The organism is Pseudoalteromonas sp. P1-11, from assembly GCF_001399995.1.
Lineage (GTDB): Bacteria > Pseudomonadota > Gammaproteobacteria > Enterobacterales > Alteromonadaceae > Pseudoalteromonas > Pseudoalteromonas atlantica.
In genome coordinates this window covers 5,755-63,425 of the sequence record NZ_LJSP01000015.1, presented here as the reverse complement: position 1 = coordinate 63,425, position 57,671 = coordinate 5,755, and the positions used below count along the sequence as shown (strand labels likewise).

Below are 57,671 nucleotides of genomic sequence, written 5' to 3'. Positions count from 1 at the left end.
GAAGGCGGGGAGTTTTCCCCCAAATTGCCAACATTACGGGGGCGTACTAGTAAGTTTTTTGATGCCAATAACGACGGCCATTTAGATTTATTACTAATGGGATTTCCGCAGGCTAATAGCGGTAAACAAACTAGTAATTTTATTTATAAAAATGATGGTACTGGCAATATAACCCACGCAACTGATTTACCAAAAACTAATCGAGACGGTCAAAAAGTCCTTATTACCGACTTTAATAACGATAAAATTGACGATTTAGTAATTTACGGTGACGGCGCTTTACGTGTTTTAAAAGGCAATGGCGACTTTACCTTTAGTGACGTGACCGCCAACGTTTTACCTAATAAAATAATGGATGCGACGGGTGTTAGCGAAATCGATTTTGATAACGATGGTGACTTTGATTTATACATAAGTCGTGCTAACCCATTACAAGCAGGGGATACGTTTTTTGATGCTAAAAGCCACACATTTGGTTTTTACACCAAGCGTGGGCCATTTAAATATGATGACTTACTTATTGGCGATACGCTCAATATAGTTAACTACCAATCACCTTATCCAGACCAAGATGTGTTTGTAGGTGAAGGCACTTATAAATATAAATTTGAAGGTGAAATACACAGCGGTCAAAACGTCAATATTGTTAGCAGTAATGGCCTAGGATGGGCCGACACTCAGCCTAACAAAGGCTTGTATGTTGGTTATATGGGTAATAATAAATGGCGCATGGCGGGTAATACCTTTTCACCAACAACTGGTGTTGTAACCGGTGTTAAGCACTATACGGTTAATAAAAAACCAGTGGCACCATCGGATTTACTGCTCAAAAATGAAAGTGGAAAATTTGTTGATGTGAGTGGTAAAGCTGGCGTAAAAACAAATTTAAATACGACCGGCGTAAGCGTGGGAGATTTTAATAATAACGGCTATCAGGATTTGTTTGTTGTTAAACAAGGCAATTTGGTAACGCCTACATCGCAAATACTGTATTTAAATAATGGCGATAACACATTTAGCCAAGCTCCTCACTCGGGATTAATAACAAACACCTTAGGTACTATTGGCTCAGGCGCAAATGTATTTGATTACAACCTAGATGGCCAGATCGATATTATTATGAATAACGACAGAGGTCAGTGGCACTTATTTAGTAACCAAGCCAATCACAATAATCACTATGCATTACTGCGTATAAGTAATTCACTTAAGCATAATGCAAACCCAATTGGTGCTATAGCGACACTTAAAGGCTGTGGTAAAACCCTAACAAGGCGAGTATCGGCTGATGCCGCACCTTATACACAATCATTTGATAACGTGGTTCATTTTGGTTTAGGTCAGTGCAACGAAATAGATAACGTGAGTGTGCGTTACAGCAATGGCGAAGTAATCAGTAAATCTAAGATTGAGATAGATAAAGTAACTAATCTTTAATGCAAAAGAGTTAACTATGAGAGGTAAAAAGCAAGGTTTGGTAACAAGCCTTGCTTTTTTTTCGCAAAAAATTAAGAGCAAAAGAGAGCAATAATGAATAAAAACAACATCACTCATCTTAAAAATAAATTAGCGTGTTTAGTGTGTGTATTTACTGTGTTTGGTTGTAGTACTCAAATAAGTCAAACAACGCAAAACAATAATAAAAATATAAATAAAGAGGCAGCTAGTACATCTTTAGAGTTTGTAAAAACGCCTAATACAATGCTTGATAGTGCGAATTTATTTGCATTACTTCCTGATTATTGCCCAACCCCAGACGCTTTTGCTGTCTCTCCTACAGGTGAGCTTACTTTGTCATGCGTTAACTATGCTAATAAAGGACTACAAGCAGGTGTATTAGTTAATATTAATGATGATAAAACGTTTACTAAAATAGCCCAGTTATCGGGGCCAAACAATAAAGGGAAGGGCCGCCCTATGGGGCTTGCCTATGCCCCCGATGGCTCGTTATTTGTAGCCGATAACCAAGGTGCTGGCAAAGCTCGATTACTTAAACTCACCTTAAAAGATAACAAAGTCATTAATATTCAAATAGTAGCAAAAGGCATGAGTTCGCCAAACGGTGTGCGCTATCAAAATGGCTATATTTACGTGACTCAATTGCGTGTGCCAAGTAAAAATAAGGCTGAGACTCTCAGCGGAATATATCGCTTTAAAGCAACCGATACTAATGTATTAGTAACTAACAGCACAGATGATTCGCATTTATTGTTTTTGGCTAAAACAATTAATAAGCAACGCAAATTTGGACTTGATGGCTTAGTGTTTGACGCACAGGGTAACTTGTTTGTAACGAACTTAGGTGACGATTTAATTTATAAATTAACGTTTGATGCAAATAACAACCTGCTTAGCCAAAGTACCTACGCAACACTTCCAAAAGGAAGCGGACCTGATGGCTTAGCTATAGACCCTCAAGGTAATTTATACGCTGCAGGTTTTTTAACTAATCAAGTTATAAAAATTGATACACACCAGAATGTAACTGTTATTGCATCGTACCCAGATAACAACTCAGATAATGGTGAATTAGACCAACCTGCCGATATTATTTATTATAAAGGTTCCTTGCTTATGTCGAATTTTGACTTGCTTACAGGCCCAGGCATTACCAATACTGGGCATGGCAAACCTTATACAGTAAGTGAAATTAAGTTACATGATAACTAAGCGCTTAAATTAAAACCGTGTGTATTGCCCTATATGTTTGAGCTTTAGGTTTATGGGTAATACATTTGGTTTACCGCTTTCAAAACTGCTGATTGTCAGCTTTTGATAGCTGTAAATACTCTAATGAGCATAAATTAATATTGTAAACCCTCGTAAATTTCTTTATGAACAACTCAATTTTGATCATTTTCAACAACATTTTTATTTATTAATAGGGCTTTTGGGTCTCTTTATTTGTTTTGTATAAAAAATAAAAATATCTGCGTTACTTTCACTTAAGTATTGATGCATTTAAATACTTTAAAAACATAGGGTTAGTTTTTTCCGTTTAAAAAAGGAACAAAAGTGTGAAAATTAAAGTAAACAACTTGTAAATGCAAACATCATATGTTTAACTTGATCGTAAGTTGAGTATCACTCTGAGATAAAACTAGAGTTCTAGAGCGTTCATTTATTTTATCTGCATTGCTTAACTAATAATAAAAAACTGACCACATCATCACACTCAGGCATTAAGACACACGATGCCGATAAACAGGAGAGCACACAATGCAGTATAACTTTAGGTTATCAGCAGTCTCTGCAGCTATTATTGCTTCGCTTATTTCATCATCTGCTTTCGCACAAGAAGATGAAGAAAAAGAGAAAATAAAACTACAAAAAGATATCGAAATAATTGAAGTCCAAGGAATCAAAAGTAGCTTACGAAAAGCGGTAAACGCAAAGCGCTTTTCCGAGAACGTAAGTGACTCAATTCATGCTGAAGACGTAGGTAAATCAACAGATCAAAACATTGCCGATGCACTTTCAAGAGTAACTGGCGTTTCCATTCAAGAAGAAGGTGGAGAAGGGACTCGCATATCAGTACGCGGTGCCGGACCATCTTTAAACCAAATATCAATGAATGGCGTCGCACTTACTGGCGGGCTAAGTACCGATGGCTCTAGTGCGGGCGCTACTAACGATAACAGTGTTGATTTAAGCTCATTTTCGTCAGATATATTGTCATCTATTGATGTAATTAAAACATCCTCTGCTGATAACGATGAAGGTTCGCTTGGTGCAAGTGTTGTTTTACGTACTGTAAAGCCTTTAGATTTAAATAAACCACGACGCTCTTTTACGGTCGAGGGGCGATATAACGAATTTTCTGATGAAAATGACTCACGCATTAACTTTAGCTTTTCTGATAAATATTTCGATGACACCTTTGGCTTTATTATAACCGCCTCTAAAGATACACAAAAAACGCGACAAGATCGTATTAATACTGACTGGGCTAACGGCGCAATTCCTATTGTTGATTTAGATGATGTAACGGGCCGTACAGCACATGACACCGTTACAGGCAAAGCAATCAGGGTACTTGGCAATCAACGTGATGCTGATGGAAATAAGCTTTTTGGTGAAAATGGAGAAGCACTATTAAACCCACTAAGCTCACTAAATAATTACGATCCAGAAACGCAAATATTACATGAAGGCGATTTATTTGTTTTAGCGCGTGAGGTCATTGATTTTACATTAAATAATGATCAACGAGATCGTCTATCGGTATCGACTGGGTTTCAATACCGCCCAACAGACTCACTCGATATTCAGCTAGATGTAACTCATACAGAGCAGGATGTGTTAACCGACAGTCAACGACTGCGTTTAAACATGGGGCCTGTAACACCTCTAATTTATGCCGGTGATGACAATACAGCATTAAACGGGGTTGATTTATCGACCAATACCTTGCAGCAATCAAGTAGCCGCTCTACTGGTGGTAACTTTGTTCGCTCTTACGGACTTAGAGAAATCGATACTAATGTAGCGTCACTTGATATTGATTACCAGGTAACTGACTCACTAAATATGAATGTGCGTGCTGGTTTTTCTAAAACAACAGATGAAACACCAGATGATGATGAGAAAGATCGTTTTATCTCTATTAGTACAGCTACATGGGGCACGGCAGGTCGTCAAATAGTTGAATCAATGCCCGATGGCAGCCACGAAATGGTTGGCTACGACTGTGGCGCTAATGGAGAATGTAGTTACTCAACGGGTGTTACACCGGGCGATTTTGATGCCTTTGATGGTACGTCTAATGCGGTATACAGCCGTTTTAATCCGTATGATATGCAGCACAATCACTTAGGAAGTTTAGTGCTTCGTAAAAATAAATTAGCGGATACAAACAAGTCGCTTTTTGTTGATTTTGACTATGCGCTTGATGGCGACTTTATTAGGTCGCTCGAGTTTGGAGTTAAGTGGTCAAATCGTAAAAAAGATGTCTCTATTCAAAATAGAGCAACCACAAATGGCAGTGACTTAATAGATTTAGAGGACCCCGATCAAGCGTTTGAAGTACGTGGGCTTGGTACAATTCGCTTAGCCGATATAGTGGCTGATAGTGCCTACCCTTACGATAATTTTGGTGAAGATATTCAATCAGATCGCTCTGCTCAGTTTTTTAATGGCTGGCCGTTACTTGATGCCGAAAAAGCGCTTGAAATTGTATCAGGTAAAGATGCGGGCGAAGTAGGTATACGCGAAACCATTACAGGCAGTCGTAATATTGAAACCGAAACAAAAGCCGCTTATTTTAAAGCAAACTTTGAGCTGATGGATGGCAAGCTAACAGGTAACTTAGGCCTTAGGTATGTAAAAGATGACACAACAGCAACTGGTGTAGGCGGTATTAACTATACGCGTTTTCCACAAATGGTTGATGCGTACAATTTGTTAGTTGAACGTGGTTTAGCAAATACAAATTTAGATGCCTGCCCTGCTGCTGTTATGGGGGTATCTGACACGGGGCAGCCTGATCATCGTTACACACCAGCAAACGATGCTGAGCTGCAAAATTGTTGGGCATGGCAAATTACCCATGCGTATAACCGCTCAAACCCTGCTACTTTCCCTGTTGATCCGCAAACGGGTCAGTTTGTAATTCCTGGGGCTGATGGCAACACCGGGCTGGGTGTAAATCAGCAAGTGTTTGTAGATGAAAATGGCAACATTATAGCTAACAATGCATTGCCTTCTTTAATTTACGACAGCAATGGGAACTTGGTTCCTACCTCTGCTAATGCATGGGCACACTTTGCAAGTAACGGTCAAATTTGGCCATTTTTAGACAGAACAACCTCATTTACAGGAACACAAGGTAGCGGACGTGAAGTACAAGACCGCGTTGCATGGGTAACTAAAAAGGGCGGACATGACGCTTATTTACCAAGCTTAAACTTAAATTATGCAGTTAACGACGAAATGATTGCACGTTTCGCTGTTAGTAGAACAATGACGCGTCCTCGTTTTGATTCATTAAACCCACGTACACAAATATTTGAGCAACAATGGGACTCTGCTAATGGCTCTGCAGGTAATGCAAATTTAAAACCGCTTAAATCAACCAATCTCGACTTGTCTTATGAGTGGTACTTTAGCGATTCTGGCTTGCTGTCGGCAGCGTTCTTTTACAAAGATATGAAAGACTTTGAAGAAACTGTTGTTGTTCCGTATCACTACAAAGACGTAAGAACTGAATACGATTTGCAAACAGCCGATTTATTACTTGATTACGATGAGAATAGAGCACCAGGTGGCGAAGAAGATTGTATGCCACTTAGGCAAGTTGCGGGCTTTTTTGACCAATGGCGCATTGAATGTGACGTTGTAAACGTAACCACAGTAACCAATGGTAAAGGCGCAGATATTAAAGGCGTTGAACTAGGTTACAACCAAAACTATGACTTTTTACCAAGTTATTGGGGTGGCTTAGGTTTAAACATGAACTATACCTACCAAGATTCAGAATCTGATCGTCAGCAGGTAGGTAATACCGATATATTTTTAAAACCACTACCACAACCTTACACTCCAAAACACTCCCTAAATACAACACTGTACTGGGAACAAAAAGGGATTCAATTACGTTTAGCGAGTCGCTACACCGGGGAGCAGTTAGTGAACCGAGGTTTAGTTGGCGGTGCTACATGGCAAGAGGCAACCCATCGTTTGGACTTTAGCTCAAGTTATAAAATTAATAAAAACTTTAGCTTAACTTTTCAGGCACTTAACTTAACTGATGAAACTAACCGAATTTATTACACCAGTTCATTTACGCGTAATGCGTTTGAAGCTAACTCGCAAGAAGTTGTGCTTGATGAAGGTAATGCAATTGAAGATGGCAGTGTAACTACTTCGCGTACAGCATCAGTTTGGAAAACAGGTCGTCAATTCCGTGTTGGTCTTCGCGGTACCTTTTGATTGAGAAACTATTAGCAGCGGGCCACGTTAGGCGCGCTGTTTTACAAATTTTGGAGAGTAAGATGAAACATAACTTACTAATAAAAACAGCAATTAGCAGTGTTATATTTTCAGTATTAACTGGGTGCGGCGGAACGGATGAAGGTTACGATCCTCAGTTTAAATCTGATTCAGCACTTGTAATCGATACCGCAGTGATCACGAGCACATTAGAAGAAGAGTCCGCAGTTCAAGAAATTGATTTACTGCAAGGCGTAACAATCGACGGTAAACCAGCCTCTGAGTCAGGTGCAACCATAAACGTAAGTGAGTTAGAGTTTGTGGCTAATAATAATTTCATTACCCCACAAACAAGCGCTAATACTATTGCATCACACCGAATTTCACCTTTCACGCAATCGAGTGATAGCACTAAATTAGTTATAAATACCGATGCGTTTTCGGCGGCATTAAGACAATGCGACCAAACCGATATAAGAGGCGCATTAGATGGCGATGGTAATCCCATTGCGGATGGGAATTTAGATTTTCCAAGCCAAGTTATTTATAACATTACCTATTCTATTGATAATGGCGCGAATCGCATACCAGGGGAGGCACTGCCTAGCCGTACATTGCAATTAACCATCAATGCAATTGATGACCCTGTTTCTGAAGTCACTATTTCACCCATAGAAGTACCTGTAGGTGGGCAGGCAAGTGTGTTTGCATCAGCAATACCTAGTTACGCGTGCAATCCCGCACTTGTTTACTCAATTGCAGATGAAGATATTGCAACCATTGATGAAAATGGCCTTATCAGTGCTAAAAATACTGGTGAAACCACTATTACAGCCACAAGTGTTGATAACCCAGAAGTAACAGCTAACGCCACGCTTACAGTAACGGGAGCTTTTAGTATTGCAATAACAAATGATGATAAAAACGAGTTAGGCGCATCTTCCGGAAACAAGGACGTTCCAATCTGCGTAGCAAGCGGTATAGAAGTGCAACCGGCTTTATTAAACGCAGAGTTAAGCGGCGAATATACTTTTGATTGGACACTTAACGATGAAGTTTCATTTACGAAAAGCTTAACCGCAAAAAGTGGCTTTGGAGAAGTACTTGCCGTTAAAGCACCTACAACAATAGACAGCTCAAATACGGTCACGGTTAAACTCATTGATGGCGATACAGCGAGTACACCTTTATCACTCATTTCACAAAAAAGTATTACGGTAAATACCGTTAACAACCAAATGTGTGAGCCGGGCGTGTCTGAACACCCCGCAGGTTTTAATACTGACTTTAATTTAGATGGAGAAGGCGCACCCTATAAAGGTAATGCCACTTATAGTGTATCTGCAACCTCTGTATCGGGTAATGGTCGTTCGCTTGAAATTACAGCGGGTACTGCTACTCAAGGTGAAGCGAATACACCGTACTCTTTTGCAACTCAGCAAGTTTGGAATAAACAACGTAACTGGTATAGCGCCAACTATGGACGTGGTGCCGAGTCTGTTGGTAAAACGTATCGTTTCTCAGCATGGGTTAAATTAAATCAAATACCTGAACAGCCTATAACGCTTCGCCATGTTGTAGTGCCTTGGGTCTATGAGGGAATTCCTGATGATGCACAAGGCTTTACAGGGCGTTATTCACAAGCTGGGTTATTCAGCGCTGAACTGGATGCCACCACCCAGTGGCAATATATTGAATTTACTGAAGACACAACGAACACACGAGAGTGGGCAATCCCTACTTCTTGGAGCTCAATAACCGATGTGTTCACCTTGTGGGAAGTGCATGGTATGCCTACAGGAGACTCAATACTGATAGACGACTACGCAGTAGTTCGCACCGACCAATAAACACCCAAACTAAATCACCTACTGCCACTTTCAAGCTTAGGCAGTAGGTGATTGCAAACCCCAAACATATCTGACAATTCTATTTATATACTAGGAATACTAATGATGCTCACACACAGAAATAAAGCTTTGTTTTATACAATATTATTAAGCGGGTCGGTCAGCTCAGCTTATGCTGCCTCAATTGGTAACAAATCAGGATACTTCACCAATACAATATCTAATACCGTCGAATCGACAATCACTAATACTGGGCAATGTAGTACTAGCAATAGTGCATCTACTCCAGGCCAATGTACTAATAAAATTATAAATGCACTCAATGCTGCATCTGCGGTTAGTGGTGTTGTTGTTATTAAAAAAGGTACGTATACATTAAATAAAATTTCAATGCCCTCTAATGTACGACTTGAAATAGAGCCCGATACTATTTTAAAAATGAATCAAAATATTCTATTTGATTTTGGTAAAAAAGGCGGTAATGCAGACAAAGCAGAAAATATTGAAATAACAACAACGGGTCCAAAAACTAATGCGACAAAGAATGATCGTTTTATTATTGATGTAAACACAAATACAGTTTTTCAAGATAAACGCATGGTACGAGTAGGATATGCTGAAAACTTTTCTATTTCACGTATGCACCAAAAGGATAATTTTTCACAAACACCCAATATATTTTTAGTTGCAGATGATAATGGCCAACCAGGTGTTCAATCTGACTCTGGTAGTACCAATTTAAATCGCAATGTAGTATTTAACTCAAGCTATTCTCGCATACCTAAAAAAGGTTATTTAGCCGACATCAGTGGAGAAAAAATAGCAACAGGGTATGCCGTTATTCAACCTTTTAGTGGTGAAGATTTGTACTTTAAAAACATTACTGGTGAACGTGGTATTACTGTACGTATAGAGCCTGGTAGTGGGCTTGTAACAGATAGATTAAACCGCGCAGGCCCACGCCACGGCGCCTACAGAAATATAGTACTTGATAGTATTAGTAACACAGGTGGTTTTGCCGCAATATTTTTAAAACCGCATGCAAAAATAAACGAAAACATAAAAATTAAAGGCATCACAAAGGGTAAAAACAGTACTTTTGTAATCTGGGCTGACTCGGGTAGTGCGCCAGTGTGGGCTGATACAAATGATATAGGATATACAAGAGGCTATTTTACTGATACCACCATCAACGGTACGGTTAAGCACATTGTTACCGATGTGAACTTTAAGTCAGATATTACAATCGCAGGCAGTTATTTTTTACCAAGAAAAGGTATTCGTAATACGGCGTCAAATACATCTAATGGGAATTTTCAAATATTTAAGTTACCGCGAGATGGGTCAGGTGCACGTTGGTTAGGCCAACCTATAGCGCCTGTTGCCATTGTATCGTCATATTCTCAAGACAATGCTGGTAACGACTTAGTTAAGCGCCATGATCACCCGTCGCTAACTGTAAACGGTAATATAGAAGCACCTAGCCAAGCTTCTTCACAGGACTTAGATGAGGGAAGTAACAATATTCAAAGAAAACGATATAGAAAATTTGGAGGCCGATACAGCATTAAAATTAATGCTGTAATACAAGCGGATACGGATATTGACTACTCACTACTGGGACTGAATGCTGGGGATGTGACGCGCAACAATTCAATTATTTATCGAGAAAATGCCATTGACGGAACCAATCGTAATGGTGGCAGCATTATAAACGCTAGTGAATTTATCAGTAAATAACGACGTATCTAAATTTAGATCCCATTGTTAATTTAATAATGGGATTTTTTAGTTTTGAAGCAAAGTTCACCCGACATTATTAGATCTGTCTTTGTAGGAAACAAAAAGCATGAATATTTTACATATAAAAAAAACATCACTAAGTGTAATTGTCCTTGGTATGGTGGCGTTCGGCAGTAATGCTACTTTCGCTAATGAACTTCTATTTCCCTTAAGCGATCCGCAAAATACAGGTAAATGGATACTTAACACGCAAGTAAGTGATGAATTTGAAGGCAGTACCATCGATGAAGAGCGTTGGTACATTGTAGGCCAACTAGAAAACGGCAAACCCGTTTATAAACACCCAGATAGGCCAAATAAAAAAGTATGGAAAGGCCGCGCACCTTCGCAGTTTTCGGGTAATAATTATCGCCTAGAAAATGGCAAACTAAAGCTAGAAACACGTTGGGAGCCCGATTTTCCTTTTGAAGAAAAAATTCACAAACCTGTTTTTGGTGATGCACTTAAATACGAAAATATAACAACAGCGTGTTTTATTGGCCGTAAATCGTTTCAATACGGATATATAGAAATTAAAAGTAAAGCCGCTGATGCGCAAGTAAGCAGTGCATTTTGGTCGATGGGTGAAAAGCTAGAAGTTGATTTTTTTGAATTGTTTGGTGACTCTCTTGACCCTAAAAAAGACCATATAGACAGTGAACTATGGTGGTCAATTCGCGATTGGAATAAAGAGGTAATGGGTAAGCCCACTTATACAGAGCGCAAAGACTTAGGATTTAGAGTCGCTGATGACTTTCATGTATATGGAATTGATTGGAGTGCTGATGGGATTAAGTATTATGTTGATGGCAAGTTATTTAGTGAAGTATCTGCAGAACAAGCAGACGCATGGGCTAAAGAACATCGTGGGGTTGATACAGGCTATGTAGCCACTAAGCCGTTATTTTTATGGCTCGATCAGGAGACTTTTCCTTGGCATGGTATACCGACCAGCAAAGAGGAGCTTGAGCGTAATAGCCCTGAAGGGAAAAAAGAGGATGGCGTGGTTGATTTTGAAATTGAGTATGTCCGTGTTTGGCAGCAAAAACCATTACAACCGGTTAAGTAAGGAGTGGGTTAAATGAAAAAAATTATCAAGCCAGCAAACAGGTTATTTTGTTTATCAGTGATTGCTACAAGTATTTTACTTTATGGATGCAACACCACTCAGAGGGTAAGTAGTGAAACGCTAAGCGACAGCAATAAATTAATGTTTAGCGAATCGCACAATATTATACCTTTTGAGCCGTTATCACGTCGTAAATGGGACAGCGCATTGATTGCAGACTTTGATAAAGATGGCTATCAAGATGTATTAATTACTGAGCACACCCACGCAGTAAAAATTTTTTGGAATAACAAAGACAATACCTTTTCAGCACCACAGATAATTATTAAAGGCGACACACACGGCGTTGCTGTTGCTGACTATGACCTTGATGGAAGAATGGATTTAATAATAGCCCAAGGCGGTGGCGGCGGCTTGAAACCGCGTTTACCTGTATCGTTTCAAATAAATCACGACCGGACTGTTGAAGGTGGAGAAACGTTTAATGATTTTGAACGTACACGCGGACGTGCGGTTAAATTAATAGATGGCAATAACAGTGGCACCTTAGATTTAATGCTCTCAGCTTTTCCGCTTAAGAAGCAAAAAAAGGGAGCCAACCACATATATAAAAACGAAGGACATAATCAGTTTAAGTTTGTCGATTACTTACCTACTGCAAAATGGCTTGGATATAAGGCCTTAGTTAGTGATTTTGATAATGACGGGCACGATGATTTATTCTTTTACGGCGGAGATGACATTGTTGTAGCGCAGAGTAAATCTGATTTAGGTTATAAAAATAAAAGTAAGGCTGTATTAGGGAATAATCGTAATACTAGCCATGTAAGCAGCATGACCGAAATCGACTTTGATAATGACGGTGACTTCGATTTATTTTTAACCCGCGCTAAACATCAATTTGAACAACACACCTTTTATGATGCTCAATCTCAAAATTTTGCTTTCTTTACTCGTAACGAAGCATTTAAATTTGAAGATTTTAAAATCGAAGGTAATTTTGAAATAGAAAACCTGCAAATGGCATATCCTCATTTTAATGTGTTTATTGGTAAAAATGGTGAGCCGTTAAAACTTAAAGGTCATGGCGGTAGTGAACGTATGGTACAGGTAACAAAAGAACAAGCTGCTGGCTGGCCTAAAAAGCTAAGTAACAAAGGTTTATATATAGGTTACTTAGGTAACGATACTTGGCGAGTAGCTGGCGATACTAAATCGCCGACCGCTGGTGTTATTAAAAGAGTGACTAATTCACCCAAAGTAAAAGGGCTTGAAGCATTACCAGCGGTGTTATTAGAAAACCGTCAAGGTAAGTTTGTTGATGCAACAGTCAAGCTCAATGTTAATTTAAGCGAACCTACAACCAGTGCTGTGGCCGGGGATTTTAATAATGATGGATGGAGCGACTTATTTGTATCTCGTTATGGTAACCCGGCAAAAGCTAACAAGCAGGTACTGTATTTAAATCAGCAAGGTAAAGGCTTTGAGGCTATACAAAATCATGGTGTTATTTCAACTGAACTTGGAGCAACAGGGGGCAGTGCACAGGCCTTTGATTACGATAATGACGGCGACCTTGACTTAATTTACTCAAACGAGCGCGGCCGTTGGCATTTATTCACCAACAACACAGCTTTAGACGCGAAGCATAACTTTTTAGTCACTAATATTGGTTACTCGCCTAAAGCAGGTGTGTCGTCATTGGGAGCTACTGCGACTATAAAAGCATGTGGGAAAATTTATAAACGAGTTGTAGGTGCAACAGGTGCCGGCTTTTCACAAAGCGAAAACAGCAAGCTACACGTTGGTTTAGGTACGTGTACACAGATAAATAATGTATCGATTCGTTGGAGTAATAATGAACATGTAGATATTAGCAATGCGGTTATAAATGATGCTAACGGGGAGTTAGTTGGAAGAAAAGAGCCGCTGTAAGTAATAAAGTTAAGAAAAAAATAGCGCTTATTAAGCGCTATTTTTTTGTATTTAGTTTTTCGTTATTTACTAAAAGCTATATTGCACACTTGCACCCACATAACGACTCCAGTCACGAGGATAGAATGCTTCCCCAAAACCTTCAGAGTTTATGCGTTGGCGAGTAGTGTACGACTTATCAAATAAGTTCTTAATGAATACACTAAACTGCAGGTTATCTTTGCTTACGCTTAAGTAACCATCCCAAATGCTTGACGATGGGTTAGCTGATTCGCCAAAGGCAAGTTCGTTAATTGATTGCGTGTGGCTACCATTATAACGCCAAACCGCACGTGTATTAGCATTCCAGCCTGTATCAGCAATTTGTGTATTATATGAAATAGTACTTAAAAATTGTTGCTCAGCATTATTAGGGAAAGATAAACCCGTTTGATCAAAGCTCTGACGGCCTGTTGAATCAGTTGTACAGCGAGAAGCAAGTAACCCACCATCATCTGCAGGACAATTAATAGGTGTATTAGCAAAGTCCTCGTAGCGTGCATCAAAATAAGCGTAGTTAAAAGACCACTTTAATTTATCTGATATTTTAACCACCACATCGGCTTCAATACCGGTTGAGCGTGCTTGTGCTGCGTTTACGTAGCCAGCAAAAATAATGTTATTTTCTTCATCTATTACACGGCTGGCACGCACTTGATAATCGTCAACTTTCATATCAAAGTACGTAAAGTTAAACAGCAAATCATTATCAAAATACGCTGAACGCAGACCTACTTCAAAGTTTGAAGAGTTTTCAGGATCGGTAGGGAAGTTGTCTGCATCGGCAGGGTTTGTATTTGTTGTTACAAAGTAAGATGCGCCTTTATAACCGGTAGAATAATTTACATAACCGCGAATATCATCAGTAAAGTCATACCCTACTACTGCTTTGTATATAAAGGCAGTGTCTGAGTTATCAAATTTAGTTGGCGCGTCTTGGCGTTTAATGAGTGATGGATCTGTTTGAGCAAGTTCTAATACTTCATTGAATGTTTCCATTCCAACACCCGTAGAAGGTGTTGCTAAATCTGTACGAGCAAAGGTTGCATCACTTTTTTCGTGTAATAATCTAAAACCAAAAGTAGCATCTAATTGCTCAGTTATTTGGTATTCAAGTTGTCCAAAAATAGCGACGTTTTCAAAACCGGTTGTAAAATCACCACTATTTAGTAAGCGAGAAGGCGTTAGTAATGAGCGGTCGTCATCGCCAGTAGTTGCATAGTTAGCTAAAAAAGCATCGGTAGATTGCTTTGAATAACATCCTGTTAATTCGCCGCCTTCAATAAAGCCACGGTTACCTGCAATACAGCCGTCACGTATTTCAGAGCGCTGACCGTCGGTATCATGGTAAAAAAGACCTAATACCCAATCAAATTTTTCATTATTAAATGACGAAATACGAAACTCTTGTTGAAGAACATCAACCGATTCGTTACCACCAAAAGCGGTTCGCTCTACAGGAAAGTTAATAGTGAAAAATGCTGAACTGTTATATAAATCAAAATCTCTGTAGCTACCATTATAGCTAAGCGTAATCTCATCATTTAGGTAGTAATCAGCCGATATTGAAAAGCCAAAATTTTCTGTTCTACCAAAGTTACCTTCTGCATTACGTGATGTAACTGGGCCGCCGGCTTCTTCAAAAGTAGACTCAGGATTAACACGATTATAAGTGGTGCCTTCAATAGTGCCATCATCTTTTACATTAACAATTGGACGAGGGCCAAAATCTGGGTTTATTCCTCCTAAACGAGTAAGAGAACAACAATTTGTGTCGGTTTCCGAGTATTCTAAACGAAATAGTACGTTTAGCTCTTCACCGTTGTCGTACAAAAGTTGGCCGCGACCAGCTTTCGTTGTTTTTGCGCCAATAGTGTAATCTTCTTCACCAGGCATGGTGTTTTTTATCCAACCATCAATATCACTGTATTGTGCGTTAAATCGAGCTGCCCAGTTTTCGTTAAGTGGTACATTTACGGTGCCGCTAAAATCAGTGCCATCAAACTCAGTAACTTGTGCTCTAACCGTGCCTGAAACTCGGTCATCTAGTTGCGGCTTTTTAGTTACATAATGCAATAGGCCTGTTGATGTGTTTTGGCCAAATAAAGTGCCTTGTGGGCCGCGCATTGCTTCTACACGCTGTACATCTGAAATAGGTAAGTTAAGCATTGATTGGCGAGGTAATACTTCACCATCTATAACGACTAGGTTTGAAGACTGTAAGCCAATTGAATTTGTAAAAGTGCCTATACCACGTGTTTTTAATGTTGTAGTTCGTATTTCACTGCTGTCATCAATGCCAAAACCAGGTAAGTAGGTGACTAAATCAAACCCATTATCTATACCAATTTCTTCAATTAAATCACCGCTTAGCACTTCGATTGAAGAGGGAACTTCTTTTAATGCTTGATCGCGTTTTTGTGCGCTCACTAAAATAACTTCAAAATCGTCTGAATTGCTTTTAGCTTGTTTTGCGGTTGTTTCTTCTTGTGCATATGCAGTGTGTGTGAAAGCTGATAAAGAACAACATGCAAGTAATATTGCTGTATGCAATTTACTGTGTTTAAGCATTTTAATCACTCCGTTTCTTCATAATTACTGTGTGTGCAGATAATGCAACGGCAGTATCTGTTATTTAGAATCAGGCTAATTAAACAGCGACTCTTAATTGCGATAAAGCTATAAGCAATCAAAAAGTGTAAATAACCATGAATGATTCATTCTAACAATTTAAACATATGATGTTTGTAAGTGCAATGTGTTGATTACTTGTTTATTAAATGTTGCTTGTAATATTGAGGTTGTAACCTTGTATTGCCGTTTAAGTAACACAAGATTATTAAGTTAAGTGGTTGAATTTTAATCTCTAATCTAAATTAAAATTTAGGTTGAAAAAATAATTCAATTTTTAAAAATTATTTTAAACGAGCAAAAAAGTGGTAATCCTCAGAATTTTTAAGCTTTTGAGCAAAGCTCATTCCTAAGCTTTTGAGCTGCTGCGCATTATTATAAGCACCAATCTTGAGCTTTAATTCACTCACGGCCTGAGCTGTTGAGCCAATGCTATCAAGTGCTAAAAAGTACAAATAAGCGTATTGCACGTTATTATTCTCAAGTGCCATTGCGTGTTTAAACGAATCAACCGCAGCGGGTTTGTTACCGCCTCTAATAAGCGCCATACCGTTTGCATAATGCAGCGACGCAGAGGTAGGTACTGCGTTTAAACCACTATTTAACGTGCTTTGCATTTTTGCTGTTTGACCAAGGCGATAATAAATATCGGCTAAATTGACATAACTTGCATCAAAGTAAGGGTCAACGCTAATGCCTTTTTGTAACGACTTTATAGCACCGTTTATGTCTTGTTTATTAAGCGCGAGCATACTTTGATTAATGTTGCCTTCACCGCGCCATGTATTTACAGTATTGGCGTGTGCTAGCTCTATAATTGATTGATTAAGCCCGTTTAACTGCGCCGTTGTTTGGCTTAGGTTTTGCGCTGCGGCAACACGCACCGACTTTAATTTGTCGGTTAATAGTTGCTTGTAGCTTTTTAAGCGCTCTGCTTCAGGAAGTAAATAGCCAACTTTAGCAATCGCCAAGCGAATAAGCGGAAGCGGCGAATTAACCCAATTTTTTACTGTGGCATCGTTTAGCTCAGTCCCTGAATTGCCTAAATAAGCAATCGCACTGGCTCGGTCTATTTCGTTTAACGAAAAGTCATTAATTAAGCTCATATGTGCATTTTGCGATATCGCTTTTAATGAGCGCAGTTCAAGCATACTGTGCTCACTTGCACTTAATGCCGGTGCTTTACCATGCCATTTTTCAAGCGTGCTTGCTGCCCATTCGTTTGTTTGGCCGTCGTGGCATTGCACACACGCATTGGGTGTATCGTATTTTATTGAAATGTCAGGGCGCGGAATTTTAAAGCTGTGGTCGCGCCTGTCATCAACGCCCATGTATCTGTTAGTTGGCATATGGCAGCTAACACATTGCGCCCCGGTTGATTGTTCTTTATGACGGTGATGCTCGGGTTTGTTGTATTCGATGGCACTGTGGCACTGTAAGCACAGCCCATTCGTTTTTGTTTTAACTTTCATGGTGTGTTTATCGTGACAGTCAACACAGTTAACCCCGGCTTTGTACATTTTACTTTGTGCAAAAGAGCCAAACACATACACTTCTTCTTTAATTTGGCCATCGGCGTGATACAAATTTGGTTCTAAAAATGAAGGGCTAAATTGGTCTAAAAACGCTTGGCTGTTATCAAAGCCATCAGTCAGCGGACTTCTAAGCGAATGACACGCATAACAGCCTTGCATAAAGCTGTTATCGCGCGGCTCACCTTGCCAAGTAGCAATTTTATTATCGCCAATTATTTTCCACTGCGACATATTGGTAGGGCTTGTTTTAGCCGGTTTAGTCACTTTTTTAGTTTTATGTTCATCCGTTATATCGCTGTGGCACGATTTACAGCCCACATTTATATTCGAAAAGTGCGTATCAAAGCTTTCTTTTTCACTATTGAAATTACGCTTTAAATTATCTGAATGGCAATCGGCGCACATGCCGTTCCAGTTTTGCAGAGGTTGCAGCCAATGGAGGCGGTCGTTAGGTTTTACATCCTCGTTAGCGTAGTTGGCATACCAACGCTGGCCGCCTAGTGATTTAGCGCGACTATCCCATGAAAAGGGAAATACTTGGTACTTACCTTTTTCAACTTCAATTAAATACTGTTGCAGCGGGTCAAAGCCAAATACATAACTTACGGTGTACGTTTTTTTGGTACCTTGCTCGATCAAATCAATTAAAAAGGCATCTTTTTCTTTATAAAACACGGCTTTTTGGGAAAAGTGAGTAGTAGTTACATTATTAAAATCCCCAAGCACGGTATCTTCATTGGCTAAAGCCATTGAACTTGCATGGTCTGACTGTTTCCAATCATGGGTTTGTTGTTGATGACAAGACTGGCATTCCTCATTTGCAATCGCTGAAAAACAACTGCATAAAAAAAGAACAGCAAAAAGGCTGTTTTTTATATTTATCATTTTAGAATCCACCTTTAATAGCACACCAATGCATACTTAAAACTAAATAACAGGTCGTAGCTAAGTACTCAATAAATGAGCTTTGCCTTTAAGCTGACGCTGGTATTAGGCTTAAGTAATAGTGAGAAATTGAAAAATTAATTTCAAAATATCATACATCATATGTTTGCAATATTGTTATGTTTTGTTTAGTGTAGCGATATTGTGATTTATAAACTCATTATTTACAACTCAACCATTAAATTAACTATCCGTAATAGTCTAATATAACCAATATGTTAGCTATGGTGTAATTAATATTTTTTAGCTATGTGCTTAACTATTATATTAAATAGGAAACTGTGATGAATAAGCTACTTGTTCTTCTTTCTGTATGTTTAGGCTTTTGCGTTAGTGCTAATGCAATGGCAAAAGCACAAACAGAAAAACCTAATATTGTTTTAATTTTTGCTGATGACGCAGGTTTTGGTGATTTTGGCTTTCAAGGTAGTACGCAGCTTAAAACACCTAATTTAGATAAACTTGCCCAAAGCGGTGTACGTTTTACTCAAGGTTACGTAAGTGATTCTACCTGCGGTCCTTCACGCGCAGGTTTAATGACAGGTAAGTACCAACAACGCTTTGGCTATGAAGAAATTAATGTACCGGGTTTTATGAGTGATAACTCTGCATTAAAAGGTGCCGATATGGGCTTGCCGCTAGATCAAAAAACGATGGCAGATTACCTTAAAGAGCAAGGTTATAAAACAGCGGTATTTGGTAAGTGGCATTTAGGTGACGCCGACAGGTTTCATCCTTTAAAGCGTGGTTTTGATACCTTTTTAGGGTTTAGAGGTGGTGACAGAAGCTACTTTAGCTATTCAGAACAAGAAATGAAAAATGGAAACAAACATTTTTTTGATAAAAAATTAGAACGCAACTTTGGTAATTACGAAGAGCCAAAAGAGTATTTAACCGACGAGTTAGGTAAAGAAGCTGTAAAATATATTGAAGAAAATAAAGATGAACCCTTTTTTATCTACTTAGCATTCAATGCAGTACACACCCCGCTTGAATCAGACCCTAAAGACTTAGCAAAATTTCCTCATTTAACCGGTAAACGCAAAGAGCTTGCTGCAATGACCCTAGGGCTAGACAGAGCCAGTGGTTATGTACTTGATAAACTTAAAGAGCTAGGTTTAGATGACAATACTATTGTGGTTTTTTCAAACGACAACGGTGGTCCTTCTGATAAAAACGCATCAAATAATGCACCTCTCGCGGGTACCAAGTCTAACCAGCTAGAGGGCGGTATTCGAGTACCGTTTGTAATGAGTTGGCCTAAGCATATTAAACCTGGTTCTGTTTATGACTACCCAGTAAGCACACTAGATTTACTGCCTACTTTTTACAGTGCCGCACAAGGTAAAGCGTTAGGTAATGATATTGATGGCGTTGACTTACTCCCTTATATACAAGGTAAAAACACAGCACGCCCACATAAAGTGATGTATTGGAAAAAAGAGAACAGAGCTGTAATACGCGATAACGATTGGAAACTTATTCGTTACCCAGACCGCCCTGCAGAGCTATACGACCTAAGCACAGACATTAGTGAACAAACAGATTTAGCAGCAAAAAATCCTGAACGTGTTAAAACTATGTTTAAATCATTGTTTGAATGGGAATTAACGTTAGAGCGTCCGCGCTGGTTATTAAAAAGAAAATACGAAAAATACGATATAGACCGCATGGATAAATATCGTTTACCAGCAACTCAACCTTAATAACGCATAGGTAATAATAATGAAAATAGAATCTGTTGAAGCGCTTTTAGGCTGCGTAGGAAAACGTAATCAGCTATTAGTAAAAGTAGTAACCGAATGTGGCATAGTTGGCTGGGGCGAATCGGGCTTATCAAATCGAGAGCAAGCAGTTATTGGCGCGATACATCACTTTGCTGGATTTTTAAAAGGGCAAGATCCACGTAAAATTGGCCGTATTTGGCAAGAATTATACCGCAGCCATTACTTTGAAGGTGGCCGTGTAATTACGGCCGCTATTTCAGCGATTGATATTGCCCTTTATGATATTTTAGGTAAATCATTACAAGTGCCGGTGTACCAACTTTTAGGCGGTAAACAACGTGAGCACATAGCGTGTTTTGCGTGTTGTTATACAGAAGCCGATCCGGATAAGTTTGACGATTTAGTTAAAGAAGCAAAAGCACTTATAGCGCTAGGTTGGACAACAATTAGAGTAATACCGAGTCGTTTTGACGACCCTGTTTTTTTTGAACCACAAGAATCTATAACGCGCACAGCTCGCTGCTTAAATGAGCTGCGTAAAGTACTTGGGCCTGATATTACACTCGGTATTGATTACCATCACAGATTAAGCGTGGCTGAAGCCGCTTCGTTTTGCCAACGTTTAAAGCCCGATACACTCGATTTTATTGAAGAGCCGATTCGCCATGAGTCTCCTGATGCATATAAAACGCTGCGTACTTTAACGCATATTCCTTTTGCTATTGGTGAAGAATTTAGTTCTAAATGGGCAGCTAAGCCTTATATAGAGCAGGGGCTTACTCAATATTTACGTGTAGATGTGTGTAACATTGGTGGCTTAACGGAGGCGATGAAAGTAGCAGGCTGGGCTGAGGCACATTATATAGATGTTATGCCACATAACCCGCTTGGTCCTGTGTGTACAGCAGCAACAAATCATTTTGCAGCAGCACTACCAAATTTAGGTTTAATGGAAACACACCAAGGTCCGTTTAGTGAGTTTGGCGCCCATGATCCACTTCTTTTTCCTAAGCAGCATGTATTAACAGGTAATAAGTTTACTATTCCTGAAGTACCTGGTTTAGGTGTTGAAGTGAACGAAGCCGCGTTCAGATTGGCAACCCCTGTAGAAACCGAAGCGCCGCATTTATCAAAGCGTGATGGTTCTCATACTAACTGGTAACTTGTTTAGAGAATTAAATGAACACACTTACAGCAACTGTTTTTGACAGCACACTAAATTTTGTAGGCGAGGGCCCTTTGTGGCACCCGATCACACAAACGCTTTATTGGGTTGATTTTCCAAACCATATTTTGCACAGTAAAAAAGGCGACCATAAAGTTGAGCAACACTTAGATGATATGGTTACCGCTCTTGCATGGGTAAACAAGGAAACCTTATTACTAGCAAGTGACAAAGGCCTAAATACTTATAATACCAGCACGCATAACCAAACTTTTTTGTGCAGCGTTGAAGCAGATAAAACTGACAACCGCAGTAACGATGGGCGTGCCGATCCGTGGGGTGGGTTTTGGATAAGCACAATGCACGGCGATGCAAAAGAAAACGAAGGGGCTATATATCGTTTTTATAACGGCGTACTTACTCAAGTTGTTAGTGATTTAACTATACCTAATGGTATTTGCTTTGATAAAAAACGCGCTAAAGCGTACTACGCAGATTCCGCTGCTCAAAAAATTTACTATTTTAATGTAAATATTGATACAGGACATCCTACAGGTGATGCTATTGTATTTTTTGACTATTCAAATACGCAAGTTTCGCCTGATGGCGCTGTAATTGATAGCGAAGGCAATATGTGGATTGCACTTTGGGATGGCGCACGTGTAGATTGCATATCGCCCGAAGCTAAGGTAATTCAAAGCCTGGCGACTCAAACACCTCGCCCTACCTGCCCAGCGTTTGGCGATGACGGTACAACACTTTACGTAACGTCAGCACAATGTGGCCTAGAAGATACCCCAGTTGATACTATACCTCACGGCGCTACGCTTGCATTTAAAAATGCGGTAAAAGGCGTATCAGAGCCTTGCGTTAAAATAGCCGGCTTTTAATTTTACGTATTCACTTTAAATATTAATTTTGTGTTTTTCCTCTTACATTGATTAGATGTGAGAGGAAAAACACATTGCACACATAAACATCATATGTTTATATTGTTTTTACTAATTCTATCAATGTTATTCTTTTATATGTTGTAGAGCACTTATTACCAACACAGTAAAAGTATATAAATAAAACTAAGGGTAATACATTGAAAGACACACACACACAATCAACAAAAGCAATTAAGTACTCCCTCATTGCAGCATTTGGCGGATTTGTATTTGGCCTAGACGCGGCCAATATATCGGGGGCGTTACGTTATGTTAGTTCGCAGTTTGAGCTAACCAGTTTACAAACAGGTAATGTAGTGGGTTGCGCCATTGTTGGCGTAATCATCGCATTGTTTTTTACAGGTACTTTATGCCAAAAATTTGGTCGTAAAAAGGTGCTTATTGGCATTGCTTTAACGTATTCACTCTCAACGGTTATTTCTGCTTTTGCGGTAAGTTACCCCATGCTGGTTGTTGGCCGCTTTATAGGGGGGGTCGCATTTGCCTCCATAACCGTCTCAGCCATGTATATTGGTGAAATTGCACCCGCTAATAAACGAGGCAAATTTGTATCAGTTAATCAGTTGCTTATAACCTTGGGCAGCTTATTTGCGTTTGTTGTTAATTACTTTTTTGTTAAAAATATGGGCTCAATTGAATGGTTAAATGAAGCCAATATTTGGCGCTATATGCTTGGCTTTGAAATTGTGCCTAATATTATTTGGTTTTCGTTATTAATGACGATTCCTGAATCGCCGCGCTGGTTAATGAGCAAAAAACGTGATGAAGAAGCACGCACTGTATTCAAAGGTATGGGAATCAATAACGCCGATACCGAAGTAGTACTCAACGATATTAAAGCAACCATCCAAGAAGATTCAAAAAGCAGTGCACTAGAGCAACTTAAAGTATTGTTTAGTAAGCCTATGCGTTTTGTTGTATTACTTGCTGTATGTTACGCGGTAGTGCAGGGCGCAACCGGCATGAACGCCGTACTGTTTTATGCGCCTACCGTGTTTGAACAAATAGGTATGAGCGTTGAAAACTCATTTCTACAAACAATAGTACTTGGTGGGGTATCTGTATTATTTACATTAGTCGCCATATTCTTTGTTGAAAAACTCGGCAGAAGAGCATTAACAATTACCGGTTTATTGCTTATTGCTGTTGCGCATATATCAATTTGGCATGGCTTTGAAAATGCCACGTATTCACTCAACAGTGAGGCAATATCCAAAGTTGCAGAGCAAAAAGTAGATATTACAAAGCTGCACGTTTTCGAAAATAAAATATATAGTACTGATGTTGCACTAAAAGCAGACTTAGCCACTATTTACAGTAAAAAAGAGCTACCAGTTGTCACCGGTGCAATTATCAATGCTTCTATAAATATTAGTCCTGCGTATGTTTTATTTGGATTATTTGCATTTTTAGCCGCCTTTAATATGTCGATAGGGCCAATCATGTGGGTGATATTCTCGGAGATATTTTCAAGCCGAGTACGCAGTGTAGCGCTACCCTTTGCCGCCTTAGTACAGAGTATTTCTAGCTGGAGTATTCAGCAGTTTTTCCCTTGGCAATTAGAGAACATGGGCGCAGCAAATACGTTTTTATATTATGGAGGGGTCGCTGTTGTAGGATGTATTGTTATGGCATTCATACTACCCGAAACTAAGGGTAAGTCTATTGAGGCTATTGAACGCGATTTGGTCCCTGGGCTCAATAAATAAGGAACATATCTATGTCATCACGATTATTAAACGAAGTTGCTATTGTTACTGGTGCAGCCGATGGAATTGGAAAAACTGTAGCACGCATATTTTGTGAGCAAGGCGCTAAAGTGTGTGTTGCTGATATAAATAAAGAAATGGGCGAAAGTGTTGTAGCAGAGCTAAAAAGCAAAGGGTTTGATGCTATTTTTGCTCATACCGATATTAGCGATGAAACGGCTATAAAAAACATGGTTGAAAAAGTAGTTAATGAGCTCGGCAAGCCTAGTGTTTTAGTCAATAACGCGGCTTTAATTAGCCCCGGGCGAAACGTAGGTGACGTTACTCCACAAATGTGGCGTGATAGCTTTGCGGTTAACGTTGAAGGTATGTGGCAGTGTGCTGTAGCCGTACTTGATCATATGAAAGAGTTAGGCCGTGGCAGTATTATAAATGTAGGTTCTGTGCATTCTTATAAAATTGTACCGGGGTATTTTCCATATGCGGTAACTAAGCACGCGGTTATAGGATTAACCAAAAATTTAGCCGTTGAATACGCAAAGCACAATATACGAGTAAACGCACTATGCCCAGGCATGATAGAAACACCTATGGCATTTAAAGCATGGGAGCAAACAGACGATCCGAAAGCTTCACGAAAAGCAATGGGTGATGTACATCCTCTAAAACGAAATGGAACAACTGAAGAAATCGCTTATCCAGCCGTGTTTTTAGCTAGTTCAGATTCGAGTTTTATGACAGGGCAAAGCCTCATTATTGATGGCGGCCGTTCTGTAATCTATCACGATTAAGGTGCTTAACTTAACACACTGTAAAGCTCATGGTTTTGAGGCTATTTTGCTAAAAAATAGTGAGCTTGCTATCACTGTCATTCCTCAGTTGGGTGCAAAAGTCATCTCTATTGTAAGCTTAAAACACAATAGAGAGTGGCTTGCTCACGATAAACAAATCACTTTAAAACCTGCAAAAAATAATGATTTTTCTGAGCATGATAGCGGTGGTTGGGATGAATGTTTTCCGGGTATTACTCCTCAGTTGTACGAACATATCCCCAATAAAGCGCACTTTTCACATGATCACGGTGAGTTGTGGTGCCAAGCATGGCAAATAACTAATACCCATATTAGCGATGAAGAAATAATACTTAGCTTACAAGCTGAGGTTTTTGACTCTACTTTTACATTTATTAGAACGTTTATCTTAAAAAAACACAGTAAACGGCTACTGGTTGATTACTATGTAAAAAATAACACAACTCATAATCTCCCATTTGTTTGGTCAGCGCATCCTATTTTTGCCGTAGAACCAGAAATGCGTATTTTAATAAATAGCAAACATATGGAGTTTAAAGTTGACGAAGGGCTTAGTCGTTTTTATAACGTTAATAGTGCCTTTATTAATTGGAGTGAGTGCTCAACTAAAGTCCCTCCGCTAAATAAAGTTATGTCCTATAACAGTGGTTTTGCAAGTAAGGTTTTTAGCAAACACTTAAATACGGGTACTTATAAAGATCAAAATATAATTGTAAAACTGGTTGATGATAAAGCTCAGCAAAGCTGCGGGTTTGAATTTTCATCAGCAAGCATAAGTCACTTAGGGCTTTGGTTTAATTACAATGGTTGGTCTGCAACTGGAGCTTCAGCTCCTTTTGTACTGGGGATAGAACCGTGTATAGGTAATAGCGATTCCTTACAACATTCAATACAAAGTAGTGAACAAGGCATAGTAGAAAAAGGCCAAACTAAGTTTTGGCGACTAGTATTTTTTGTTAACTAAATGTATTTTCTGTTTGCTCATTCAAACATCATATGTTTAAATAGTTGCTATGTATTAAGGCCGCCGTGCCTTTCTTTGATCATTTAGCCCTTGTGGGTGTTGTAGATAATAATGGAGCGACAGAATGCTTTCTAAACAACTGTATATTGGCGGTAAATTGATAACCAGTGATGTTTCAACTGATGTTATTAACCCTGCAACACTTGAAGCTGTTGGGCAAATATCAGCAGCGGGTATAAATGAAGCGTCGTTAGCACTTGATGCTGCGCAAAGCGCGTTTGCAACTTGGTCAGCGACTCCAGCAAAAGAGCGTGCACAGTGGATGCTTAAACTGCGTGATGCTGTAATTGAAAATGAAGAGCACCTACGTGAATGCGTTCATTTAGAGATGGCAAAACCGTGGGACTCAACCGCTGATGACTATCAAATGTTGGTTGATAGTCTGACCTTCTATGCCGACGCTATTGTTAATATCGCCGATGAAGAATTAAAAGATAATGAAGGTACACACAGCCATGTTCTTTCGCGTGAGCCTGTTGGTGTAGCAGCAGCATTTTTAGCATGGAATTTTCCATTATTAAATTTGGCTTATAAATTAGGCCCAGCAATGGCTTCTGGTTGTCCGCTTGTAGTAAAACCATCAAGTAAAACGCCTTTGTCTGCTTATGCTGTAGGCGAATTATGTGAACAAATCGGTTTGCCAGCAGGTGTAGTTAACATACTTTCGGGCACTGATAGCACCGTCGGCGATGCCATTTCAGCATCAACCATCCCCTCTATACTTACCTTAATTGGATCTACTAATGTAGGTAAACATGTCATTGCAACAGGTGCTACTTCAATTAAGCGTTATTCGATGGAGCTTGGTGGTAATGCGCCGGCTATTGTATGTAGCGATGCAAATTTAGATAACGCAGCAGATGTAATTTGTGGTGTTAAATTTGCTAATGCAGGGCAAATTTGTGTTACCCCAAATCGTGTCTTTGTACACGAAAGCGTTGCTGATGAATTTATTGAAAAAGTACTTACTCGTGCAAAAGCAGTAAAAGTTGGTTTTGATAAAAATGAGGCTATTGATATGGGCCCCGTTATGGATGCCAACTCATGGCAACGTATCGATGAGCTTGTGAAGGACGCACAGCAAAATGGGGCAAAATTGCAGCTAGGGGGTAAAAAGCCTGCCGGCGTTAATGGATATTTTTACGAACCAACCGTGCTCACAAATGTTGATTCGAGCATGAAAATATACAAAGACGAAATATTTGGCCCTGTTATTAGCATTATTACATTTACCGATAACGAGCAAGTGCTTAGCGATGCTAATGACACAGACGCTGGTTTAAGCTCATTTATTTTTAGCAAAAACGAGGACACCATTTCTTATTTTGCTAAGCACTTACGCTTTGGCGAAGTACAAGTAAACGGGATTAAGTACAGTATTAATTTACCGCACTTTGGCATTAAACAATCGGGTGTTGGGGCTGATTGCTCGTTATTAGCTTTAGATGATTACCTCGTCTACAAGCGTGTTTCACGTGCGTTAAAGGTTTAAGGAACAGACAATGAAAATAACTCAAATTATTAGCCACGTTTTACAATACGACCTAGATGAAGAGCTAGGTTATTCTCAGCAGTACTATGCTAAACGTACCGCGCATTTGGTTGAAGTACGTACCGATGTAGGTATTACTGGCTGGGGCGAGTGCTTTGGTGGTGGCGGCGTTGCGTTTGCCAATAAAACAATTGTTGAGCATGTGATTCAGCCCATGATTTTGGGAATGGACCCACTCGACAGAGACGTTATTTGGCACAAAGTTTACAACTTATTACGCGATCATGGTCAAAAAGGCATGCCAATTCAGTCGTTATCTGGCGTTGATATTGCTCTATGGGACATTGCAGGTAAGTTTTTAAATCAGCCCGTTTATAAGTTGTTAGGGGGGGCTTTTAGAGACCGTATTCCGGCTTATGGTTACGGCATGATGCTACAAAAGTTTCCAAACCTTGAAGAGCGTTTTACCGAAGAAAGCCAACGCATTAAAGAAATGGGCTTTACGGCCATGAAAATGAAAATAGGCCTTTCGCCAGAGCGTGATGTAAAGCTGGTTGAGGCCGTGCGTAAAGGAATTGGCAGTGATATGCGTTTAATGGTTGATGCTAACCATGCTTATACTGCGCGAGAAGCTATTCCGCTAGGTCGAGAGCTGCAAAATTTAGGCGTGTACTGGTTTGAAGAACCGGTTGCACCAGAGGATCACCAAGGCTATCGCGATTTATGTGAAGCACTTGATATGAGCATTGCCGGTGGCGAAGCTGAATTTACACGCTGGGGCTTTAGAGATTTAATTAAAAACCGCTGCGTTGATTTACTCCAGCCAGAAGTGTGTGCACTCGGTGGTATTACCGAATATCAAAAAGTATTAGCTATGGCTCATGCGCATTTTGTGCCAGTAATAAACCATGTATGGGGCTCGGCTATTGCGGTTGGCACTAACCTACACTTATTGGCTGCACTGCCTGATTTACCAGGTGCTGCGCATCCTGTACAGCCTATGCTTGAGTACGATACAACACCAAACTTATTTAGAGAGCAGTTATTGCAAGAGTCTCTAAATATTAACGAGCAAGTTAAAAATAACAACGGAACTGTTGCGCTACCACAAGGTCCAGGCCTTGGTATTGAGCCCGACCTTGATTTTATTAAACATTACGAAGTATCAATTTAATAGTTAAGGACAGCTTGATGAACAACAGCAATAGTAACTTACCGGCGCTGATTGTTGTTGATTGGGGAAGCTCTAATTTTAGAGCTTTTTTAATCAATAACGAAGGCGCTATTTTAGATACCGTAAACGGTGATCTTGGTGTATTAAATATAAAAAACGGCTGTATAGAAACCGTGTTGCTCGGTTATATCTCACCGTGGATAGCAGACAAAAAACTACCCATAATGATGGCTGGCATGGTGGGTGGCGCAATTGGCTGGCAAGATACAGGTTATGTAAATGCGCCTTGTACCTCAGCTGACATGGCAAATAATTTACAACTTGCAAAAAATAAATCTAACTTAGATATTCGTATTGTTCCTGGCGTAAAGTATGTGAGGGAAAATAATGTATGCGATGTAATGCGTGGTGAAGAGGTGCAGGTTTTTGGGGCTGTTTTAGCTGTGGAAAAGCAATCTGGTGAGCTTAGCAATAAAACATTAAGTGAAACTATGTTTTGCTTACCTGGGACGCATTCAAAATGGGTTGAAGTTGCAAAGGATACTCAGCAAAAAACGGTTATAACGAGTTTAAGTACATTTATGACTGGCGAAATGTTTAATTTGCTGTCTAAGCATAGCATTTTAAGCGATGGCCTAGATTCATTAGATATTACACAGACAGACATACCTAGTTTTATAAAAGGAGTAGGTGTTAGTCAAACTCAAACTAGCTTATTGAGCGCTTTATTTAGTGCACGTACATTAAAATTAGATAAGCAGTTATTAGCAGAGCATGTTCCAAGTTACCTTTCGGGTTTATTGATTGGCGCCGAGCTTGCGGGTATCAAAACCCAGCTCAACGATATTAAACATGTCTATCTGATTGGTAATTCCAGTTTAAACACACTTTATTGCGAAGCCCTAAAAGAGCTCGGATTTACGTCTTCTATTTTAAGCAGTTCAACCGCTTCTACAATAGGCATGTTTACGCTTGCTGTAAAAGCAGGGTTTATCACTGATAAGGAAAGCCAAAAATGTCATTAATTTCACTTACACAAGCAATGAAGCAATTACCATTAGTTGCTATTTTGCGCGGTATTACACCTAACGAAGTACTCGATTATGCAAAGGTGCTTATTGATATCGGTTACCGCGTTATTGAAGTGCCATTAAACTCTCCAGATGCTTTTAAAAGCATTGAACTGTTAAGCGAAAAATACGCTGATATAGCGATTATTGGTGCAGGCACCGTTGTTACCAAAAACGAAGTTGAAAAAGTGATTGAAGCGGGCGGGCGTATTATTATTTCGCCGCATAGCGATGTAGAGCTGATCCGTTTTAGTAAATCAAAGGGACTGTACTGCGTACCAGGGTTTTACACTCCGACTGAAGGGTTTGCTGCATTACATGCCGGTGCAGACGCGCTTAAGTTTTTTCCAGCAGATACAGCCGGACCAAAAGGTTTAAAAGCAATTACTACCGTGCTTTCGGGTATTAATATTTACCCTGTTGGCGGTGTGTCACCGCAAAACCAGGATGAATTTGTTAATGCAGGGGCATCTGGTTTTGGTTTAGGAAGCGGCTTGTATAAAGCCGGAATGGGTTTAGAGGAATTTACAGTTAATGCCAAGAAGTATGCTGAATACTACCTATAAATAATTAAGTTTTAAAAGCGTTGTGTGTTTGCGGCATTAGCTAATCATTCCTCTCACTTTAAATGATTTGTTAGTGCCGCTATTTAATTTAGATATTCATTAATTTGGCTAAATTTGCTTTAGCGTCCGCTAATAGCTTTTCGGTTAAAGCGAGCGCTTTATCACTGTCACCTTTTGCAATTGCATCAAATACTTCTTTATGAAATGGAATAGAAGCATGATTACTTTCTGCACTTTGGTTCGTAACTTTAATACTCACAAGTAAAGCTGAAAAAATAACACACTCCATAGATATAAATAACTCATTGTGTGAAGCGCGAAGTATAGCACCATGAAAATGCGCATCAGCAATCACAAATTTATCTAAATCGCTTACTGAGCTTTGCATTTCATTTAACGCATCTTCAATGGCTTTAATATCTTCAGGCGTTGCACGCTGAGCAGCAACACTTGCGGCTTTTGGTTCAAAGGCTAAACGAAATTCCATTAATTGAGTTAAAAACTCAGGATTAAGTGGGGCGCTTAAATGCCACGCAAGAACATCATCGTCAAGCAATGCCCAGTTATCACGGGTTTTTACACGAGTGCCAATGCCTCGGCGTACATCTAAAAGCCCTTTACCGACAAGAATTTTTACTGCATCACGAACAACAACTCGACTTACTTGAAAACGTTCAGCTAAACGGTTTTCATCATCAATCAGTGTGCCAGGAGTATATGTGCCAGCAACAATTCTACGGCCTAATTCTTTAGCTACCTGTACCGGTAAGCTAGGTGACATGGCACTGCTGCGTCTTAGATCGTAGTATGTTAATTCGCTCATAGTATCTTAGTGTCCGTATTATTTATTTATACGTACTATTTATATGAATTTGCGACAATAAACAATGGCTATTTGTTATTTACTGTCGCAGAAAGACGAAAGCTGGCATCTTTTAGGAGTTTTTCGGTGAGGAATTCGGCTTTATCGCCATCTTTTGCAGCAATGGCTTCGTACACTTCCCGATGAAACGGAATAGATGCACCATTATCGCGAGGATCTTTATTTGTTACTTTAATACTAACCAAAAGTGCAGAATAAATAACGCCTTCCATAGAAGCTAAAAAGCTATTTTGTGCTGCTCTTATAATTGCCTTATGAAATAAAGAATCAGCAATAATAAAATCTTCTGCGCTGTTATCTGTTTTTGCCATACGCTCGCATGCTGCGGCTATTTCGATTAAATCTTCAGGTCGTGCGCGCTCTGCAGCCCAGCGAGCAGCTTTTGGCTCAAAAGCCAAACGCACATCCATTAATTGCTCTAAAAACTTGCGATTAGGTGGTGCTGATAAATGCCATGCTAAAACGTCATCGTCGAGCATATTCCATCTATCACGAGGTAGTACACGCGTACCAATACCTCTGCGTACATCTAGGAGCCCTTTGCTAACTAAAATTTTAACAGCATCGCGCACAACTACGCGACTCACTTGGTAGCGTTTAGCTAATGCATCTTCATCATCAATTAAACTGCCGGCTTCAAATGATCCAGACACAATGCGTCTGCCAATTTCTTTAGCCACTTGAACAGAAAGGCTTGCTGCCATTCCTGATGTTTGTTTTAGGTCGTAATATATAAGTTCGCTCATACTTTTAATATAAACATATTATGTTTGGCTGGTCAATGTAATGTGTACAAAATAGAGGGGGTTGCAACTAATTTTAATCGCTGTTTATATGTTTAAAACTGATATAGTGGGGATATAATAAAGATCGCTGATAAGCGATCTTTATAGCAATTTGGGTTATTTCAATAAAGCGTTAAAACTTAGCGCGTATACCTATTCGGTAACGCGGACCAGTATATTGGGTGTTAATAACGCGCTCTTTTACATCGGCATATTGATAGGTACGTTCATCAGTTATATTTATTGCTTCGCCTGTTAGCGTAAAGTTATCGTTAACCGCATAAGACATACTAAAGTCGAGCTGACCATAAGCCGCAGTATGCTCTGGTAATCCACCACTGCGTATACCAGCTCGGCTACTTAAAAAGTCATCTCGCCAGTTGTAGGCTAAACGCGCTTGAAATGCATTTTTGTCGTAGTAGGCAACAATGTTATAAGAGTTTTCGGCAAATCCCTCTAATTTATCACCTGGATCGGTGACACCTGGAAGCTCTATTTTTTGAGTATTATTGTTTTTAGTATCGGCCCACGTATAATTTGCTTGTACCCCTAAGCCATTTAAAAAGCGCGGTAAATAGTCCATATTATGTTGTAAAGCTAACTCAACCCCGCTAATTGTTCCGCCAGATTGGTTTTGTTTAGTATTAATGGTTTCGTTAACATTTCCGTACCCATCTATACTAACCGAAGAATCAACATATTGCTCTCCATCCCAAATATCAGGGGTACTATCTAGGTAGGTAACTTGCCCAATTGAACTCGATATATCTTTTCTAAAAAAGTTAATTGCGTATGCATCACCACTGTCACTGTAATATTCAAAGGATAAGTCATATTGGTTGGCCTTATAGGGTGCTAAATAAGGATTTCCACCTGTTTGCGAAAAACTGCCTGCTTGCATATCAGTATAGGTTGTTTGCACACCAATATCGTCGATGGCAGGGCGAGACATCACTTTTGCTGCTGCTGCTCTGACTAATAAATTGTCTGATAAGTTAATGCTTAAATTAGCGCTGGGTAGCCAATTGGTATAACTATTTTCTGCTTCAAGAATTCCTGAATCCGAATACTCTACAACTAATAATGGTTGGCCATTATCAAGCTCACCTGTATACCCTAAGCGGCGTTTTCCATATCCCGAAGATTTTGTTTCAGTTTTTACATAACGCACACCGAAATTACCGCGCCAATCGTAATCACCAATTAAGCCGCTTAGATTAAACTGCGAATAAGCACTTATTTTCTCTTCGGTGACGCTTGATGATGCGATTTCGTTATATTGCTCGTTTGGCCAATTTGGATTTTTGGTCATATCACGAATAGCGCTATGGTATTTATTTATATCAGCAAACAAAAAGTCACGCGGAAAATTACCCGACTCACTACTTAAAAAATCTGAATAGGGACTGGCTGAAAATATATCATCAGGCATATCTCTAAGTTCGCCACAAATATCGGCATTCGGTGCTACTAAACCACAGTTATCTTCATGGAATGTTTCAAAGCGATCTCTTACTTTTTCACGATCTGAATACGCAATACCAAAATCGATTGAATCTAAGGTTAGGCTTTCAACAAACTCTAAATCGAGTAGGTATTTCCCTTTTGTTTGCAGCTCCGTAATCGTGTCTTCTAATTCGTAATGTGAAACTTGATTCCAATGTGCTCTTACACTTGTCGGTGAAGCATAATCAATGGTTGTGTCTAAATTAACGGTATCAGTGTTTCTAAAATCAAAATTTAAACTGTCGTTTCGCTCTGGTGAAATATAATTAGGAACTAATAAGTCGCTACGCGGCGTTGATTTTGATATTGAATGGCTTATATCAAACTCAAGCGTTAATACATCAAATTCTTTTACAGAATTAAATCCAAATGCCTGTGTTTTTGATTTTGATTCAAGCTCTTGGAACAAACCATCAATTCTAAAATCAACATTTTCACCGGTTCCGCCCAGTGTTTTACCCGAAAACTTAGTGCCTGATAAAATAGTACCGTTGTCTGATACAACCACATTTCGCCAATTAGGATACTGTAAACCGGCTTGCAAACCTTGAGTTTGCGTTTCTACCGAGAGGTCGGTATACATGTAATCAAATGTATTGGTAAAACTTGAATCTGGTGCCCATTGTAAGCTGGTATTAATGCCTATGCGTTCACGGCTTTCTTGCCCTAATGCGTATTCAATTCGCCCGGCATGGCGCAGCATAGTTGGCGTAACCACATTGTCATATAAATTATGAATGTCGCCTTCAATAACACCCGGCTCATTATTGAGTAATAACCAACGGGTAGTGCCCATTGAATCGTATCGGTTATCACTTTTTTGTTGTGAAAGGGCAATATTAAAACCAAATGTTTCATCAGCAAACGTATTGCTAAATAACGCAGAGTATTCAGGACTTGTTTCGCCAGAAAGTTCACTGTATTTGGCATTTATAGAGCCCAATACATGCAATCCGGGGTTATCTAATGGGCGTGCTGTTTTAACGTTGACATACGCGCCAATACTTCCTTCTGGCGTTTTAGCTGTAGGAGACTTTACGACGTCTGCCCCCGATATGAGCTCTGCTGCTAATACCTGAAAATCAAAAGAGCGGCCAATTTCAGACGTTGCCAGTGTGCGTCCGTTTAAAGTAACAACGTTAAATTCGGGACCAAAACCGCGTACTGTTATTTTTGAGCCTTCACCATTAACGCGATTAATTGATACGCCAGGTATACGCTGTAGGGATTCGGCAACATTTTGGTCAGGAAATTTACCAATATCTTCAGCAACAATACTGTCTTGAACACTATCACTGTAGCGCTTTAGTGACGATGCAGCCTCTAGGCTGGAGCGCACGCCAGTCACTACAATTATTTCTGTATCATCATTGTCCTGAGCGTTAGCAGAAACATCGGAAGCGTGCGCGTACGGATAGCTTGATAGTGAAGTTAATATAGCAAGTACTAGTTTCTTTTTAGTGTGCATTGTAACTCTCCTTATTGTTATAGATAGAAGTCAGTGTGTGAATAGTAAAATCCCAGTCATACATTGCACAAATCTAAACATCATATGTTTTTGAGTCAAGGAAAGAATTTACTTTGCTTTTTACTTATCTGTAGCCTCAAGACGGTGAAATACATATTTCAAAATTAACTTTAACACTTTGGTTACAATTTATTGCTAGCCTATTTGTTGTATTTATATAAACATACTACGTATCTATTTTGGGTATAAGGCGGAAGGGTGTGATAGATAATTTGTTAACGTGGAGTATATTTTTGCGTTGCATTGTGCCGATGTTAGTCGCGACTATTTTTTTTACTGCGTTGGTGTACTTCTCTTTAGAGCGACACCGTTTTGGTTCATCGTATTACTATTTTGCAGTGTTTTTTGTGACTTTTATTTTTTATTTATGCGGCCCTGCTTTTAATATTCTTCCTATTGAGTATGCCAAACCATACATTCAATTAGGACGGACAATTTTATTTTTTTGGCTAGGTTTACCTTCTTTGTTAATAGCACTTTTTAGATTTTCAAATGTTACATTACCTAAGCCAGTCATGTACTTTAGTTATAGTTTTGGATTAGCATTTTCAGTGTGCTTTTTAGTTTTAACAGAGTTGACGCATCCTAAAATTAACGTACTTAAAGGGTTTGGGCTAATAATCGCCCCTATTGATTGGCTCAAACTCACTCACATATACTCCTTTCAGATTGTCACCTTTGTAGTTTTACTAATTATCCCCTGTTTCTATTTATTGCAGAATGTACCTAAAGCAAAGAATAAAGGTTATATATACAGCGCTATTAGTTTAGGTTTTATTGCTGTTTTGGGGAGTATGGCAGAGCATTGGATTACGTATTATTCAGGTACTAGTCTATGTGGGTTAATTTGGTTAGGGGCCATGTTTAAGGATATACAGACAGTATACGATGAAGCTAAAACTAAAAACGATCATATCACTCCTTTGCAAATTAAAAATTCTCAAGATAGTCAAATAATAAATTTTTTTAAAGCTGACAAAGTGAGTGTGAGTAGGCAAGTAAACCCACCTTGGCCTGTGCCTTGTAAAAGTAAACTGCAAAAGCAAGATAATAGTGAGTCTAAAGAGAGTAAGGCAGAGCAAGTTAAAATTAACAATTGCGTTGTACAGAACGCAATGCTGTACATAGAAAACAATTATTTCAACGATATAAATATTGACACGGTTGCTCTTTCCGTTGGTGTAAGTCGCTCTTACCTTGTTAAGCAGTTTAAGTTGGCAACGGATGAGACAATCAACAACAGAATTATAGAAGTAAGAATAGAACAAGCTAAAAAAGTATTACTAAAAAAATCTGTTACAGAAACAGCTTACGAAGTTGGTTTTAATAACTCAAACTACTTCGCGACAGTTTTTAAAAAACGAACAAACTACACACCCAAGCAATTTAAACGTACTTTTTCCAGCTAAAACTACAACTAAATAACGATTTAAAGCCATTTTTAGAGAACAATAAAACCATTTTTTGAGGTTTGGTGCTGTATATAAATATTAAATAAACCTACTCGCTCAGCTTAATTTGTTGCGAGTAGTTAGAGTTGCTTAACAGGTTGTTTATATGCCTGCTAATCTAAACTCATTGAATATAACACTGTATTTGTTGCTGAGCTATGGCTCAGTTCACACAAACAAAGGATGGATAAATAAATGAAACCTATAAGTATTGTGGTATTCCCTATATCGGCTATAAGTATGCTTTTTTTGAGTGCAGCATCACAAGCTGCATCTACGCAACCTCCCATCGCAAAACCTGGTGAAACATGGATTTTGCAAGTCAAACGCTCTGATGAATTTGACGTTAAAGATGCCACAAAGTGGAACTTTCAAACAGAAAACTATGGGGTATGGTCTTGGAAAAATGAAAATGCGACGGTATCTAATGGCAAACTAAAATTAACCACTAAACGAGAGTCTCATAAACGGACATTTTGGGACGGTTGTAACCAGCAGCAAGTTGCAAATTACCCACTTTATTATACTTCGGGCGTTGCTAAATCAAAAGCTACAGGTAACTACGGTTATTACGAAGCAAGAATTAAAGGTGCGAGCACATTTCCTGGTGTATCGCCTGCGTTTTGGATGTATAGCACAATCGACCGCTCATTAACGAAAGAAGGGGATGTCCAATATAGCGAAATAGACGTAGTAGAACTTACTCAAAAAAGTGCCGTGAGAGAGTCTGATCATGACTTACACAATATTGTAGTAAAAAATGGAAAACCAACATGGATGCGCCCAGGGTCTTTTCCGCAGACAAATCATAACGGATACCATCTACCTTTCGATCCTCGAAATGACTTTCACACCTATGGTGTCAATGTGACTAAAGACAAGATCACTTGGTATGTTGACGGTAAAGTGGTGGGTGAAAAAGATAATTTATACTGGCATCGTCAAATGAACCTCACATTATCACAAGGCTTACGCGCGCCGCATACACAATGGAAATGTAATCAATTTTACCCATCAGCGAATAAATCAGCAGAAGGCTTCCCAACATCAATGGAAGTTGATTATGTAAGAACGTGGGTAAAGGTGGGCAATAACAACTCTGCTCCAGGGGAGGGGCAGTCATGCCCTAACACCTTTGTAGCTGTTAATAGTGTTCAACTAAGTGCAGCAAAACAAACACTTCGAAAGGGCCAATCTACAACGCTAGAAAGCACAGTTCTTCCAAACTGTGCAACCAACAAGAAAGTCATTTATTCATCAAGCAATAAAAATGTGGCAACTGTTAACAGTGCTGGTGTTGTAAAAGCTAAAAATAAAGGCACTGCGACGATTACGGTTAAAACTAAAAACAAAGGGAAAATAGATAAATTAACCATAGCGGTGAATTAAGCTAACTTAAACTAGCCTCAAGGATTGAGGCACTTTATTTATAGGTCTCAGGCCTTATTTTTTGGAGGGGTATGAAAAAGGCAAATTTATACGGCAAGTGGATAATTAGCATTAGTTTACTAATCATCTGTGGTTGTGTTTATTTAATACAAACAAACGTTAATGAGCAAGTTATCGAAGAAACTTCTGCGCAAATGCATTTTGAAATAAATAATACAAAACACATAAAAGAAACACTTAAGCCTAAAGCTTCACATGCAGAAGGTTTTGAGGCAGAAAAGCCAACTTATACGGCCATTCTTGATAAGGCATTGTTAATTAAAGATAAAGAGTTACGTATAAAAACTATAAGCAACCACCTGATTAACTGGGCCAAAGAAGCGCCATTTGAATGTGTCCATTGGCTGGATGAGCAGTCTAAAACGCCAGAACAAGCTTTATATATAAGCAAAGTAATACACTTTTTAATTACAGATAACTTACCCGTAGCTGGGAGAATCATTTTAAATTTTGAAAGACTTCATTCAGATCAAAGTATTGTAGATGACTATTTAAGTAGCCAAGTAGCAGTATCCCCCTATGATGCAATCGAATGGCTGAATAATTTAGATAATGAAAAAATGAAGCAAGAGGTAAAATTAAGACTTTTACAAAACTGGGCTAAATTAGAACCCGCACAACTATTAAATTACCTCGAGGTACATACTGATATAACAGCTAACAACCGATATCTAATTCAGCAACAATTAGCACAAGTATTGATTAAAAAAAGTTCGCAACAAATACAGGATGAGTTTTATAGTTATCCTTCATCATTTCAACCTAACCTGGCTTATTCTGTTATTAGCCAATGGCCAGAACATGAACTAAGTGATGCACGGGAGTGGATATTTACCTTGGAAGGCGAACAATCGAAGTATTTCGCCATCAAAAGCTATATTGACTATACAGGCAAATCTTCCGCAAATATGAATGAATTAATTCAGCAAATCCATAGCCCTAAATTGCGCGCACATTTGCTTGAAAGATTACAATAAACATTAATGTATGATAAATACAAAGGTAGTATGTTTTTTTGTTGTGTTCAATGTATTATTAATTTTTTATCACGACACAAGTAGTGTATTACCCGAAGGCAATAAAATGAACAACTCAGAAAAACTTCAACATATAGCAGAGCATTTATTGAGCAAAAGAAAGTGCGGTAGTGGCGCTTCAGATCTTCCTAAAGGTTTTACGCTTGACTCGATTGAAGACGTTTTAGTAATTCACAAATTGATGATAAAGCTCAATGATGAGACCGTTTACGGTTGGAAATGTATGCTTCCTTCAAGTAATGGCGTAATTACTCTAGCCCCATTGCTTCATAAACCCATTAAAGGCACTGACACGTGCTTGGTAAATAGTGAAAACCGCAAAGCGCTGATAGAACCAGAGATTGCTTTTGTTTTAAATAAAGACTTAAGTGGATTAAAACCATACTCAAATGAACAAATAGATAATGCTATAGGTAGTGCACATCTAGCATTAGAGCTTATTGGAAACAGGTTTAGCAAGAAATACGAAGCTACGCAGTTTGAAAAACTTGCAGACGGTTTATCTAATCAAGGGGTATATATCGGCCCAGAAATAAGCCAGGAAAAAGCATATGAGAGTAATAATATAACGCTCGTAGTGGAGCAGGAGGGCAAAAAAAGCGCTAATGTGACAGGGCAGCATCCAGGCAAGTTACCTCAACGTCCTCTTTATTGGGCCATCAATTTTTTATCTGCGAACGACTTTAAGTTAGAAAAGAACCAAGTGTTTATCACCGGCTCTTATAATGGCCTCATGGAGGTGGATATAAATCTACCAATAAAAATAGTATATGAAGGGCTGGGTGAAATAAACATTAAATTTGAAACATAAATTCTATCCCATAATAGTTATTCGTTAAGTTTAATATGTTTGCTAGTCTAAAGAGAACTAGTTTAATTAAGCTGGCTCTCTTTACTCTGTCTTAGCTTAAGCGCCTTCAATAGCATGGGCTGTCTGTTTACCCGCCAAATCTCCAGCATTATAAGCGTCCAAATTCTCCTCTGGATAGAAAACAGCCTAAATGTAACTAATATAACTTTATTTACTGGTAACAATTGTAAAAATTAATAGATTACAAATTATGTAAAGTAAAAGTTACGAATGGTATCGTTATCCCTGTTTTTTTGTGTTTAATTTAAAGTAATTACACTAATTTTAATTATCTTTCTACATGCCAATAAACAAGGCAATGAGTTTAGGGCAAATTCAATGGGCGGGTACAAACTTGCCAGAGTATGATTATTCTAGAGCGGCCTTAGGTGTGCAATATAGATGGTTGAATTTCATTCCGCCAATGCCAAATGGTATGATCCCAATCGCCTCTATAGAATCTGCAGCGCAATTAAAAAAACAAAATACCCCTTATTTTGTATCAAATGGAAGAGTCGGTTTTAGTAATGATAAAGAGATAGGTGTAGAAGAATTTTATCCAGTGATGCAACACTCAATTGAGCTCGGAGAACAAAATTTACCTATACGTGTTGAAGGTTCTGCTTGGTCTGTAATTAAATTAGACGAGAAACATAGCCGTATTATTTTAGTCGATCAAGGCTATATTGACCCTCAAGATAGAGATGTAACTATACATTTTCATAAAAAAACGAAATGGGTAAAAGATATTTTATCTAAAGAAGAGTTTCATATAACTGATAATAAAATGAAAGTTACTGTTCTTGCTGGATCAGTTCGATTTTTTGATGTTGGTTACTAGTAACTAAATGAGCGTACTGAGTGCCGCTATTTTTGTATCTTGATAAGTGATGGAATATTATGACAATAAAAAAATTAGGAATGAGACATATACTAACGATATGCCTTGCTTCTGCTCTGCTATCCGGTTGTGAGTCTTCTGCTATATCGAATGATGGTTCGCCTATTTCCAAAAAGACTATTGAAAAAAGGCCAAACTTTGTTTGGTTGGTATCTGAAGATAACTCGAAAAGATATTTAAAATTATATAACGCTAAAAGCGCTGAAATGCCAAATATAGAGTCTTTGGCAAAGCAAGGCTTAGTGTTTAATAATGCATTTTCTAATTCGCCTGTATGCTCAACAGCAAGAACAACGCTCGCCTTGGGTGCCTACCCTGCTAAATTAGCAATGGAATATCACCGCCCATTTGAGCGTATAAACTTACCTAGAGAGTTAAGTACAATAAGTGATTACCTGACTAAAGCAGGTTATTACACGTCAAATGATGCCAAAGAAGATTATAACTTTGTCTCACCAGAAAGTAATTGGAGCTCTTCAAAAAAGGGAGCTAGCTGGCATAATCGTAAAGCAGGCCAACCTTTCTTTCATATGCGAACGTGGAAAACTACGCATGAGGAAAGCTACACTTTCCTGAAAGTGATATAGAAAATTTACCAACGATACATAATCCCAATTCAGTAGAATTAGATCCTATCCACCCCAATACTGAACTATTCAGATATACATACGCTCGTTATCTTGACTTACATAAAAAAGTGGATAAAGAGATGGGAGTGGTAATAAATCAGCTTAAAGAGGAAGGATTATTAGAAGATACGTTCATATTTTATTTTGGTGATCATGGTGGTGTTTTACCAGGTAGCAAAGGGTTTGTTTCAGAAAGAGGGCTTAATGTTCCTTTAGTCGTCCGTGTACCAAAGAATTTTCGACATTTATTACATAAAGATTTACAAGCCAAGCTATCAACTCGAGTAGATGGCGTTATTAGTTTTATAGATTTTGCCCCTACCTTGCTTGAACTGGCAGGTTTGCCTAAATCTAAGTTGCAGGATGGCGAAAGTTTTTTGTCAAAAAATTTAAGTTTAGATGATTTAAATAAGCGTGATGCAAACTTTTCATTTGCCGATAGATTTGATGAAAAATACGATATGGTAAGGGGCTTTCGAAAAGGTAAATATAAATATATTCGTAACTATTTACCCTTTAACCCTGATGGATTGTTTTCAAGTTATCGTTATAAACAAGCGGCTTACCGAGATTGGAAACATTTATTTAAGGCTAATAAGTTAAACTCTGTACAAAGTGCTTTTTTTAAACATAAGCCATTAGAGGCATTATACGACCTTGAACAAGACCCTTTTGAAACTAAAAATTTAGCACTATTGCCGCAATATACTTAAAAAGTTATTAAAATGCGTGCCGGATTACAAAAAAAGCTGCAATCAATGCCCGATTTAGCCTTTTATCCTGAATCTTATTTAGTCGATATTGCAAAAGATGAGCCCAATACTTTTGGTTTAAAGCACAAAAGTAATATTGCCCGCTTTATCAATATAATAGATATGAGCCTACAACCGTTTGAACAAGTAAAAAATAAATTAAAGGCAGTATTGTTATCAAATGAACAATGGGAACGGTATTGGGCGATGAATGCTGTATTAGCATTTGGCGATAAAGCAAATGAATTCCTGCCTATTATTGAGAAAATTAGACAGTCTGACATTAACCTAATTAACCGAAGTCGTGCTATTCAGTATTTAGCTTTGAATAATGTGGTTTCACCGCAGTTAGAACTAGAAGATTTAGTAAAACAGGCTAAAGATCCTTTAACTGCTCTGGCTATATTAAATATTGCTACTCAATTACATGACACATTAGGTATTGCTTTTAATATTGAATTAAATAAATTATGGAAAAATAGTACAGAAACACGTGGTACTTCAATGGAAAGTTTCCATAAACGAACTGTCGATGGTTGGTTTAACGCTCGGATGGACTATCTGAAAAATATATAATATCGCTAGATGTAACGACTGATGATTTCGGTCGTTACATTCAGATTTTAAATATTCATTAGGCATATAAAAGATAGCTGCCTAACAACCTTCTCTTTAGTTCAATTAGCTTAATCACTTTAATAAATCACTTCTATAGGTGAATCGCTAAAGATGTAGCAAATGGATTTGTTTTCACTAACTAGCAGCATAAAAATTAACGGCAGCCAATTTAACATAACAATAACTAACGTAAATAAACATTTACGTTAGTTATTTATTTAAAAATGAATTACACTTAACTTATCCCAGTATATGTAGGCGTAAATAAGGAGGCTATTTATCAAAACACGTTTTGATCATTTATTAAAATCTCAAGTATTAGCACCCTTTAAGCAAAAAATGCCCTTAGTAATTAAAAATAACGAATGCCCTGTATATGCATATATAAACTCTCTTAGGGCTGTTTCATCAAAAAGTACTGCACTACGTGTACTTCATTCAATTGCACAAAAGTTAGGCCAGAGTAATTACTACAGTATTAACTGGGCTCGCTTTGATAGGAATACACTAAATAGTCTAGTCGCCCTGTTAAAAGATAAAGGTTTATCTTATGAAACAATAGGCCTTTACCTATCTATTACAAAAAGTGTTTTGAGGGAAGCTTTTCTGCTGGGTCAAATAAATTCACTACATTGGGAGCGAGTTAAATCAGTTAAGCCACCTATGCTCGGGAAAAAAAAGCTACACGCCACCTTATCGCAAAGTGATTTTGCACATTTACTAAATACAATAGAGGCGCTCGCACTTACTAATACAAAAAAAATAAGAGATCAGGCTATATTCCATTTACTCATCGGTTGCGGTTTACGCCGGTTTGAATTAGCTAAATTAAAGTTAAGCGCAATTGATTTAACCGGTAATAAAATAACCTTTGATGGAAAAGGCGGAAAAGAACGTACTGTTGCTATTCATCCCATAACTATGAAAGCGCTAAAAGAATGGATGGTTATACGTGGTTATAAAGAAGGTGCTGTATTTACACGAGTCTATAAATCTGGCGAACTTCATAAAAGTGTAAGCACAAACAATATAGACGAGATCCCGCACTTTTCTTCAGAATCTATATACCTACTATGCAAAACATATGGTTTGGTATCAGCTGGAATAACTCCTCACTCTCTTAGGCGTTCGTATGCAACTTGGTTAAGTCGTAATGGCGCTAATATTCAGCATATTTCAAAGCTAATGGGGCATTCCAGTATAAAAACAACTGAGATCTACATTAAAACGGAGCAGCGAGAAATAGATAAAACGGTATTGGATAAATTATTTGTATAAAGCACTTTTTTATACCATCATACTTATTTGAAAACCGTAACAATCTTTAGCATGATAAGCTTTAGTTCTATATAAGCCATCATAAGTAAAGATATAGTTGCGTTATATTGATAAAAGTATGATGGTATAAAAATGGATTTATTTACTCAAGTTGATTTAAACTTTACAGCTCTTACAAATTTAACTGATAACCTTTATCAGGAGTTGCATAGCATTGAACCCCTCAGTGCTAATTGTACTATTATCCCACAAGTATATTCATCGCCTTCAACCGTCGCAGATAATCAACCAATAGAGCTATCACACATTAGCGGCTTTACCGCACAAACCAAAATAATCAGCTCTTATAAACAATTTAATCCAGTAGCAAAAAGTAATGCTAAGTACCCTTTTAGATTACCGGGAGTATTAATGGTAGAAGAAAAGTACTCAGCTAAACTCTCTTCACTTATAAAAAGCTGTAATATCCATAAAGATAATATAAAAAAGGCCATCTCTTCTTCAAAAATCACAGCGGAAAAAAAACGAGAAATTATTCAATCTGTAGCCCCTAATGCTATTACTTTACAGGTTTACAGACATATATTGCCTCCACTAGTAAACACAAGAAGAATTAGCTTTAGTTGGTGTAATAAATTTAGCGTTAAATGTTTTACCTATGAAAAAATGTGTGATTATCTAAATAATAGTATGAAACACCCGCCCAAAGGGGTAACAAAGAGTGAGTGGTGTTACTTTGTTGGACAAGAACTTCACCTGGTACAACAACGTAAGAGAGATGAACCAATTAAAATAAAAAGGCCCCTAACACCAGCGCCTATGGCGAACATTTCCTTCATAGATAACAGTCCCAGTATTTTACGCCACGCGCATTTACCTTTTATAGTCGCTAGTGATCATCTAGTAAAAATTAAGAAGTTAAAAAACTTTACCGTAAAAAATACTCAACTTAACAAACTAGAATATATGATCAATCGTCTATACGCGTTGTGACTTTAGTTTTTCCACAATGTGGAAATTATGATTTTACTTATCGGGCTGCTCTAATAAATTAGCCTGGACTCTAAAAACATTAATTATCAGAATTATTATATTTAGTTTTATTCTTGCTGCTTACGTAGCTGTGCCTGAACGCGCTCTCGCTCTTTTTGAAGCTCTATGCGAAGCTCTTCTTCGGTGGGAAGGTGAGCTAAATATTTTGCTGCAAAAAGTTGTTTACGATCACTCAGTACCGAGTATTTTACTACTGCTTCACTTTTTTCACTGCATAACACAAGGCCGATAGTAGGGTTATCACCTTCGCTGGTGTAACGCTCATCGTACAAACGAATGTATGTATCCATTTGCCCTACATCTTGATGTTTAAGCTTGCCAATTTTTAGATCGAGTAATAAAAAACACTTAAGCTTAAAATTGTAAAAAACGAGGTCTATATAAAAGTCTTCATCGTCAAAGCGCAGGCGCTTTTGCCGCTCAACAAACGCAAAGCCTTTACCTAGTTCCAATAGAAATTGTTGCAAGTTATTTATTATGCCCTGCTCTAGTTCATTTTCTTGATAGCTTTTATCTTGTAGATTTAAAAAGTCCAAAATGTAAGGATCGCGCAGGTAGTCTTTTGCTGACTCAGCCAATACTTGTGTTTTTTCTTGTGCCTCTTGCTCTACAGGTTGTTTATTTTTACTCGAAAGTAATCGCTCGTAATAAAGCGTACCAATCTGACGTTCTAGTGCCCTGACACTCCAATGCTGCTGTGCTGACTCTTCCATATACCATAAGCGTGCAGCTGGATTTTCTATACGTGCAAGCACATTATAATGCGACCAACTTAATTCGAGAGACAGTGTCTCTTGTTTTTCAAACGCGAGATAAAAACGTCTCATATTACGCAAGTTAGTTACATCAAACCCTTTACCAAGCTCTGCTGTTAATTGAGTGGAAAGGCTTTTAAGTATTTTTTTACCGTATTGAGCACGAGTATTACCTAGCTGCTCATCTTCTACAATTAAACGTCCAATTTCCCAATACGCATGTACCATTGTGTTATTGACTGTTTGCCTAACAAGGGCGCGCGCTTCTACGATTACCGACTTGATATCGCTTAGTAATGCACTATTGGAAGTGCTAGGGCTGTTTTTTTGAGTAGTGTGCTTTTTAGGTGCTGAGTCCAAGGAACCTCTCCCAGGCAAAAATATCAATATAAATTATTGGCTTATCATACCGCAAAGGTCGTGGATTTTTGAGTGTTAATTAGTAATATATGGTATGAATCAGGCTCTCCATTCTATCACTCCATACATGTTAAACACATAGATCGCGGTATCTCATGTTAAGCCTAGAATTAGAAATGTAGCTATCGTAAATTTGCTGGCTTTACTTGCTCTATTGTTTAATAAAGTGAAGTTACATGAATCGTATTACTGATATCTGGGAGCGAAATGCTCCCTTTATATAAAAACGTTCGTCTCAATATTTAAAGCAACCTTTAACAAACAACTTTTAATACTTAACAAGCATCCCTCGCTTATCTTTATCTAAAAACAACTAAAAAACACAGTGTGATTTTGCTTTTAGGTTAATAAAACGTTTTAACTCAAATCATCATCTTGCAACAAAAAACACCTATCTTCTTCGAAAAACCATTAAAAAACTACAAATATTGCCGTTCGAGTTATTTTTAAATTAAAAACAATAAAAGGCTTGCATTATAAAACAGGAGCATTTAAAGTTCGAAACATAAGAGGTTAGCTATGTTATTCCTCTGCAGTCTCCGTGGTAAATGGAGAATAATAAAAATATACAATTAGTTCATAAAAATTAGTCAGCCTGTTGTGCTACTAAGTTGGGTTCCCCGCTTTAGCGGGGGTGAGCGACAAGACACTGTAGTAAAAAGTTTAGTTAGACAGTCGTGCTACTAAATTGGTTTCCCCGCTTTAGCGGGGGTGAGCGACAAAACACTGTAGTAAAGAAAATTTAGTTAGCAATTGTAACTACTAATTTTTACCCTTTGCGTAAGCAGAGGTATATGAAAACTAATTTGTATATTCCTTGTGGTTGGTAGATATGTATTTTTGCATGTCTATCAACTCATTGAACCAACTCCCCTCTAAGTTACCCTCTCCTATTCAGTCGTATTTAATAGTTTTAAAAACTCATTTTTATATAAACCTTTATCTTTTTTATATGGTGACAGTCTAATTAATGCTTTCAACAAAAAAGCGCCCTGATTAACTCGGAGCGCTTTACTTTAAGGACAAATAAACAGGTTTATACAAATTTAAATAACAAATATTTTAGCATGACTCTCATGCTTGGATTATTTCTCTGACAATATTGCTCATAGTTAATTATGCCAATACCCATTTTAGTGCAAAACAAACTCAGGACGATAAACCAAGCGAAATTTTTAGTTGATTGGTACTGTAAAAACAGTAACCCTGAGCCACTAAATGCTATAACCGAATAGGCAACTTCTATTCGGTATTGGCTAAAAGCTTTTAAAATTTTGGGCATTAAAAGCCGTCATTAAATGCATCAAAACAATCATCTCCTATAAAATCCGCTATCGAATCTTCAATTTCATAAACAGTCATTACTCTATCAGGCTGACCCACCACATTGCCGCCAACATCAACAATGCTAGCGCTTGCATTTGTGATAGGTAATCCTGTTGAGGGATTAATAGCAATATCATTAGCGTCATTATTTTTCATTTTTTAACCTTATTAATCATTAATTAATGCTTTCAAATTTAAGGATTTCGTGATAAAAAACAAACTTGTTTGACTGCGCAGCTCAGCAACAAACAGTTTGAATTAAGCAATTAGCCCTTCCCTTACTCCACCTAATTTTATTAAGTAAAAACCTTTTATTATTTTCTAAAAAACTTTATTAATTAGTTTAATTTGAAGGCGGTTTTTGTCTGAAAGATAGGTTTTAAGATCGCATTTTTCGGCACGAAAAACTGCAAAAAAAGCGCCTCAGAATGAGGCCAACAAGCGCGTAATGTGTTGTAGGCGAAGCCGTAGACACATGGAGACAGCGCGAATGTACAGGCTGGTCTGTACTAACCGCGATAGTGTTTCGCATCAGCGAAATTCGATTAAAATTTGGCACAAATTTAGATCGAACCATCTATTTTCGTAGAAAATAAAAGCGAAGAAAAATGCGGATAATGGGGCACCCATCGCATTGTCTGTAGCGGCAGTATGGCGGTTAGTACAGGGCGGAGCACGGTACATTCGCGCTGGGTCTACAACGCTAGCGCGATAGCGCGTCGAGTCAGCTCGTTGCGGAGCAACATCAGAGCTGGCGTGCGTTTTAGGCCCAATGGTTGAGTAGCGCAGCGACGAGGCCATCCGCTGAAGGCGGTTTTTGTTGCGATAATTATCGCGACAATCATTCCGTACATGCTGTAAGAGCATCTCGCAATGAAAAACGGAAATACATTTATAAAATGATGATAATTTTTGTGTTGCGGTACTAGTTAATTTTACTAATTAACTCACTAAAAGGATTTTGTGAATTGACTCAGAAACCATCAAAAGATTTAGAAACGAACAACCTACTTCTCACTCACTACCCTCGCTATTTTGATATTGATATGCGGTATTATCCAGGCGCAAACAATCATCAAAAAGGGGTTAACCGAACTAGGTTGACCGTATTAATCGCGATTCGATTTTCCATTATTACCCCAGGCATTGTTCGTTGGTTATATGGCATCAATCATCGGTTGGCATTAGAGCATTTAAACCGGCTAGAAAAGGATAGTTTGCTGCGTGTGGTAAAAACACATCGAAGCCCAGATGGTCGTGTCTATGTTCCTACCTATACTGCTGCCAAATTTGCCGAGGAGTTAATGGGCATCGACGTGTATTTTAGGAGTAATAAAAACCCAGCTCTGCAGTTCAACCAAAATAATGTAGTACACAACCTTATAAACGCATTTGTAATGTTGCGCGGCATACATAATTATCACAGTGATGAAACGTACGCCCCAATGTGGAGTGGATTCATTACCGAGCCTGAATTTAAACGTATTAATAACCTATCTGATACACGAACTGTGGATGGTGCTGTGCGACTCATAGATGGCTCTGTTGCAGCAATTGAAATTGAGCATTCGTTTAAAAACAAAACAGCGAGGCAAGGCATTTTGCTAAAATATTTGGCCTCGTTAAAAGAAGCAGATTACAGTAAGATTTTTTTATTCTCGCAATCGACCGACATCTTTAATGATATTAAGCGCCTCCACACACAATTATTTGAGGAAATGCCGCAACGTTTTGACAAAAAGACACGAGCACCACTTCTCAGTGAGAGCGATGCTGAGCTGCTGCGTGCCTCAATAATATACCGAACTAAATTGTGTGAAGAAATTAATGAAATGTTTTACTCGTAATGCAGTAGTATAAATATTGAGACATCATGATTATTTTAGTTGCGTAATTGATGAGAGTAATACGACTTAGCTTTATCGTCACCAAGAATTTTTGCATATTCTACACAACGCCTTATATCTGCTTTTGCCAATCTAAAAGCAGGGTTTTCGTTTTGGTTTAATAGCTCATAATTTCCTAATCGATTGAGGTTTTCCCGAGCCCACGCGCCCTCTTTGTCTGTGCCTTTTTTGACCTTAGGCCGACGAGCTAACCTCGGCCTAGCTATATGCTGACCGTCGGATTGAGGGATGTATGAGAACTCGATAGCAGTAATACAGTTACCCATTTTTTTTGGCTGAAAAGTTACACATAAATCTGTGTGGGCATTGATTTTTTCAATAGCAGGTAGCAATACGCGATTTTTGAAATCCCGCCATGCTCCATAAGATTCAGATAAAAATAATTTTTGTTTCATCTCTGGTAGTTGTAAATTCAGGACTACAGAGCCCCGTCGTTTGTAATTTTTATAATTTCGCACCTCGTTTAGGAGTGCATACAACCGAAATGATGCTAGGCTGTTTAATTTTACTGTGTTATGAAAAAATAACCTTGTGAAATTTTTCTCAATATTAAAAATATACGGCTCGATTTCTTCTGAAAACTCAAGTGTAATGAAAGACCCTTGGTTTTTCAGCTTTTCGTATGTGGCATTGCTCACCCAAGGAATTGATACCGCTTCACCTTTATCGTCTAAAATGCTTACAGATTTATCTCTGAGTGACTCTGCGGCAGAACTCAGCTGCTCATAAACGCTGTGCTTACTCAGACCGAAACACTTGGCATATTCCGTTGGATAAATCACAATTTTTCCTGGGTTAGACTTTTTGGAATTAATTTTAGACAACGCTAGATTTATTAATCGCTGCTCATTAACCTCTAGCGAATAACCCGCATGTAATAATTTATTAGCGAAAACAATTTTTGGAGAATTTTTACTGCTCATTTCTCTACCTCATTTCTAGTTTATGCTGTTATGCTAACCGCGGCTCAACGAATAAAAGAAATTTCGGTAAGTTTTTTGGTAAAAAAAGTCTTATTTATTTACGGTAAAAGTGCCCCCCTAAACCTTATAAATTGCCTACTCATTTCGTATAAAGCGCCACAAAAAACATATGAATTGCCCACCAAAACAGTAAACATTTCATTTAATTTCAATAAGATAAACCACTCTAAAAGTATTAAAATAGAAAAAATAAAAATACAGGCACATTTGCCACTTTTATAAATTTATTAATTCATTTCTGACGGTTAAAAAATAAATTAATTATTTTTTTAATTTTTTTGACCACGCCACTATGATTTGTAATGAGGCTACTGAGTGAACTAACTGACTTACTGAAATACGCAAAAGGGAGGTAGACGTATCTACCTCCCCTTTGCATTTGACCTATGCCTTGCCAAACATTATTACAATGACTGCGCTTTTGAGCCACCGTAACGAACCCCTGTATTTGCGCAGGACCTCCTCCCAGATTTGATACTCAGTAACTGAGTAAAATGCTCTATTAAACGCTATTGCAGTTAGGGCAACGAATCAGCAAATAATGATTCACGGCATATTTTGGGAGACATGATTAGGCTGTATTTTGATTTTGAAAATAACTATTATGACCTCTGTTTCAATCGCTAATTATTTCCAATTTAACCCTAAGAAAAAACATCATCCTCGAAGTCACATGGCAGCTCCACACGCTCTATTGGGTCGCTAATCAGAGCATGCATAAGCTCGTAAGTAAACTTTCGCATGGCAAACTCATTTAGTGTTTTATTCGCTGTAATTTCAGGGCCAATAACCTCCCATAGCTCATCTAAATTCGCATTATCACTGCGTAATTCTAATAAGTTTATCTTATGGTCATTAGCGGTGATTACTCGGCTTAATGCGTGTAATAAATTTAAAAAATCTAATGTTGATACGTATGTGCTTTCCATACTTAACTTTCCTTGTATGATTTGTTATCAAAATCGATAACTCATTATTAGGTAATAATCATGCATGGGAATTTAAATCTATTTACGAAAAAAATTATAAAAAAAAGCGAACAAATGTTCGCTTAGGGGGTTATGCATTGTCGATAATATCGACCCAATCACTCTCTGCTGCTGCAAAAAATGTAGTTGGCGTTTGCATAAATATTTGCTGGAACTCCTCAGAGAACAGCTCACAAAACTGTGTTATTTGCTCTATGTAGATAAGTAAAAAAAGTACCATATCGTGCCCTTCTAAATATCTATTCTCAAAGCTCGGATTTTTTTTCAGCATACTATTTGAAATACTAATACCAAGTATTTTTCCAACGCTATCTCTATGTAAATAGATGTAATTATTGAAATTTAACTCCAAACTTTGTTCGTCAACTACATCTGCTAGCAATAAAATTGTAGAGCAGTCATCCCAAGGCGATTGACTGGCTCGAACGTATTGGCGAATGAATTGTGATTTTGTATTTTTCATGATTTGTCCTAGTTAATTGTCCTGAAATTAACTAGGCCAAGCGGTTGGTAAAAATGAAGAGTTGCGTTTATGTTGGCTAAATTTGCAAAAATAATAAAAATCATTAATGTTGGAATATGGCTGTACAACCTTGAGGATGAATAATATGGCGGAATATATTTGGATAATACCAGCGATAGTACTGACACTAATTTTGATAAGACTTGTTTTAGCACACGATAAAGTTGGTTAATTTTACGGATTTACAGCTTCTAATAGATAATTTATAACTTTACGTAGGCGTATAGAGCGCAAAGACAAACCTTACCAAAGTGCCAATTGCGAACATTAAGATGTAACTCATTCTTGCCCCAAAACGTGTTTAGACGAATGCCGCAAAAGAGCAAACTACGGACGTTGGCTGTTAAGGTTTTAGCGACAGCGGCTAGCCAATTGCGGACATTAGGCATTTGCAAATTCAAGAGAATATTTAGTGCTGTATAACTATATTTTTTGATGGCTAATCTTAATTTTTTTTTGAGGTTTGATTGTTTGTATCAATAGGCATAGTGATACTAAAGCTACGCCTATCCAACCAATTACTTTAAATTTTTCACCAATAATGACTATAGCTAAAACAGTTGCAACTAACGGTTCAATTAAGGTGATTAATGTCGCTTTACTTGCATCTATATAATTCAAGCCAAAACCAAATAATAAATATCCTAAAAACATTGGAATTATTGCCATATACAAAGATACGAAAGCATTAGTTGAGCTTGAAAATAAGTTATCACCCGTAAACCATAATGATGGAAGTAACAATAGTGCAGCACAACCGAATAGCCCAGACATGGACGATTTTGATTGAATGCCACTTTCAATTAAACGCCTTGCTGACCATGAATAACCTGCATAAGTTAAACCAGCAATACAACCTAAAAGAATCCCCAAACCTTGTTGATTAATACTGTAAGCATTATTGCTCTGGTCTTTACCTAAAGTTAACAGAGCAATACCTATAGCACCAATGACAAAGCTCAACATCCATTGCAATGAAATGTCCTTTTTACTAATAAGACGCTCAAGGATTGCGGCAAAAAAAGGTGCAGTGGCTATAGATACTACAGTACCAATGGCAACACCTGATAAACGCATTGAGGTATAGAATACTAATGGGTAAATAGCGACAGAAACGGCACCTAAAAGAAATACTACAGGCTGTTCGAGCATCAGCTTATAATCTATAAGTAGCTTTTTTCGAGCTGTGATTACAAGCAACACCCCTCCTATCCCCATAGAGAATGCACCAATAGCCAAAGAGCTTACATCTGGTGAGTAGCTTGCAGCAGTACCAGTTGTCCCCCACAAGAAACTAGCAACAATAATCGCCATAACACCTTTAAAACTTCCGTGATGATTTTCCATAATGAGACCTATTTATAATAACTTCAATACAGAAATAGTATGCTAATTATGTAGAGTGTTTTTAACAATTAAGACGCAATCGTTATCAATTCCGACTAAGTTTACTTTTTGAATTTAATTGGTGATAGACCAAAGTATTGTGAGAATTTTCTGCTAAAGGCTGAAGGTTCTTTATAACCTACTTTTTCACCAATAAATGGTAGCGGGTAATCTGTATGTGTAAGTAAGGCTTGGGCTTTTTCCATTCGAAGTTTTGTTACGTACTTCATCACGGTCATACCTGTTTGTTGTTTAAATAGTTTCTTAAACTGTGTCTCACTCAGGAAAGCAGATTCAGCTAAACATTTAATTTGAAGCTGCGCTGCAATATTTTTCTCTATGAAGGATATTGCTGCTCCAATGCGGTTATCTACTTTTGGTAATAAAGGTTGCTCTGCAAGCAATAGGCTGAACATTTCGAACATTGCCTGTTCTAATTGGGCATTAACTTTGTTTTCTAGTTGGTTTTCGATAAAAGTTAAGTAACTTCTAAGAGGTGAGTTAATTGCAAAAACAATACATTGTGAAGATGAAATATTTAGCGGAAGATTTTTCATATCTGCGACTACAAACCTAGCTTCAGTGTTTGCGGTGAACAAGTGCTCTTCGCTGGCTTTAACTACAACACATTCACTAGGAGCAACTTTACCATTAAAATCACCAACAGATATATTTATGACACCACGTAAAGGTAGAACCAACTGATTAAATTGATGTGAATGACGAACTGGCTTTGTGCTATAGGAACGGATGGATAATAGATTTTTCATAATAATAGAAAACGTATTGCCTTATTTCATCCTGAGATTAGGATTATACATCTTAGAGCAATGAATTCTAAAGTGAAGTATTAGTTTCTATTGGGGCTTTAAATTAAAGTCTCTATGGTGGCTTAGTTTACATACAGCCTTAAAAGGAAATCGACAAACGTTATGATAAAAACACCAGTGCTTTTATCTACTTAGGAAAGTCTGCTATCGTATCATTGCTGTTTTTTTGAATTAAGTGGCCAGTTTTCGCTATTGGCACAAAGCACGCCTTAGTTCTAAATCGTTTTTGTCCATCGACAAGTTATAAATATAACTCGCCTTTGCGCCTTTATGAGTTAACGCAAATACCCTATAGGTCGGCTTTGAGCGAGAAGCAGACGGTTGTATAAACTCGTTTTTGGACAAAAATGAGCTAGAGCCGAAGGACGGCTCTGTGCCAAACTCGGCCGTTCAACAACACCTTAATATCTTGAATCCAATTGCAATAACAGACGTCCACCTAAATCGTATTTGGACAATTCCTTCCGTTGCGCAACAAGAACTCCAAACTAGCTGTGTGCGTATAAATGCCGATTTCATACGAGATTAAGCTGGTAAGGTGATTCTGCCCGCTATTCGAAACCATTCTGACTACCAAGATTATTTTCAAGTTTCTGCCAAAATAAATATTGACCTGTCTAAAACTTCACAGTTTATATTATTGCTAATAAATGAGAGGAAAACCCATGTATCGTATTTCTAAATTGGCACAAAAAGTTGGATTGAGCCGCTCCACTTTACTCTATTACGAGAAGCTTGGTTTGATTTCAGCCAAACGACAAAACAATGGGTATCGCTGCTATTCTGACAAAGATGTCCAACGTGTAATGCTATTGCAACGACTTCAAGCAGGTGGGCTAACCCTAAAAGAGTGCCTTGCATGTTTGCAAGCTCAAATAGACAAAGAGCTATTACTTCATAGACTGAGTGTATTGGATGCACAAATAGCCCAAAAACAAAAAGCAAGAGAGCTTCTTTCCTCAATGCTTGGCATGAACTCTATGAAAGAATGGCACCAGTCAATGGAGAAAGAAGCACCACTTGCACACCATGATTTTCTGATAAAGCAGGGGTTTAGTGAAAAGCAAGCTCAAAGACTTAAATGGCTGTCAAAGGACATGAATGAGCATGAGCAATACATGGCAGATTTTGAAACTATTTTTCAAGGGTTGGAGAGATTAGGCCCAGGAGATGAAGGCGATACTCATAAGGCACTAAGCTCTTTACCTATTAGGTCTGGCAATGTGTTAGAAGTGGGTTGTGGCAAAGGGATAACAATATCCTTTCTGGCAAGACATTCGACTTTTAATTTAACTGCTCTAGATAATGATGAATACAACTTGAGTTGCGTTCAAGAGAAAGTGAAAGACCAATCTCTTGAACATCGAGTGACTACGATTTGTGCCAGTATGGAGACGATGCCTTTTACCCTGGGACAATTTGATGTGATCTGGTCAGAAGGTAGTGCTTATATCATGGGAGTTAATCAGGCGCTCAAAATTTGGAAACCACATATCAAGAGTAATGGCTTCTTAGTAATTAGTGACTTGGTTTGGTTGACCAATAAACCAGATGCCGAAGTCATAGAGTTTTGGAAAGTAAACTATCCAAAAATGGCATCCACTGAACAACGAATTAAAGAGATGATGAAAGCAGGTTATGAAGTTATCGAGCACTTTACACAGAGCGAACAGTCTTGGCGTAACTACCTAGAACCATTGCAGCAAAGAATTACTCAATTCAAAGGTGAAGATTTTACTTCAAATTCATTCGATGACTTACGGAAAGAACTCCAAATACACGAGAAATACTTAGGCCAGTATGGTTACCAAATATTTGTACTTAAGAATAAAGGATCAAAACATGAAAATTAGACATGAAAATCACTCAGACATTAAAGAAATAGAATCATTAATTTACCGAGCGTTTATGAACCATCCCCACCATGAACCTGGGGCTACGCCAACAGAACACTTAATCGTCAACAAATTACGTGATGTAAACGCATTATCACTCTCTCTAGTGTGTGAAGATGAAACTGGAATCATTGGTCATATCGCCTTTTCACCGATTTTGATTAATGGCGAGGAATCTCATTGGTGCGGATTAGGCCCTGTATCTGTAATGCCAGAACGTCAAGGTGAAGGTATCGGAGGTGCACTTATTCGTGAAGGGATGTCACAACTAAAATCACAAGATATTGAAGGACTGGTGTTACTCGGTGAACCAGAATATTACGGCCGATTTGGTTTTGTGTCACAGCCAAAACTTACCTTGGCTGATGCCCCACCAGAGTATTTTTTAGCGCTGTCGCTATCCAATAACACTCCTACTGGTGAAGTAGCTTATCACTCTGCTTTTTTTGACAACTAAGTGGTTAATATAAATTATGAAACATTTGACACTGACAATTATATTTCTAATTTGCATGTCATTAAATGGCGCAAATGCTTTAGAGAATAACCCGGCATCTAAATTTGGCATTGCTATATCAAGTGATGCTGAAAAAGTTGCATATAGCGTTAATGGTAATGGCAAAACAACATTAATGTTTATACATGGTTGGAGTCTAGATAGTAGGCTATGGCACAATCAAATTCGTTATTTTTCTGATGAATATCAGGTTATTACAATTGATTTAGCAGGGCATGGTAACTCGTCTTTCAATCGAAATGAATATACTATGCTAGCTTTCGCAAATGATATTAAAGCTGTCATAGAAAAAGAAGGTATAGATTCTGCTGTATTGATTGGTCACTCAATGGCGGGGGGAATTATAGCTGAAGCAGCTAAGTTAATGCCTAATAAAGTTAAGGGGATTATTGGTGTTGATACTTCACAAAATGTTGCCTTAAAGTTATCGCAAGTTGATCTAGACCTAATGACGAAGCCTTTTGAAGACGATTTTCAGAATGGAATTAACGCATTTGTAAAAGACTCATTGCCTCCGAATACTGAACCTGAGTTACTCTATTGGGTTAGAGAAGACATGGCTTCAGCACCAAAAGGTATTGCGATTAATCAATTTCGTAATTATCTAAGTCAATATGTAAGTGGTGAGTCATATCGCATCTATAAGAATATAAAAGTACCTGTTGTACTAGTGAATGCTCGATTATGGCCGACAAACTCGGCAGAGAATAAAAAGCATATCAAAAATTACAGCATATTCTTCATTGAAGACTCAGGGCACTTTCCGATGTTAGAAAAACCTGATGAGTTTAATAAAGTTCTTTTGCAGGCGGTTAAGTCTATTAAATAAATTGTTCGATTAAGTTCACTTTAACTAAATTATCTCAAGTTAAAGTGAACGTCTTCTTTAGACATGACCTAGAGTATTATGACTGTCCCTTGTTCGCTCAAAGCCACCCTTAGAGTAATTACGTTAACTCATAATGGGGCAGAAATGAGTTTGGCAACATCGCCTCTGTTAGATTCCAATCAG

The 57,671-nt window shown here is 38.2% G+C and carries 43 protein-coding genes (1 of these 43 running past the window's edge); 31 read left to right on the top strand and 12 right to left on the bottom strand.

Annotation, left to right across the window (positions count from 1 at the left end; translation table 11 throughout):
- The 7 genes from AN390_RS17715 to AN390_RS17685 all read left to right on the top strand — a co-directional run.
- Nucleotides 1-1,437: the 3' portion of a CRTAC1 family protein gene (locus AN390_RS17715; RefSeq protein WP_055255572.1), read on the top strand. Its footprint begins 435 nt before the window's first position; only the last 1,437 of its 1,872 coding nucleotides appear in the window; its start codon lies off the left edge, out of view; its stop codon occupies nucleotides 1,435-1,437.
- Between the two features lie 93 nt (nucleotides 1,438-1,530).
- Nucleotides 1,531-2,670: an SMP-30/gluconolactonase/LRE family protein gene (locus AN390_RS17710; protein WP_055255571.1), complete on the top strand. Its 1,140-nt coding sequence runs from the start codon at nucleotides 1,531-1,533 to the stop codon at nucleotides 2,668-2,670.
- A 549-nt stretch (nucleotides 2,671-3,219) separates the two neighbouring features.
- Nucleotides 3,220-6,930, top strand: a complete 3,711-nt coding sequence (locus AN390_RS17705; protein WP_055255570.1) for a TonB-dependent receptor — start codon at nucleotides 3,220-3,222, stop codon at nucleotides 6,928-6,930.
- 62 nt (nucleotides 6,931-6,992) lie between these two features.
- Nucleotides 6,993-8,780 carry an Ig-like domain-containing protein gene (locus AN390_RS17700; RefSeq protein ID WP_055255569.1) on the top strand — a complete coding sequence of 596 codons (1,788 nt, stop codon included), beginning with the start codon at nucleotides 6,993-6,995 and terminating at the stop codon, nucleotides 8,778-8,780.
- 102 nt (nucleotides 8,781-8,882) lie between these two features.
- A complete protein-coding gene (locus AN390_RS17695) occupies nucleotides 8,883-10,520 on the top strand; it encodes a hypothetical protein (RefSeq protein ID WP_055255568.1) in 1,638 nt (545 codons plus the stop codon).
- A 109-nt stretch (nucleotides 10,521-10,629) separates the two neighbouring features.
- Nucleotides 10,630-11,631 carry a family 16 glycosylhydrolase gene (locus AN390_RS17690; RefSeq protein WP_055255567.1) on the top strand — a complete coding sequence of 334 codons (1,002 nt, stop codon included), beginning with the start codon at nucleotides 10,630-10,632 and terminating at the stop codon, nucleotides 11,629-11,631.
- A 12-nt stretch (nucleotides 11,632-11,643) separates the two neighbouring features.
- On the top strand, nucleotides 11,644-13,566 hold the full coding sequence (locus AN390_RS17685) for a CRTAC1 family protein (protein WP_055255566.1): 1,923 nt from the start codon (nucleotides 11,644-11,646) through the stop codon (nucleotides 13,564-13,566).
- A 69-nt stretch (nucleotides 13,567-13,635) separates the two neighbouring features.
- On the opposite strand, the gene AN390_RS17680 is transcribed toward AN390_RS17685, so the two are convergent.
- Both AN390_RS17680 and AN390_RS17675 read right to left on the bottom strand, forming a co-directional pair.
- A complete protein-coding gene (locus tag AN390_RS17680) occupies nucleotides 13,636-16,176 on the bottom strand; it encodes a TonB-dependent receptor (RefSeq protein ID WP_055255565.1) in 2,541 nt (846 codons plus the stop codon).
- 344 nt (nucleotides 16,177-16,520) lie between these two features.
- On the bottom strand, nucleotides 16,521-18,656 hold the full coding sequence (locus AN390_RS17675) for a multiheme c-type cytochrome (RefSeq protein ID WP_055255564.1): 2,136 nt from the start codon (nucleotides 18,654-18,656) through the stop codon (nucleotides 16,521-16,523).
- Nucleotides 18,657-19,000: 344 nt separating this feature from the next.
- On the opposite strand from AN390_RS17675, the gene AN390_RS17670 reads away from it, so the two are divergent.
- The 10 genes from AN390_RS17670 to AN390_RS17625 all read left to right on the top strand — a co-directional run bounded on the left by AN390_RS17670 (nucleotide 19,001) and on the right by AN390_RS17625 (nucleotide 30,408).
- Complete coding sequence (locus AN390_RS17670; RefSeq protein WP_055255563.1) at nucleotides 19,001-20,422, top strand: sulfatase; 1,422 nt, start codon at nucleotides 19,001-19,003, stop codon at nucleotides 20,420-20,422.
- Between the two features lie 19 nt (nucleotides 20,423-20,441).
- Nucleotides 20,442-21,605 carry a mandelate racemase/muconate lactonizing enzyme family protein gene (locus AN390_RS17665; protein WP_055255562.1) on the top strand — a complete coding sequence of 388 codons (1,164 nt, stop codon included), beginning with the start codon at nucleotides 20,442-20,444 and terminating at the stop codon, nucleotides 21,603-21,605.
- A 17-nt stretch (nucleotides 21,606-21,622) separates the two neighbouring features.
- Nucleotides 21,623-22,498, top strand: coding sequence for an SMP-30/gluconolactonase/LRE family protein (locus tag AN390_RS17660; protein WP_055255561.1), 876 nt, complete (start codon nucleotides 21,623-21,625; stop codon nucleotides 22,496-22,498).
- A gap of 200 nt (nucleotides 22,499-22,698) precedes the next feature.
- Nucleotides 22,699-24,270: a sugar porter family MFS transporter gene (locus AN390_RS17655; protein ID WP_055255560.1), complete on the top strand. Its 1,572-nt coding sequence runs from the start codon at nucleotides 22,699-22,701 to the stop codon at nucleotides 24,268-24,270.
- An 11-nt stretch (nucleotides 24,271-24,281) separates the two neighbouring features.
- Entirely contained in the window at nucleotides 24,282-25,061 is a 780-nt protein-coding gene (locus tag AN390_RS17650; RefSeq protein ID WP_055255559.1) for a glucose 1-dehydrogenase, read from the top strand.
- 46 nt (nucleotides 25,062-25,107) lie between these two features.
- Nucleotides 25,108-26,046 (top strand): hypothetical protein, encoded by a 939-nt coding sequence (locus AN390_RS17645; RefSeq protein ID WP_157686054.1) that lies wholly within the window; start codon nucleotides 25,108-25,110, stop codon nucleotides 26,044-26,046.
- Nucleotides 26,047-26,170: 124 nt separating this feature from the next.
- Nucleotides 26,171-27,598: an NAD-dependent succinate-semialdehyde dehydrogenase gene (locus AN390_RS17640; RefSeq protein WP_055255557.1), complete on the top strand. Its 1,428-nt coding sequence runs from the start codon at nucleotides 26,171-26,173 to the stop codon at nucleotides 27,596-27,598.
- A gap of 10 nt (nucleotides 27,599-27,608) precedes the next feature.
- The gene (locus AN390_RS17635; RefSeq protein ID WP_055255556.1) at nucleotides 27,609-28,772 is read left to right on the top strand and encodes a mandelate racemase/muconate lactonizing enzyme family protein; all 1,164 of its coding nucleotides are present in this window, start codon (nucleotides 27,609-27,611) and stop codon (nucleotides 28,770-28,772) included.
- Between the two features lie 17 nt (nucleotides 28,773-28,789).
- A complete protein-coding gene (locus tag AN390_RS17630; protein ID WP_055255555.1) occupies nucleotides 28,790-29,797 on the top strand; it encodes a 2-dehydro-3-deoxygalactonokinase in 1,008 nt (335 codons plus the stop codon).
- Nucleotides 29,788-30,408, top strand: coding sequence for a 2-dehydro-3-deoxy-6-phosphogalactonate aldolase (locus AN390_RS17625; RefSeq protein ID WP_055255554.1), 621 nt, complete (start codon nucleotides 29,788-29,790; stop codon nucleotides 30,406-30,408). The genes AN390_RS17630 and AN390_RS17625 overlap by 10 nt, the downstream gene beginning before the upstream one ends.
- Nucleotides 30,409-30,496: 88 nt before the next feature.
- On the opposite strand, the gene AN390_RS17620 is transcribed toward AN390_RS17625, so the two are convergent.
- From AN390_RS17620 to AN390_RS17610, 3 genes are all read right to left on the bottom strand, one after another.
- Nucleotides 30,497-31,231, bottom strand: coding sequence for a FadR/GntR family transcriptional regulator (locus tag AN390_RS17620; RefSeq protein ID WP_055255553.1), 735 nt, complete (start codon nucleotides 31,229-31,231; stop codon nucleotides 30,497-30,499).
- 68 nt (nucleotides 31,232-31,299) lie between these two features.
- Nucleotides 31,300-32,037, bottom strand: coding sequence for a FadR/GntR family transcriptional regulator (locus AN390_RS17615; RefSeq protein ID WP_055255552.1), 738 nt, complete (start codon nucleotides 32,035-32,037; stop codon nucleotides 31,300-31,302).
- Nucleotides 32,038-32,209: 172 nt separating this feature from the next.
- Nucleotides 32,210-35,050 (bottom strand): TonB-dependent receptor, encoded by a 2,841-nt coding sequence (locus AN390_RS17610; protein WP_055255551.1) that lies wholly within the window; start codon nucleotides 35,048-35,050, stop codon nucleotides 32,210-32,212.
- A 260-nt stretch (nucleotides 35,051-35,310) separates the two neighbouring features.
- On the opposite strand from AN390_RS17610, the gene AN390_RS17605 reads away from it, so the two are divergent.
- The 10 genes from AN390_RS17605 (at nucleotide 35,311) to AN390_RS17560 (ending at nucleotide 45,068) form a co-directional block, all read left to right on the top strand.
- Complete coding sequence (locus AN390_RS17605) at nucleotides 35,311-36,519, top strand: helix-turn-helix transcriptional regulator (protein WP_095206792.1); 1,209 nt, start codon at nucleotides 35,311-35,313, stop codon at nucleotides 36,517-36,519.
- A gap of 237 nt (nucleotides 36,520-36,756) precedes the next feature.
- On the top strand, nucleotides 36,757-37,950 hold the full coding sequence (locus AN390_RS17600; RefSeq protein ID WP_055255549.1) for a family 16 glycosylhydrolase: 1,194 nt from the start codon (nucleotides 36,757-36,759) through the stop codon (nucleotides 37,948-37,950).
- Nucleotides 37,951-38,021: 71 nt separating this feature from the next.
- Entirely contained in the window at nucleotides 38,022-38,987 is a 966-nt protein-coding gene (locus tag AN390_RS17595; RefSeq protein ID WP_055255548.1) for a hypothetical protein, read from the top strand.
- 106 nt (nucleotides 38,988-39,093) lie between these two features.
- A complete protein-coding gene (locus AN390_RS17590) occupies nucleotides 39,094-39,858 on the top strand; it encodes a 2-keto-4-pentenoate hydratase (RefSeq protein WP_055255547.1) in 765 nt (254 codons plus the stop codon).
- A 358-nt stretch (nucleotides 39,859-40,216) separates the two neighbouring features.
- Entirely contained in the window at nucleotides 40,217-40,738 is a 522-nt protein-coding gene (locus tag AN390_RS17585; RefSeq protein WP_055255546.1) for a hypothetical protein, read from the top strand.
- A gap of 59 nt (nucleotides 40,739-40,797) precedes the next feature.
- The gene (locus AN390_RS17580; RefSeq protein WP_095206791.1) at nucleotides 40,798-41,385 is read left to right on the top strand and encodes a sulfatase-like hydrolase/transferase; all 588 of its coding nucleotides are present in this window, start codon (nucleotides 40,798-40,800) and stop codon (nucleotides 41,383-41,385) included.
- On the top strand, nucleotides 41,382-42,140 hold the full coding sequence (locus AN390_RS17575; protein ID WP_095206790.1) for a sulfatase-like hydrolase/transferase: 759 nt from the start codon (nucleotides 41,382-41,384) through the stop codon (nucleotides 42,138-42,140). The genes AN390_RS17580 and AN390_RS17575 overlap by 4 nt, the downstream gene beginning before the upstream one ends.
- 12 nt (nucleotides 42,141-42,152) lie before the next feature.
- The gene (locus AN390_RS17570; protein WP_055255543.1) at nucleotides 42,153-42,755 is read left to right on the top strand and encodes a hypothetical protein; all 603 of its coding nucleotides are present in this window, start codon (nucleotides 42,153-42,155) and stop codon (nucleotides 42,753-42,755) included.
- Nucleotides 42,756-43,460: 705 nt separating this feature from the next.
- Nucleotides 43,461-44,075, top strand: coding sequence for a site-specific integrase (locus tag AN390_RS17565; protein ID WP_157686052.1), 615 nt, complete (start codon nucleotides 43,461-43,463; stop codon nucleotides 44,073-44,075).
- Between the two features lie 132 nt (nucleotides 44,076-44,207).
- On the top strand, nucleotides 44,208-45,068 hold the full coding sequence (locus AN390_RS17560; RefSeq protein ID WP_055255541.1) for a DNA replication terminus site-binding protein: 861 nt from the start codon (nucleotides 44,208-44,210) through the stop codon (nucleotides 45,066-45,068).
- Between the two features lie 107 nt (nucleotides 45,069-45,175).
- Here the strand turns inward: AN390_RS17560 and AN390_RS17555 are convergent, their stop codons facing one another.
- On the bottom strand, nucleotides 45,176-46,243 hold the full coding sequence (locus AN390_RS17555) for a YhcG family protein (RefSeq protein WP_095206789.1): 1,068 nt from the start codon (nucleotides 46,241-46,243) through the stop codon (nucleotides 45,176-45,178).
- A gap of 1,341 nt (nucleotides 46,244-47,584) precedes the next feature.
- Nucleotides 47,585-47,785 carry a hypothetical protein gene (locus AN390_RS17545; protein WP_055255539.1) on the bottom strand — a complete coding sequence of 67 codons (201 nt, stop codon included), beginning with the start codon at nucleotides 47,783-47,785 and terminating at the stop codon, nucleotides 47,585-47,587.
- A gap of 812 nt (nucleotides 47,786-48,597) precedes the next feature.
- On the opposite strand from AN390_RS17545, the gene AN390_RS17535 reads away from it, so the two are divergent.
- Nucleotides 48,598-49,476 carry a hypothetical protein gene (locus tag AN390_RS17535; protein WP_055255537.1) on the top strand — a complete coding sequence of 293 codons (879 nt, stop codon included), beginning with the start codon at nucleotides 48,598-48,600 and terminating at the stop codon, nucleotides 49,474-49,476.
- 35 nt (nucleotides 49,477-49,511) lie between these two features.
- Here the strand turns inward: AN390_RS17535 and AN390_RS17530 are convergent, their stop codons facing one another.
- The 5 genes from AN390_RS17530 to AN390_RS17505 all read right to left on the bottom strand — a co-directional run bounded on the left by AN390_RS17530 (nucleotide 49,512) and on the right by AN390_RS17505 (nucleotide 54,187).
- Nucleotides 49,512-50,459, bottom strand: coding sequence for a replication initiation protein (locus AN390_RS17530; RefSeq protein ID WP_055255536.1), 948 nt, complete (start codon nucleotides 50,457-50,459; stop codon nucleotides 49,512-49,514).
- 704 nt (nucleotides 50,460-51,163) lie between these two features.
- Complete coding sequence (locus AN390_RS17520) at nucleotides 51,164-51,448, bottom strand: hypothetical protein (protein ID WP_055255534.1); 285 nt, start codon at nucleotides 51,446-51,448, stop codon at nucleotides 51,164-51,166.
- Nucleotides 51,449-51,578: 130 nt separating this feature from the next.
- Nucleotides 51,579-51,971, bottom strand: coding sequence for a hypothetical protein (locus tag AN390_RS17515; protein WP_055255533.1), 393 nt, complete (start codon nucleotides 51,969-51,971; stop codon nucleotides 51,579-51,581).
- Between the two features lie 483 nt (nucleotides 51,972-52,454).
- Nucleotides 52,455-53,378, bottom strand: a complete 924-nt coding sequence (locus AN390_RS17510) for a DMT family transporter (RefSeq protein WP_039485102.1) — start codon at nucleotides 53,376-53,378, stop codon at nucleotides 52,455-52,457.
- 101 nt (nucleotides 53,379-53,479) lie between these two features.
- On the bottom strand, nucleotides 53,480-54,187 hold the full coding sequence (locus AN390_RS17505; RefSeq protein WP_039485098.1) for an AraC family transcriptional regulator: 708 nt from the start codon (nucleotides 54,185-54,187) through the stop codon (nucleotides 53,480-53,482).
- Between the two features lie 725 nt (nucleotides 54,188-54,912).
- Between AN390_RS17505 and AN390_RS17500 the strand changes: the two genes are divergently transcribed.
- From AN390_RS17500 to AN390_RS17490, 3 genes are read left to right on the top strand one after another with little or no spacing between them, the layout of a single operon-like run.
- On the top strand, nucleotides 54,913-56,100 hold the full coding sequence (locus tag AN390_RS17500; RefSeq protein ID WP_055016680.1) for a MerR family transcriptional regulator: 1,188 nt from the start codon (nucleotides 54,913-54,915) through the stop codon (nucleotides 56,098-56,100).
- Nucleotides 56,090-56,599 carry a GNAT family N-acetyltransferase gene (locus AN390_RS17495; protein ID WP_055016681.1) on the top strand — a complete coding sequence of 170 codons (510 nt, stop codon included), beginning with the start codon at nucleotides 56,090-56,092 and terminating at the stop codon, nucleotides 56,597-56,599. The genes AN390_RS17500 and AN390_RS17495 overlap by 11 nt, the downstream gene beginning before the upstream one ends.
- A 16-nt stretch (nucleotides 56,600-56,615) precedes the next feature.
- The gene (locus tag AN390_RS17490) at nucleotides 56,616-57,488 is read left to right on the top strand and encodes an alpha/beta fold hydrolase (RefSeq protein ID WP_055016682.1); all 873 of its coding nucleotides are present in this window, start codon (nucleotides 56,616-56,618) and stop codon (nucleotides 57,486-57,488) included.
- Nucleotides 57,489-57,671: the final 183 nt, after the last annotated feature.

Bases quoted from the DNA above. Each gene is read 5' to 3' on its own strand.
- AN390_RS17710 (WP_055255571.1), top strand. From the start codon at position 1,531: ATGAATAAAAACAACATCACTCATCTTAAAAATAAATTAGCGTGTTTA.
- AN390_RS17705 (WP_055255570.1), top strand. From the start codon at position 3,220: ATGCAGTATAACTTTAGGTTATCAGCAGTCTCTGCAGCTATTATTGCT.
- AN390_RS17700 (WP_055255569.1), top strand. From the start codon at position 6,993: ATGAAACATAACTTACTAATAAAAACAGCAATTAGCAGTGTTATATTT.
- AN390_RS17695 (WP_055255568.1), top strand. From the start codon at position 8,883: ATGATGCTCACACACAGAAATAAAGCTTTGTTTTATACAATATTATTA.
- AN390_RS17690 (WP_055255567.1), top strand. From the start codon at position 10,630: ATGAATATTTTACATATAAAAAAAACATCACTAAGTGTAATTGTCCTT.
- AN390_RS17685 (WP_055255566.1), top strand. From the start codon at position 11,644: ATGAAAAAAATTATCAAGCCAGCAAACAGGTTATTTTGTTTATCAGTG.
- AN390_RS17680 (WP_055255565.1), bottom strand. From the start codon at position 16,176: ATGCTTAAACACAGTAAATTGCATACAGCAATATTACTTGCATGTTGT.
- AN390_RS17675 (WP_055255564.1), bottom strand. From the start codon at position 18,656: ATGATAAATATAAAAAACAGCCTTTTTGCTGTTCTTTTTTTATGCAGT.
- AN390_RS17670 (WP_055255563.1), top strand. From the start codon at position 19,001: ATGAATAAGCTACTTGTTCTTCTTTCTGTATGTTTAGGCTTTTGCGTT.
- AN390_RS17665 (WP_055255562.1), top strand. From the start codon at position 20,442: ATGAAAATAGAATCTGTTGAAGCGCTTTTAGGCTGCGTAGGAAAACGT.
- AN390_RS17660 (WP_055255561.1), top strand. From the start codon at position 21,623: ATGAACACACTTACAGCAACTGTTTTTGACAGCACACTAAATTTTGTA.
- AN390_RS17650 (WP_055255559.1), top strand. From the start codon at position 24,282: ATGTCATCACGATTATTAAACGAAGTTGCTATTGTTACTGGTGCAGCC.
- AN390_RS17640 (WP_055255557.1), top strand. From the start codon at position 26,171: ATGCTTTCTAAACAACTGTATATTGGCGGTAAATTGATAACCAGTGAT.
- AN390_RS17635 (WP_055255556.1), top strand. From the start codon at position 27,609: ATGAAAATAACTCAAATTATTAGCCACGTTTTACAATACGACCTAGAT.
- AN390_RS17630 (WP_055255555.1), top strand. From the start codon at position 28,790: ATGAACAACAGCAATAGTAACTTACCGGCGCTGATTGTTGTTGATTGG.
- AN390_RS17625 (WP_055255554.1), top strand. From the start codon at position 29,788: ATGTCATTAATTTCACTTACACAAGCAATGAAGCAATTACCATTAGTT.
- AN390_RS17620 (WP_055255553.1), bottom strand. From the start codon at position 31,231: ATGAGCGAATTAACATACTACGATCTAAGACGCAGCAGTGCCATGTCA.
- AN390_RS17615 (WP_055255552.1), bottom strand. From the start codon at position 32,037: ATGAGCGAACTTATATATTACGACCTAAAACAAACATCAGGAATGGCA.
- AN390_RS17610 (WP_055255551.1), bottom strand. From the start codon at position 35,050: ATGCACACTAAAAAGAAACTAGTACTTGCTATATTAACTTCACTATCA.
- AN390_RS17600 (WP_055255549.1), top strand. From the start codon at position 36,757: ATGAAACCTATAAGTATTGTGGTATTCCCTATATCGGCTATAAGTATG.
- AN390_RS17595 (WP_055255548.1), top strand. From the start codon at position 38,022: ATGAAAAAGGCAAATTTATACGGCAAGTGGATAATTAGCATTAGTTTA.
- AN390_RS17590 (WP_055255547.1), top strand. From the start codon at position 39,094: ATGAACAACTCAGAAAAACTTCAACATATAGCAGAGCATTTATTGAGC.
- AN390_RS17585 (WP_055255546.1), top strand. From the start codon at position 40,217: ATGAGTTTAGGGCAAATTCAATGGGCGGGTACAAACTTGCCAGAGTAT.
- AN390_RS17580 (WP_095206791.1), top strand. From the start codon at position 40,798: ATGACAATAAAAAAATTAGGAATGAGACATATACTAACGATATGCCTT.
- AN390_RS17570 (WP_055255543.1), top strand. From the start codon at position 42,153: ATGCGTGCCGGATTACAAAAAAAGCTGCAATCAATGCCCGATTTAGCC.
- AN390_RS17565 (WP_157686052.1), top strand. From the start codon at position 43,461: ATGCTCGGGAAAAAAAAGCTACACGCCACCTTATCGCAAAGTGATTTT.
- AN390_RS17560 (WP_055255541.1), top strand. From the start codon at position 44,208: ATGGATTTATTTACTCAAGTTGATTTAAACTTTACAGCTCTTACAAAT.
- AN390_RS17545 (WP_055255539.1), bottom strand. From the start codon at position 47,785: ATGAAAAATAATGACGCTAATGATATTGCTATTAATCCCTCAACAGGA.
- AN390_RS17530 (WP_055255536.1), bottom strand. From the start codon at position 50,459: ATGAGCAGTAAAAATTCTCCAAAAATTGTTTTCGCTAATAAATTATTA.
- AN390_RS17520 (WP_055255534.1), bottom strand. From the start codon at position 51,448: ATGGAAAGCACATACGTATCAACATTAGATTTTTTAAATTTATTACAC.
- AN390_RS17515 (WP_055255533.1), bottom strand. From the start codon at position 51,971: ATGAAAAATACAAAATCACAATTCATTCGCCAATACGTTCGAGCCAGT.
- AN390_RS17510 (WP_039485102.1), bottom strand. From the start codon at position 53,378: ATGGAAAATCATCACGGAAGTTTTAAAGGTGTTATGGCGATTATTGTT.
- AN390_RS17505 (WP_039485098.1), bottom strand. From the start codon at position 54,187: ATGAAAAATCTATTATCCATCCGTTCCTATAGCACAAAGCCAGTTCGT.
- AN390_RS17500 (WP_055016680.1), top strand. From the start codon at position 54,913: ATGTATCGTATTTCTAAATTGGCACAAAAAGTTGGATTGAGCCGCTCC.
- AN390_RS17495 (WP_055016681.1), top strand. From the start codon at position 56,090: ATGAAAATTAGACATGAAAATCACTCAGACATTAAAGAAATAGAATCA.
- AN390_RS17490 (WP_055016682.1), top strand. From the start codon at position 56,616: ATGAAACATTTGACACTGACAATTATATTTCTAATTTGCATGTCATTA.